Raw genomic sequence first — 57,671 nt, 5'->3', positions numbered from 1 at the left:
AGGCCCGGAAGGAAGGAAAAGAATAGCCCTCGGCAAGTATCCAGCAATGGGGCTCAAGGAAGCGCGCCAGCGAGCCGCAGACGCAGCCGATGAAGCTCGCTCGACGCAGCCAAAAGGGGCACCCGAACACGACCATAGGGTCGGCACAGTGCGTGACCTGTTCAGCTTCGTAATCGGCCAGATGCGCGCCGAGAAAGTTGCGACCGCAGACGAATACGAGAACTACCTAATCAAACGGGAAGACAGTGCGCTCAACGTCATTGGTCTCGACGATGAAGGAAACGATATTCCCGCAAACAGCGTGACGCCCGACGACGTGACCAGGTGGCTGAGGAAGTTCCACGAGGCCGGCGCTCTGACCGGACACCCGCGCGCCTATCTGTCCGCCGCCTTTAGCCGTGGCCTATCGGCCGATTATGACCCGACCAATCCGAACCCGAACATACGCTTCAACTTAACCGCTAATCCGGTTACGCATGTCGGCGGCAAAATGAAAGGCAAGGCGCGCGATCGGACGTTGTCCATGCAGGAGCTGATCGATTTCTGGCACGGCTATCACGGCCGTGGAGTCAGCCCCCAAATGAAACTGACCTTCCGACTCATTATAAGTATGGGCGGTGTACGCATTTCCGAAATCGTCCGCAGTCAGAAGAGTTGGTACCAGGAACGACCGCTGGGGCGCTGGATAGCTTTGCCGAAAACCAAAAACAATCACCCGCACGACCTTCCTTTGACCAGGATGGCGGAAGCTGTCTATGAAGCGGCAATGTTGATCTCAGATGCTGGCAGCCCATACCTGTTCCCCAAAAGCCATCAGCCGGACGAGCCGCAGACCCTGAACAGCATTAGTCAGGCAGCCCGAAAGTGGTGTGCCAGGCAAAAGGCCGAGCCCTTTCAACCCCGGGACCTTCGCCGGACCATCAAAACGCTACTGATCGATCGGAATCCAAATCTGAACCGAGATTGGATCGACGTCTGGCACAATCACGGCCGGGCTGCAGACGTCGCGCGCAAACATTATGACCGGGCCGAATACCTGACGGTCAAACGCGCAGTTGCCGAAGCGATCGATGATCTTCTGTCCGACGTTGAGGGGCGCATCGCAGCCTTTTAATGCGCATTATGTTTCGCACCAAGATTGTCATTCATACAAGTATGCGCATATAAATACGCCCACCTTGGGGCATGGTAGATGGAAACAAGCAGCCGCAAGATCAAAAAAAGCTGGATGGGCATTAAAGGAGGGAAAATATGCGTAACTATATCGCGCTTGCTCATCAAGATGGGGACAGCTCTTATGGTGTTCAGTTCCCGGATGTACCGGGCTGCTTTTCTTCCGCGGACGATCTCGATCAACTCGTAAATAACGCTTCTGAAGCTCTTGCTCTGCACCTCGAAGGCGAAGCCCTTCCGCCTTCCCGCTCGTTGACTGATATTCGCCTAAACGAATACGTGGCGAAAGAACTCGCGGATGGCGCGTTCCTGATCGCCGTGCCGCTCATCACACTCACAGGCCGAACCGTGAAAGCGAATATCACGATGGATGCCGGGCTACTGGACGCCGTAGATCAGACTGCAAAGACCCGCGGTTTGACACGTTCCGCGTATTTGGCTGACCTTGCCCGCCGCGATATCATGTTCTGAGACGTCGTCGCACCTCTTCTAACGTACAGGGGAAAGGTGAATTTGCCCCAAAAGGATGTGGACTGGTCGTTTGCTTCGGTCCTCGGGGGCTTTTGTCCGCCTGACAGCATCCGAAACTCTTCACGTAAGCAGACTTGCGGCTTACAGCAACCGGGGGTAGCCAGACGTCCACCCAAAGTGTTCAACTTGGCCCTCCCAGCCCTAAGCTGACCGTCGGTCCCGCCATAACTAACTAACCGGCCCTCAGCACATTGCGTACGTTAATGAAAGGTCCTTCGACCAGAAACAGGTCAAGCGCACTTGTCGTGCTTTAACGCGGAGCGACCGATTGAAGTCTGATTGCATAGACAAGTGCGTCGGGTGACATGACATACCTTACGCCGCTATTAATGGGTCGAGCGAAACCTTGAAGTGATTGCAGATTATAGAATACCGCTCTTTAATGCTGCTCGCGTCATTGGTGCCTTGTTGGTTCAGTCGGTCAAACTCAAGAAGATCAAAACTGGCCTTTTCGTAGTCAGAGGCGGCGATTTCACGATTCTCGGCCAGGGATTTTCTGAAGGCTACTAATCCAGGGCGGTCCACCCGACCCAATTCACCAAATCTCTTGGCGCTTCTGAATAGGAGATAGTAAACCGTCTGAATACCCTGCGCCAATAACAGATCATCTTTTCTGGCGAAGACTGAGGTCATGACATCGAGAGTGGAAACCACATTCTCTTTCAAAAACTGAACTTTCTGCTCGTTCCCAGTTCTAAGTCTTCTCGCCAAGCCGTCGAGATACTCTCTTTTTGTATCAATGAGAGATCCGCGATCTTCAAGGGATTCCTCCAAAAGTAGAAGTCGAGCTGCTACTTCACGGTGCTTGTAGCGCGCGTCGTTAAACTTCACGCAATCCGTAAAGTAACAATGCCGAGATACCTCGTTGATTGCGGCGACCAAATCGCCTCCTATCGCATTCCGTTTCTCGGCGGCGTTCAGCGGAACCGCCTCATTGAGCCTGGAAAACATATCCTCGATTAGATCAATATCATCTTCTGTCACGGAGACTAGAACAACTGGAAGCACAAATGAATCAAACTTAATTCTGATTTTTGGGTATTTCTTTGCAATATCCTCGTATGTGAACCCGCCCATAGCTACATCGTTATCTCTCTGATACTCAAAGTCTTCAGAAAGCGTGAATTCTCCGTCCATAAAAGACCAAATTGTCTCAAGACGTTGTCGACCATCGATGACCGAATACCTCTTACCGCCCTCGCTCACCTCCCCTTCGCCCAAGTCGTGAAAATATAGCTTTGGTATATCATAGTCGTTAAGGATAGAATCGATCAGTAGGCGACGTTTATTTAAGGTCCAGACTCCACCGCTTCTTTGGTATTCGGGGTCAAGCTTTATCTCATCTCTCTCCGCGTAAAGAAGCATGATGGTTGCGTTTTTTAGCGTAGAAGTCTGAACATAAGCCATTACACAATTTCCTTAAGTGTTTCGCTAATGCTTGCGATTTCCGGAAAAAGGCTCAGTTTGTTAATTCCGAGGAGGAAGAGCTCCTCGCGTAACACCCCCTTGGCGTCTGCCGGAATTACAAACTTCTTGCATTGCGCGCCTGTTCCGACGTCCTCAATAGGAGTTCGGTCGTTGTGGTGTATGGTAAATGTTCCTAACTGCGCCTGAATTCTTGGGTTGTTTCTAGTGGCAATTGTCGCAATTGGGAAAAGCTGCATCCTCTTATCAATTCGGACCCGCTCAGTCGAATAGCTTTGAACCTCATCATCATCAAATGAGGGGATGTAGTCCGGCTCATCCTTGTCATTTATGTGTGCATGGGTATTCAACTTATTCGGGCGCAGCGTCCACAGAGCGGCATCGTCATCCTGATGGCTTTTGTCTACAGAAAAGTACAATGCAACCAATGGATTCTCACTCCAGTCCAAGAGGCGCGTTGGCATACCATAGTGTTGCATTAAGAAGATCCAGTCGAATGAACTGTTAGGTTTTGTCACGGTGAGTAAGGCTGCACTCTGCTTGAACCTTGCCAGTAAGCTAGCCTCAGACATTTTGTTCTCCTGGCGGAAGAAGCCAGGCAAGAGTGGCCAGCTTGCCTTCGATTGACCGCGGTACCATACCGCCCCTTCTTCGCGGTCTCTCTCTGCTCGAATCGCTTCAATCAACTCTCCGACGGATGAAATTGAATCAGACAAAAGAAACGCCCCCCAGCGATTTTGAATAGGCCTACAGAAAAATACTATTTATAAAGTCGATCATCGTGTGAAGCGATGTCAATAGTCCAACCGTAGAATTGTCTCGGAGCTGACTGCTTTGTCGGTGCAGCGGACCATTGTGCAGAACTTGGCGAATTGTTCCTATCTGCGGACTTTATACCAGTTCCAATTGATCAGAACCCATGTGCCCGTTTCCGGTTCGAGAGCCAGTTTTCGCGCATGAATTGCCAGATGTTCTCGACCGGTTTGACCTCGGGGCCTTGGGGCCAAAGGCAGGATCGTGATGTTGTCCGGCACCTGAAACTTTCCGGTCATGTGCCTGGCGGCCCGGTCCATCATCAAGGTTCCGGGGGCGACCGGGGCTGCGACTTCATCGAGGTGCTGCATTATGGCGGCATTGGAACGGGTGACCTACATCCCTTTGCCTGCCCTGCCAGACCGCGTAGCGTTCCGGCGTCAAAATTTTTGCGGAGTGAAGTGCGACCACCCATGCCCCCCTGTTTCCCATCGTGAATCATGATTTGCCCTAAGACGAAAGCCCGACTGTAAGTCACCGAGAAATGGGGGGGGGGGTATAACAGTCATCAGATCCGCCAAGATGAAACGAGTCGATGACGTGGAAATCTGGTGACGGACCGCACCACTCGCGTGCTCAGCGCGATCCGTCATGTTCAGTATTCACCACATTTTTCTGAAAAGCCGCTTTCGCTATCTGATCTTTAGTCGGCTCCACCATTTGAATCCGAATTGACCCAGCGTGCACAGACTCGCGGCTACGGTGATAATAGTAGCGATTTCAGAAAACAGATCCATAAGGCCCGCTCCTCAAACATGGTTTTGATGACCAGTGCTCGGACAGAATCCGAAATGCAGACGAGGAGCTGCTTTCTCCTCAAGAGCATGCACTGAGCTTGCACTCGAAGATAGGGAAAATAGTAAAGCTGAAGAACGCTAGTATAGCGATAGAAAAGGCACCGAATACAGGTGCTTGAAAGCTAGGATAACTCGAGCAATACCAAATTAGCACCATTATGCGTGCTTTTTCAAGGCACGAGTCCGTTTTTCCCCGACTCGAACCGCAATACCGCACAGCTGACCAATGTAAGAATTACACTCAGACCGTATTCTTCGTATGCTCGTCCTTGCGATGTGGCGATGCCATTTGACAAACATCGGCAGGTGTCACTCACTTCGCCTTTTTTGCCGCCTTTGCTGCAAGTTCCCATTCATTAGCTATTTTATCATTATTTAAAAACTTCCTGAGCCAATAAATATATTTGCTGATTTTATTCCAATCTCCTATGTATTCTGATCGCCAATATCTATAAAATAACCTCCTCTCTACTCGAGAGGTATTTAGCTGCAGCGCGATTAGTTCATTTTCATTTAGGTAGGCATGCAGTACCATTGCATCTTCAAATTTCAATTTTTCGAATTCACATGCTCCAAATTGTTCGTTCTCTGCGAAAATCTTTGAAACTTGATTTCTTAAATTTGTGGAATCATTCGTATTCATTCTGTCCAAAAGGCCGAATGCCCGATCTCTCTTTTCGCTGTACACTTTGATCGATGCTGTGATCACGAAAGCTGGTAGAGGGACAAGAAACGCGAATACTGTCGCTAAGTATGCGAATGTCTCGATAAAATCTTTATGAGACAACAAATAGCTGTGAATATAATCAAGCATTAATCTCAATCACCTTATCCGATTTCCTTTGAAACTCTACCACGGAAGTTAATTTTGGCTTTTAATCATCCATTCGGAGTGAAGTTGCGCTTTACTGACCGGAGGAATGTGACAGCGTTGCTGACCCTGGTGACGGCCAACTTAACCTTTATCTTTCCATGTTCGATCCGCAATTGTTTTCCTGATCAATGCGTAGGTTTACCACTGCATGGCCTTCGTGCAATTCTATTATTACTATTTCAGGCATGAATCGTCGTCGTAACTGTTCCTAGTTTCCCCATATTCCGCGCCACACTTCCATCAGATCCTTCGCAAATGCCTTCGGGTCGCGGCTGGCGCGGATGATGAAGACCGCGAGATTTCTGCCGGTCATGGCAAGAATGCCGGCCATACCGAAGGCCCAGCTTTCCGACAAACCCAGTTGCTCACGCATCGGTTCACCGAAGACGAGCGCGAGAATGAACCCGACGAAAAATGTCATGAGCCTGTCGCGCGTCGAAAGATCCTTCGGCAGTGCCGCCCCGATCGCCGCAAACGCTGCGATGACAGCCATCTTTGACAGCGGCAAGTCCCAAAACCAATCAGAAAGCTGTCTCATTCGCAGCTGTGCTCCCGTTCCATTTCGAGGACCAGGTCAAGCGACCTGGCGAGACTTTCGGAGATGTGGTCCGGATCGTCTTCCGACCATTTGATCCTTGCGAGGGCCGCGCAAATGTCGCCGACCTCTTTGGCCTCCGGCGCCGAGACGGATGCCAACACGCCGGAAATTACGTTACCGCCGCCCTGCGTGCTGGCGCAGGCGGTCGCGGACAGCATCAAGAGAGCGCTGAGCAGTCGTTTTCTGAGCACGATCGATCGCCTTTCGGGATTTCAGTTGCGCTTTCAGGATGGCGTTCTGCTTGACCGTTCGGTCATGGCGCCACTGGCGGAACAGCTCGCCGGCAATGCCGGCAAGCCAATCGACTAGAATGGCCTTCAAAGCCGCAAGCAGCGTGCTCATGCAGCCCGGCCGGCAATGTCACCGTCAAGGTCCAGGTCGAGACCGAGCCGTGCTTCGAGCATGTCGACCAGCCGTGCGGGGCTGATATCGAAATAGTCGAGCGCGCCGGGGACGGAGGCCTGCGCATAGTCGATCGCATGCTTCACGACTTCGTTTCGGACGTCGACGGTCAAGGTTTGCTCCTGCAGCGCCGTCAGCACTTTCGATTTGCCGTACTGGAGCGCCTGGAACAGGGCGTCGTCGATCCTGCTCTTCAGCTGATCGTCCAACTCAAGCCCGGTGCGCTCCCGCAGCGCGTCGATGCCCTTGCGGACGAGCCAGAGGGCAACGGCAGAAAGACCGGTCAGAACGAGTTCCAGGACGTTGCCCGTCAGGATCGTAAGGTCGACAGTGGTGTCGGCCGCATAAGCCGCGGTCGGGAGAATGCACAGCGCCATCAGCGCCGCAAATGCGAAGCGGATCATAATCAGATCTCCGATTGTCAGGGTGAGGAAGAAGCGGCTTTCGAAACGCCCGGGCCGCTCGGCCGGATCTTGTTCGCCGGTTAGAGGCGAGCCGCTTGGACGTGCATCCAGTCGAAATTGCGGGCGCGGCCGAGCGAAACCCAGCCTTCGGCCTCCCATGCCCGCCAGAACGGAATTGCATCGTCGAGCGACAGACGCGCCTGCGGCCGTTTCCACGACAGTTGATTGCGCAAAGGATCGAAGTCGATCGCGATGGAGAAGGCATGCATGGACAGACGACTGCCGCCCCGCATCCGTCGAATGTTCAGCGAACCGCCGAAGAGATCCAGACCGAGATCCTTGATCTCTTTGTCCGAGTAGAGCCCGCGAACCTTGTGAAACACCCGCTCGGCGGAAGCCGCGGCCTTGGCGTTCACGGTAATCCGGCGAACGGTCACGTCCTTGTCCCAGGCAAGCCGCATGTTCCAGGGCACCTCAACGCGGGCCAGGTTGGTTCCGGGTGCACCGAAGAATGACATGGCATCTTTCTGCCGGGGCCAAACGGAGCGCCGACCGTCCTCCGGTTCGTCCTTGTCACGATCCGGAATGAAGCCGCTCACCTCGGCCGGAACCCGTGAACTCGGTTGCCTGAGAGCGGTCACCGTTGCTTCGTCGGCGCGGCTGGTTTCCGCCAGCCCTTTTGCCCGCTGGAAAGCCCGCAGGGCGTGCAACGTCTTCGGGCCGATAATGCCGTCGATCTCGCCGCACGCGAAACCATGCGCAGTCAGACGGCTTTGCAGCCACTGTTCAAAGGTCAATTTGCTCACGTCACCCTCCTCGTCGTTGGGCATGAAAAAACCCGCCGAAGTGGCGGGTTGGTTGAAAGCTCTGATCTGATGTCGCTTAGCGGCTGTCGCTGCCGGCGCCGTCCTGCGGCTGTTGCAGCTCCAGCGAAGTTGTCGCGCCGCCTGACCGGCTGGCGGAATGCATGACGGAAACGATCCGATAGGTGCCGTCGACGCCTGGCCGGGTGCCGCTCAATTGAAACAGTGCCTCGACCTGTGCTTCCGGCATCAGATCCAGTTTAACCCGCCCGGTCCCGCCTTCGCGTTCTATCTGCTGTTTGCGCGCCTCGGCGATGTCCCTGGCCTGCCTTTCATCGTACGCGACATGACGGACAACGTTCACCGCTTCGGACCGCTCCCCGGCCGCCCCGCTTTCGGTCTTGTGGGTCTTCGGCTCGCCTTTCTTACGATCGAAATAGGGCACCTCGACCGACTTGAAGACGGACCTGGTCGAAACCGGCTCGATGTCCCATGAAATCAGATTGCCGCTGCTGTCGCCGGTGAAGAAACCCTTGATCAGCGGCAGCCCGAAATCCTGGCCGTGCTTTGCCAGGACCGCCAGCGGTCCCCGCAACTTGAAGGTTCCGCCGAGTTCACGGGCAAGCTTTTCACCGACATGGAGGAAACTCTCGCCATCTGCAGCGATATAGTCGCGCGCGATATTAGCGAGAGCGGGATCGATCTTCATATCGAACCCTGCCCGCTTAGCGACTTTCGTGAGGAAATCGCCGATCGTCCCATCGTCCAGATGCAGGCGCTGCGGTTCCTTGGCCTTTCCCTGCACATCGAAACCCTTGGCAGAAACCGACAATCCCCGTCCGGCCGATCGCGAGCCCGACGACTTTACACTGTCAATCACTCCGGAGAAGACCTGCACCCCGTTGAGACGCACCACGATACTGCTGCCGGGTTGCGGCAACCGGATCCTGCCGCCCGTATCGTCAAGCACCAGACTGGAACTGTCCGACGATGCCCCGGCCTTGTCGGTCACAGTGATCGTTTCCAGATACGGCGCCATTTCCGACGACATATCCTGTCCGCCAACTGAGACGGCCCATCTGGTTTTCCATGCCATGTGATTATCCGAACAGTGTCACGACTTCACGGGTCGCGGTTTGCTCACTCGGCAGATCCGGTAGGGTGACAACGGCGCCAACCGGCAGGAAGGGGCCGCGCAGGTCCGGATTGAGCGCCATGGTCTCTTCGACCAGAGCTTGACCGCGGACGCCGTACTTGCGCCAAAGGATTAGGTCGAGCGTCAGATTATCGCCCACGACATTTATTGCTTGCGGCATGATCATCTCAGGGCGTCGAAGAGTTGCAGAAGATACGAAACCACCTGGTTGCCGGCCTCGCGCTGCGGCGGAACCTTTTTCAGCGTGATACTGTGACGCACGACGTAACCAACGCCATCCCGAAGCAGCTCCTGGTGCGTCTCCCGAATATCGGTAATCGCAAAGGTTCCAAGCCTCCGGCCGTCACCCCGCATCACCGGCAACGCCGCGCCTTGCCGCATGTGCTCATGCAATGCTTCCAGCTCGGTCAGCCCGCCGATCTTCGAGGGGAGGATCTGCCCGCGCAGATATAGCTTGTCGTCCCCCTCCCCCATGAACTCCGCACCCTTCAACCCGTTGAGCAAAGGTTTGGTGGCGATGTCGGCCGACGCTGTGCGCGTCACGCCGTCGACCGAAAACGGGAACGTGTCGATTTCAATGGCGCCAATCATGTAGAGCATTCAAGCAACCCCGCTTACGCTATGGTCCATTCCGTGTCGGCCTGGATGCCCTCCAGTTCCGATCGGATCTCGTCGCCGAGCTGCCGCGCGATCTCTCGGGCGTTTGACGCTTCCTTGATGATGATATCGCCAAAGGAAATGCTGACCTGTCCGCGAGATGCCTCCGCAGCGTCGCTTCCGGTGAGAATGCGCCGCGTGGCCTGTGCACTGTGAATGAACCCGTCACGATCTGGCGTGAACAGTTCACTGCCTTTTTCAGCCACTTGATAGGTCCGGCCGCCAACCACCGGTCCGCCGGCAGCCCGGGCACCATCGAGCGCTGCTTTCGCGGGCGCGGGAGCGCCGCCGCCAAGCCAACCAGGCATTGACGGCCACCTGAAGATATTGGACAGGTCGATCTTGCCGATGGCATCGACCACTCGTTCCGGGATCGAGCGAAGGAATTCCCAAAGCTGGCTGAACGCGTCAATGATTGCGTCGACCAACGCCTGACCGGCCCTGCGACCCGCGTCCCTGAACCCTGCCTCTGCCTTTGCCGAATAATCCTCTTGGGTGAAGATGTCGGAGATCCAGCTTCCTATCCGGGCCGGCAGCGCCAGGACAGCATCGACGATGGCGTCGAGCGTGCCGAAAATCAGCGCCTTCGCCGTATCCAGGCCGGCCCGGATCGGCGCTTCTTCAATACCGAGGATGGCGCCGATATCGACCAGTCGGTCGGCAGCCCAGCCCGACAACTTGGATGTAAGCTCGCTGACAAAGCCGGTGATGGCCGTCATGGCAGCAGAAAGGCCGGCGCCGACAGCATCAGCAAAGCCGAGCGTGAATTCCCGGATCGGCTCCCAATAGCGATAGATCGCAATCCCCAGGGCGGCCACTGCGGCGATCACGGCCGCGATCGGCCAAGAAATCCCGAGGATCGCGCCTCCGATCGCGGCTGCGGCCCCTTTGATTACGCCAACGGCGGCAGTCGCTGCGGTTGCCAGAATGCCGAAGATCGTTCCACCTCCACCCACGGCCGCGAGCATGCCGGCTGCAAAAACCGCGACACGAAGGCGTTTCATCGCAGATGTGATCAGCCCCGCGCCGCGGGCGATTACGATCGCAGTATCCAGAACACCGCCTTTCAGGAAGAGGAACGCATACCGGCTGGCGATCGCCACGATATTGAGCGCTACAAGAGCGGCAGTCGTGCCGACTACGGCCGCGGTCACCTCCGGATAGGCGGCAGCCAGATCCGCCACGGAGGTGATCATCGGCATGATCGTTTCCATGATCTCCGTCAGTGCCGGCAGGAGAGCGTTTCCGATGACGATTGCAATTTCCGTCATGCGGTTCTGAAAGCTTTGCAGCTTCGCATCGAACGTCTGAGACCGGACCTCGAATTCCTTTTGAGCCGATCCGAGATATTTGGTCTCGTCCGTCACCTGGCCGAGTGAATTGGTCAGGAGCTTCGCGTTCTCGATCAGCGGCATGACCGCCCGCGCCTCATCACCGAACAAGTCGGTAATCGTCGCGGCCTGCACTTCCTTCGGCAGTGCCCGGATCCTCGCAATGACATCCTGCAGCGTGCCAACGGCATCCTTCTGCAGCCGGCTTGCAACGTCCGTCGCCGAAAGGCCGAGCTTCTTATAGGCAAGGTGCTGGCGCTTGGACGCTGAGTCCCCGCGCGCCAACGTCTTGGCGACGTTCCGGAACGAGGTCGCGGCGACATCCGCCTGCGCGCCGGCCGCAACCATTGCCGAACCGATGGCGGCCGTCTCCCGTGCCGAGAAGCCCATTGCCGTGCCGGCACTGCCGACACGCCTCATGAAGTTGAGTAGATCCGACGCGGACGACGCAGAGGTGTTGGAAAGATGGTTGAGAACGTCGGCCAGTTCGGACGTCTGTTCAACGGTAAGACCGAGCGCCGTCTTGATCTTGGCGAGGCTTTCGCCCGTCTCCGCCGCGGTCAGATCAAACGCAACCCCGACTTTTGCGGCAATCTGGGCAAACTCCAGAAGCTCGTCGCCCGCCATCCCTGCCTGGCCGGCCGCCGCGACGATCTCGCCGATGCCGCTCGCCGCAACCGGGATCTCCCGGCTCAACGCCAGAATACTGGTGCTCATCTTCTGAAGGCCGTCCGGCGTGTCGAAATCGACCACCTTGTTGACATCCGCCATGACGGACTGGAATTCGCGGGCGGCATTGACCGGCGAAGCAATCGCCTTGGCGAGGGCGTATCCAACACCGACAGCGTCCAGCATCCGGCCGCGCGCCGCATCCATGGCGCGGGCATTCGCCTCGGCCCGCAGACGCATTTGCGCAAGGCTCTTGTTGACGACGCGGGCGGGTCGCGAGACCCGGTCGAGTAGCGAGACAATGAGTTGAGACGTGAGGGTTGCCACGGGACCATACCTCTCGTACCCGGCAGCAACAAAGGCTGCCAGGCGAACTAGTGGTGAAAATTTGATGCTTGAGACCGGAGGCGAATGACTCGAACGGGCGGAGAGCTGCCTTTCGCTGCGGTCGGAACGAATGACGGAAAGGGGCCGTTTGTGTCGACCAAGCACTAGCCAGGGTATGGACTGGTGCCTCGCGCCGCCGCAAGGCGGGTTTGAGCCCGGAGCGACCAAGTCCCCGCGTGCAACGCGGCTACTCCAGTTCGTTCAGTCCGCGCGCAAGTGCATCGCCCATGCCGCTTGATTCCATATGCAACCTCAGACGTTGGTTGTACCCACCGGGTGTGTTCAGAGCCTCGATAAGCGTGACGCTTTCGGTCTCTGACAGGTTCGAGGCAACAAGTGCCCGCAGAAAAGCTTCGCCCTGCATCTTGTCCGAAACACGTTCTCCCAACCAGTCGGCTGCGTCGCTCACCATCCGTGCGACGGGCGAAAGCACGGCTTGCGCACACAAGTAGGCGGCCATCTCGTTTCCGTTCGTCAGGGGGAAGATGCTGTTTCGCGCGCCGAAAAGCTCATTTACCAGTACTGCGTCGCCCTGCATCATGATAGGCGTCCCTCCGCTGGAAATTCCGGGAAACGGCATCATGATCGCGACCGCACGCGCAGGGCGCACCATGGCGTCCGCCTGTTCCAGCGTGGCACCTGCCATGAAAGTGATGATCCTTTGACCTTCACGAAACTTCAGCGCTCCCAAAACCTCCGGAGCAACCTCGGCCATCAGCCCCAGGAAAATCACGTCACTTGCATCTGCGACGCCCTGATTGTCCGCAATGGTGACATTCTCGTAGGTCTTGGCGAGTGCACTGGCGTGACTGGCACTGCGTTCGGAAACCGTGATCTGATGCTCGTCCTCCGCGATGCCCCGGATCACGGCGCTCGCGATCGTCCCACATCCAATCACCCCAATCCGCATGTCGCTGCTCCGCCGTTGACGAGACCAACATACACAATCAACGGCGGCTTTGTCCGCACAGCCGCTGTCTTGCGGCAATCATCTTCGACTGAGCAACGAATGGCCGGTTCGGCGGGTTGCGCCGCGGCATCATTTCGGCAGGTGGATGTCGGGAAGGGCCGGAAGCGACGCCAGCGAAGTCGATCGGATACGGGCGGCCTGCGGCGGCGCCGCATGGCTGTTCCGAGTTCCATGTTGACCGATGCTGCGAAGTGCACGAACGGCTGCTTTTAAAGTTGAGCTCTGCCGCGATATAGTGAAGTCCTACGAGCGAGACAAGGCGTTGGGAAAAAGAACGTGCGCAAACCACAAGGTCGCTTGACCGACATTTTCAGCCTACCAGAAGATGAATCTGGGAGGCCACAAACTGTTCTTATGCTAGATCGGCTCACGCACGTTCCCGAAGCAGGTGACATATTGCGGGTTGCAGACCACACTTTACCCATTGTTCAAGTCGATGGTCGGCGGATACGAGCTTGCTTGACTGGTTGTAAGATGGCTGGCCGTGGCAGCATTGCCGTCTTGGTCAACAAACCTTCTGGCGACCTAAGTCCATTGGCCCAGCATCCAGATCGTCTTTGGATCACTTGGACCCCTAGAGACGAATTACCTTGGCACTTCCAAGCTAACGATTTGCCGACTTTCAAGCGCCTCAACGAAGATTGGAATGCCCATCCAAACGATGTCCGTCTCAAGATTGAACAACATGGTCAGATGCTGTTGGCCCACATGAGGCCAAACCCCTACGTCTACCGTGAATACGAAAAAGTACCCGAAATTACAGTCCGCTTCGACGGCTGCGCCAGGTATCGTGTCACACCAGTAAATGACCATGGCTGGTATGGGGGACAGTGCCGTTTCAGTGGGCTTGCACCCTCCTGGGGTGAATTCTATGAAATTTCAGGTGATACTCGAGACGATATGGACCCCACACCTTGGACCACCATGGAAGGGTCTGGGGGGCGGCATTTTCATTTTTATCTGAGGGATGAAACCCTTGAAGTCAAAGCGCAAGATTGGTCAATGAAAACCGAAAGCTGAGTTTCTAGTTCATTTTTCCAACGGCGGCAACGTCCCGCATTGCCGGCATCTGGCGGCCACCCATCTTCGCAGATGCAATGAATGGCGGCTTCGGCGGACTGCTCCGCAGCAGCGTATCAGCGAGAGAATGTCCGCTCAGGGCCGAAAACGGCATTCCGTTTCGGGTACCAGGTGTCAAATTTTCACCGCCAGTCTTTCGACTGAAATGCACGCGGAAGGTTGAACAGCAGGCCACTAACGAGATCCCTGCCCCTTGCTTGACCGGTTCTCCGCCCGCACGACCCTGGCGGCACTCTCCGAGTAGGCCAGGAAATCGTCGACCTCCCACTCCTCCGCATCCTTGACGGGCGTCCCTGTTGCTCTCGCGGTCTGGAGAATGACGTCTCGCCAGGCTACGCTTTTGCCAGCGCCTTCTTCAGATCCTCCAGCATGCCGGCGCCAGACTTTCCCATAAGGGGCGCCGCCTTCTCGACCAACGTCATGAAGTCGTCGAGATCGAGGTCTGCAATTACCTCGAACGGCACGCCTGCAAGAGCCGCATACAGCTTGAAACCTGCCCGCGCCTCGCTTTCCTCGCCTTCCGCCACGAGCGTATCGCCCGCTTTCATCCGGCGCAGCGTGAGCTTTTCGTATTTGACGCCATCATGCTCGACCGGCTCATCAAGCGGTACGTCGACGGATTTCACCTTGTTGGACATGGGTTACCTCGAAAGAAAAACCGGGCTTTGACCCGGCTGCTGGAATGATTGGTGATTGAAGGGTGGCCTACGCGCCCAGGGCGCCGCGGACGCCTTCGAAGAGATCCTCGCCGTTCCGCCGCATGATCCGCTCCCAGAAGTCGATGTAGTAGAGTTCTTCACCGTCGAGGATCAGCTCGAAATGCGTGACTTCCTTCAGCGCGTGATTGCAGCCCTGGAAGTCTTCCGGGTCGCTCTCGTCCGGTTCCCACTCGACGATCGCCCCCTCGATGATTGCGCGGGCCGAGACGTTTTTGCCCGTGCGCAAATCTTTATAGGAACCTGCAAAGACCCAACGGTCACGATGGCCGAGCCCGACGAAGATTTCCTTGTCGAGCCCCCTGATCATGAAGGCAGGCTCCAGCGGCTCAATGCGCGGCACCGTCCAGTCAACACCCATGACGCCCCCGCCAGGGCTATGTTTGGCGGTGATGAACTTGACTGGCGGGATGGTCAGCTTGGATATCGCATTTGCACGCGACGTGCCTTCCTTTTCGGCCCGGCGAACGTCAACGGCCGTCAGCATGTAAATCGTCTGCATGATCTGTTCCTGATCTGTCGTGATTTTTGGACGCGTTATGAAGAGAGCGACGCCCGATCAGGCGTCATTCGCGAGACGTGCGATGATCTCGTTCACCAGCCCCTCGACGGCCGGCCGCCAGCGGCGGATCTCGTGCTCCGCCAGCTTGAAGACCGGGGACGGCTCGATACCGATATCCAGCTTCAGATGACCCAGGCGGATATTCTCAGGGCTGTTCTGGCTGGCCTTGAACATCTGACTGCGCGGCGTATAGCCGATGATGTTGCCAGCGTTGACGTGGTCGCGAAGCGCAAAGGCGATGGAGTTGATCCAGGCCTCGACCGTGTCGGCGGAGACCCTTCGGCCGAGGAACTGGTTGGTGATTTCGATGATCTGCGTGACGATGTAATCGGTCCCGCGCACCTGGTGGATTTGTTCCCACAGCTCGCCGGTGTGCGCGTTATCCGTGCCGATGAAACGGTATCCGCCATCGGCGACCGCGCCATCGACGCCGGTCTCGCCCTCGGCAACGATCGACACATTGGCCGCCAGCAGCTGCTGGCCTTCCGTTGAGCCGTCCAGCGTCGAAAACGGGATCTTGCGGCTGATGCCGGCCAGGCCGAAAATCGGCCGATTGGCAAACGGATGGAACGGCAGCCCCCCGCCGACCTGGTTGTCGATCCGGATCATCAGGCCGGCAACGCGGGGCGACATCGGCCGGGTGACCACCTGCGCGCCGTCCCACACCCGGGCAGCAACACCGATCGGCATCAGGCGTTCGGAGGTCATGGTTTCACGGGCATCGATCGCGTTCGCGGCCGAGGTGTCGTCCACATCCACCGGGGCGACAGCCAGGATCTTGCCGAGATTGGCTTCCAACGCGGCAATGACCGGGTTCGTGGTATCGAGATCCGGGCGCCAGGCCGTCCGGCCCGCAACGACAATGCGCGGCGTTTTGTTGACCGCGGACGGAATGCCGGCAATGCCGTCGACGATGGCGGCGATCGAGGCGGCGGTCGTGGCCGCGTCAACGCCTTCGGCAACGCGAACCACTGTCACATCCGCACCGGCATTGAGATCCGACAGCTGGGCGTGGATGCCATTGACGGCATCGGCCAGGAGACCGGTCCCGAGATCCGCCATTGCAGCCGCGTCGCTGGTGGAGAACCGCACCGGCGTATCCAACGGATAGGAAGCCGCGGAAGCGTCTTCCGACGTTTCGATCAGCAGCGTCTGCGAAAAATCCGCGCCAAGCGCCGGAACGATCTCGTCGTCCGGACGCGTGAACGACATTCCGAAAATGGGTTTCGTCATTTCTCACTCCATCTGGGCAGGCATAAAAAAACCGCCTCAAGGGCGGTGCGTGTGGTTTGCCGTGTAGGGGTAATCAGAGCTGCAAAGTGCTCTGCCAAAGCGCGTCGATTTCCTCTTCCGCGAAACAGACGCGGGTACCAACATTTGGGACGATTGCGCTCATAACTTCGCTGTCTCCGGCCGGGGCTTTAAGGGCGGTTCAAACAGCGGTCGGCATCGGGGGAATGGGCAAAAAAAGGGGCTGACGGTCGTCAGCCCAGATGCACGTTGACGTGCCCCACCACCTTGCCAGATAGACCCGATACACACAACGGCAGTGCAGATAGGTCAGTTCGAATTTTGAAGCTTTGTGTGCTCAACCAGTGGCGTCAAGGCTTCCAGAATTCTCTAGAGCCGCCTTCAGGTTCTCGGCGTCTGTCACGCCGTTCTTGTATAGTCCCAGAATTCGGTACGCGACATTATCGCGTCCGTCGCCGGCAGGAATGTTGCGTTCCAGGCAATAGTCGTCCAATACCTTGGTCAGCTTCTTCAGTTCCTCGGGTTCAACAACTGCAGTCAACGGCATGAGCTCCCCTCCCACGCTAATTGATCTATTGCAAGCACCAGAGCAGTGAATTCCTATTCATATGGCAATTAAGTATAAACTCATCGGAGCGGCTTGGCGACTTGGATCTGCGAATTTTGAGGGCCGTCAGACCGACGCGCGATATCTGTTTCAAAGCTGCAGGGCACTGCGCCAGAGCGTGTCGACCTCTTCGTCCGTGAAATTGAGGGCTGGTGCGAGGCGCTCGATCAGGGGATGGAGCCGTTCAAACTTCGTCGCAAACATCCACTCAACTTCCGCTTCCTCCCGCTCGGCTTGATCCGGGATCGCTGCGATTGCCGCATCCACCTCAGACAGGGAGCGCTTGGCTCTGATGAGACCCAGACGGAACCGGCGAGCCGTCAGCGGAGGAAGCTCGTCACGTGATAGTTTCCGCTCCACGAACGCCTCCGCCTCGAAATCCCATACCGGGTTCGGGATGCTCGGTTCGCCTGGAACGAGTACCTTTCCCGCAGGCGCGGGTGCGTATACGGGATTGCCGTTGATCACCTGCGGAACGACGACAACCGGGTCCGTACCATCCGGGTTTACGTATGTTCTGATCATCAAGCACCTACCACCGCAACGATCTTGAAGTTCGAAGATGAGGGAGCCATGGTCCCCCCGCTGTTTCGTGGCGTGATCCGCATGGCCTGCGATCCGGATGCCCAGTGGACGGAAGTCTCGTCATAGGACAGGCCGATACCGTAGTTGTAGGCCGAGCCGTCATTGTTCGATCTGTCCACCGTACCGAGAAGCGCACGCTCCCCGACTGCGTAGCCTGAGGTGGCCACTGTGCACTCTGCAAAAAGCTGTACGGTCTTCGGGCGTTTCCCCAGACCGTGCGCCATGGTGTACCAAACACCCCAAGTGTAAGAGGTGGTCTCCAACTCCACATAGGTCAGCGCGGAACTCTGCAGTGCGGCAATGTCCGACGTATTCTGCGCAATGTCCGCGGTGTTTTGGGCAACGTCCTGCACAACGTCATTCGCGTTCAGGATCGCCGGGTCATCCACACCATCGGCAACTTTAATGATCCAGGTGCCGACGACCTCTTTACCGCGTGTTTCACTCTCGGAGGTGTTGACGACGCGGGAGGCATCAAAGGCAGCACCATCGGAAGCACCGTCACCACTTGAGTTCGTGTAGTGCCACTTGTTGCTATCGTCCCTGTAAAAGGCACCGAGCGCCGTGGTGTCATTCTCGATACGATAACCCACCTCACCGGTGATATTCTCGATGGCGTGTTCCTGCGTGATCCCGAGCGCGCCGCCAGCATCCACGTTGATCAGAGCGGACGGATCCCAACCGCGCATATAGCGGCCAGCAAGGTTCGGGAGACCCGCCGTCGTGCTGCCGTCACCGTTGCCATACCGGAACACTCGGCAGGTGGTCCCGTCGGCAGTTGCGGCGGCGCTCAGAGTGACTTGGCTGGGCCCATCGACTGACTGGATCGTCGCCCCCGCCGGGATGCCCGCGCCTTCAACCGGAATGCCTGGCGCGAACCCGTTGTCCGAGCCGATGCCGGTGACGACCGCAGAGCCGTTGGTGAAGACGACCGTGCGTTCCGGCGCAAGCACATCAAACAGCTGCGGGAACAGTGCCCGGCTGAACACCTGGTTCTGATCCTTGATGATCAGCCAAAGATCGCTCGGCGGCGTGTCCGAGAACCAGGGCATGACCGACCCGACCGGAGCCCCGCCACCGCTGCCGAATTTCTTCCAGGTCGCGGAGGACGGGTCGTAGAACTCGGGCGTGTCGCCGGTAACCCTGGTCTGGACTTCGACGCCGAGCGTCTGCCGAGCCGGTTCCGGAGCCTGTGTGGCATGTGCTCCAAGATCCGCCGAGTTTGCCTTCTGGCCGAGCTGCGTGGTGACCGTAGCGGCAAAATTGGGATCGTCGCCGAGAGCGGCCGCCAGTTCGTTCAGCGTGTCCAGGGTCTCGGGCGCGGCACCGAGGATGCTGACAATATTGCCCTTCAGTTCCGCAATGGCGTCCTGGACGTTGTTCGCCGTGAGCCCCGAGATCGGATCGACCGCGAAGAACGAAGCCTTGGCGGCAACCGCCTGCCATGCCCCGGTCAGGTACTGCAGCACCATGCCATGGGTGACGTCGGCGGTGTTCGTGTCGCTCAAGCCCGCCAGGGTGCCCGGCTTGCTTGCGATCTGCTGGGACAGTTGATCCAGCTCGTTCTGCAGGCCGGTGACATCGGTGATTGCGTGCCCGTGGACCGAAGCTGCCTTTGCCGCCAACTCGCCGTTGAGCGCGAAAATCAGCGTATCGATCAGGTCCATCGCCAGCTTCAGCCGGCCCATGTCGTACTGGAGGGTGTTGGCCTCGTCCGGCTTCGGGATCTGGTTATGGACCGTTACAGCATCTGTCGGCATCGGTTACCTCATCAATAGCCGTAGGCGCGCAGACGCGCGATGGACGGGCGGGCCGCAGGCGTCCCGTTCAGGGTGACTTTCACGCGGCCGCCGTTGGGTGCGGTGAAGCCGCCGAGCGTGTGTTTGGGTTCGGTCCAGCCCTGCCCAAGCGCCCGCGCGGCCTCCTGCGGCACGACCTGCCAATTGTCGTCGCCGGCATCGACCGAGAGCGTCACGTTCGCGCCGGCCGGCAGGAACCGATCAAAGAGCGCCCGGAAGCCGATCCCGCCGTCGATGGTGAAGTGTTTGGTGACATAGTCGGCCTGCTCCTGCAGCTGGCCGCCGATGATCGTGGTTCCGGGCCAGAGCACCGGGGACAAGTAGTCCGTGCCGGTAAGGACCGCCCGCAGCTTGATCGTCTCAGAAACATAATCGTCGAACTCAAGCGCCTGGCCCGGCGCCAGGCGAATGACCTCGCCGTTCGCCCGCTCCAGCTCGTAGCGGAACCGCGCCGCAGACGACTGCAGCTCGACGGTCCCACGGACAAGAAAATCCGTGATCGCTTCGACCGGGCCTTCATAAAGCTGGATCGTCTTCGTGGTCGGAGAGAACTTTGCGGCAACGATATCGACCTTCAGGTCCTTTTCGTGGTGGGCCACCCATTCGGTCCGGTTGGACCCGGAATAGAGCACGCCGTTGGTGTAGGGCTGCGATGAGACGAGCTGCTGGGTTTCCGGAACCACTTCGCCCAGGGTCGCGACCTTCAGCGCGTGGTCCGGATCGTCGGTCATGATGACGATGCAGTATTTCTCAGACGCACTCGTGAACCGTGGCATGCGCCACCGCGGTTTCAGGACGTCGCCAACCTGGACACCGGCCATGGGAACAAAGATATCCGCAAGCACCTCGTTTGTCGGATAGCCGTTGAGGGTGGTGGCCAGCTGGCAGCGCAATCCGTTGCTTGGGTCCCCAACTGCGGCAACCTCGACGTCGAAGCCCAGGTTGAAGCAGTCGAACGGCGGCACGAACGTCCAGGCGAGCGGATCGGAGTTCATTCCGCCTTCGCGGCCGCTGCCGTTGCCGGCCATGTTGTCGTTCACCCGCGTGTTGGTGACGTTCACCACGCGCGTGATGTTGTTGATGATGTTGATCACCGGCGGCGGCGCCGATCGCGTGACCAGGTGAACGCGCCGCATGACCTCAACCGTGATCTCGCCGGCACCTACAAACGAGGCCTCGGCGAAGCCGCCCGCAGAGCCTTCCGCCGTTACCGCATGCGTGCCGGCCGGCGTGCGCGCCGGGATCTGGATCGTGCCGGTGATTTGCCCGGTGCCGTCCGCGACCAGCGGACCGGCCGGCGTGACATCCCGGCCGCCGAAGAACAGGCTCTGCAGCTCCTCGTTCGGCGCAAATCCTTCCAGAACGAAATCGACGTTGAGCTGCCGCAGGAATTCGGCTGCGCGGGTGGACTGATCGACTTCCTCGGTAATTGTCGACCGGCCCGGCGACTGCCCGGGCGCGGCCGTGAACTCCCGCGTCACGTCCGACGTCCACTGCGTTTCGGTTTCCGTCCAGAAATCCACGTTCGGATTGAGCAGCAGATCGCCCGGCATCGGATTGAAGTTGGCGTAGGGGTTCACCTTCATCATGCCGGTTGCCAGCGGCTGAGAGATGATGACCTCTTCCGTATAGTCCAGCATTTCCAGGCTGCCGACGGACTGGACAAAGACCTCATAAACCGGCAGCTGCAGGATGCCCTGGTTGGCAGACGCCGTCTGGATCACACCCTCGTCGCGATAGAAGTCGTTCAAAAAATTGTCGGTGAAGATGCCGTCCGCCGAGATCGCGGCGCTGTCCGGAACCGACTGTTCCATCAGCGTCCGGTTCAGCTGATCGACCGCCTTCAGCACCAGTGCAAAATACGCCCGGATCTCTTCATAGGTCGCGACCTTGGTGCCGCTGTTGACGATCGTGGGCGTGCCGTCCCAGGTGTTGTGGATCTCGGCAACCTTTAGAAGACCCTCCGGAGCCTTCGGCGGCAGAGCGCCCTTGCGGGCGGAGATGCCCTTGATGATTTCCGGAATGCCGTTGACGTTGAAGCAAATGAGATCCTTGCGCGGGATCCTGGAATTGTAGGTCAAAAGCACGGTTTCATCTGTGACGCCGCCCGACAGCGTCACCGTCGTGGCGTCGAAGGCATCCGGGGCCACCTGCTCGAAATAGAGATACGTGACGACATAGGTGCTTCCCGAGGCCGGCTCAATGCCGGCAGGCGCCCAGGAGATCTCGTCGCCGGCAAGCGTATAGGTGGACGGATCGAATGTGGTTCCGCCCTGAGTGACGCTTTCGATGCGGACGATCGATCCCTTTTGCAGCGTGTCGAGACCGTTGGGGACCGGGCCACGGGTGACGTTTTCAGAGACCTGCTTGGTGATGACGGCCGAGACGATGGTGTCGATCGGCGGCCGCCCAACGGTCAAGACGGCCGTGCCGCTGCCGCCATCGGTAAACGTCTTGGTCTCGGCCGAGACAAGTTCCAGGTCCGGATCTTCCGCCTGATAGAGGGTAAAGGCATCGGTCCGCGTGCGCCGCCAGCCCTGAATGTTGGCCTCGCCTGCGGAAATCGAAAAGATCTGCTTGCCTTCGCCGTCACTGCCAAGCGCGGTCACGTCGCAGCCCGAGACGATGTACGGTCCGCGCGCCCGGTCATAAAGGGCGATAGTCTCCAGGACGCCTGTCAGGGCGGGCGGCTCCGTCTGATCGACCACCGTGCCGTCCCGGACCTGATAGACCTGAACGAACACCCCGTCGCCGCCCAGGTGCAGCAGATCCCATTCAAGGGTCTCGTTGACGCGGTAAGCTCCCGGCTCGCCTTCCGCATCGCTGCCTGGCTGCAGGCCGACCAGCGACGGATCTTCCTCATGGCCGACATAGGTGGTGACGCGGCGAACGCCGACAATCACGTCCCCGGCAATGGCGACATTGTCGAATGTTGCCGCAGAAACGGAAAGCACATTGCCGTCGATATAGATCTCGCCGGCCTGCAGGATGATGCTGGCGGTGGTCGGGGTGACATTCGGGTTCTCGGGATCGATATCGAGCGCGATCTTGATTTCCGCACCGGATACCCGGTTGCCATTGGCCGCGACCAGGTTGCCGATGGCCTGAGAGCGGCGACGGGCCAGCCCCTGAAGCTCATTGAACTCCGCAGCCTGGAGAAGCCGGTCCTCGGCAAAGAGCAGCGCCGTCCGCTCATGAGGCGCCTGAGGCGTGCGGTCAAAAACGGCGGGCAGGCCGGAGACGTGTTCGAATGCCATTTAAAACCTCATCAAGAACTGGACGTGCTCGCGCACCGTCTCGCCAAAGAGGATCGAGACCGGCAGCTGGGCGATTTCGGTGCCACCGACAAGGCCGGCCGGATCAAGCCAGAGCCGGCCCGGCCGGGATGCGTCGGTGACGGTGGCGCCGAAGACTACGGAAACGGATGCGGCCTCGGCGCCGAAACCGTCGCCGAAATCCGTGCGTGCGAAGACGAGCACACCGAGCGGGTTTACAAGACTTGGCGTCAGGAAATCGGTGCCGAAGGCATAGCCGTTAAGGCCCTGCTCAACGCCGTGACAGACCGCCTTGCGATAGCCGATCGTCTGATCGCCGCTGTCGGCGAACCGCAGCCATACCGGCATTTCCTGAAGGCTGGTCGCCAGAGACACGCGCCTGGCGCGCTCGGCATCGTCCGACCACTGGAAGTCCGCCGTCGTCCAGAGGAAGTCCATGTCGACCCAAAGCTGGCTGTCGATTTCCGGGATCCAGATGCCGAGCGCGGTCAGGTCCGCCTGCGTCAGCGAGTACTCATGGGAATAGGAGCGGCCGAAGGACCATTTCGGTCCCTTGCCGTTGACGCGCACGCCGCTCTCGTTGGCCCATTTGGAACCGCTCCAGCGCGTCCGGCTGCCTTCGGCGGCCGGAACATCATAGCCATGCACGCCGCGCCGGAACTTGGATCGCTCGGGAATGCTGAGATCGACAATGCCGGCGATCCGGTCGAGGTCCGCGCGCTCGTCCCGCACGCGGTCGAGATCGATCTGGAACTCCGCCCAGGCCAGTCGGCGGGCGGGCGGATCGAGCAGCGTGCCGGAATAGCCGACAACTGCGAGCCCCTGATAGACGGCCTCATGCGTCCCCCTCACTTCGCCCCAGGGCCGGCGCAGTGCAAGAATACCGCTATAGGTCGAAACGAACGGCAACAGCACATCCATCCCGAATTCATGGACCAGGTAAGGCCTCAGGTCGGAAGGCTGCAGGCTGTGCTTCCAGCCGGAGATATAGTCCAGCGCAGGATTGATTGCGGCTGCCGGATCGATCGCCTCATCGAGGGCGGTTTCGATCGGCGTTGCATTCGCCGGCAGCAATGTTTCGGTCATCGCGCCCGCCCGGCAAACTGGATCGTGACATCACCGATCTTGATTGCCTCATAAGGCACTGCTGCGACGTTATCGGGCGGCGCGTTCACCACCACGTCGGAAACGCCCGGAACCATCGCTGTCTTTGCGATCCACGAGCGGAAGAGATCGAGCCCTAACAGGTCCTCCTGATCCCGCGCCTGCCTGATGGTATCCGGCAGAGCGTCCAGAAGCGTTTCGGGTGCGTCCGGAGCAAGGGTTACCGACAGGTCGAGATCGACAACTGTCTGCACCGCCGAGACCACGTTGTATCGGTCGGAAACAACGCGCACGTTCGGCGCTTCGATTGCGGCGCGTACGGTCGCCAAAAGCTGAGCCGAAGCGGCGCCGCCAAGATCGGTCGACAGAACGGCGACGTTGACGGTCGGGTCCCTGCCCTCTGTCCAGGTCGCGATGTCCCGCACCGTGACATTGGACGCCATGGCAACGGCTTTCAGCCGCTCGTGCGTGCCGCCTGGCGAGCGGCCGATACTGGCGAGCTGAATGCGCTCGCGCAGACGCTCGTCCGTTTCGCCAGCAAGGCGCGCAACATCGTAATGAGCAGCAAGATGCTCCAGATCGCTGCCGGTCGAAAAGGCAAGGATCTGATTGCGCGCCACATGGTTGGCGCGCGCCCTCAGAAGCGTTTCGCGATAAGCAGCGGCCTGCAGAACGATCGCGACCGGATCGGTTTCGAGATCTCCCACATCGTAATCGATCCCGGCCGCGGCAAATTTCGCGACAGCATCGGCCAGCATGCTCTGGAAGACGGCCTCAAAAGACAGCTCCTCGATGACTTCCGGATCGGGAAGGCTTGCAAGATCGATCAAGATGAAACCTCAAAGAACGGATGCTGAAGCGGCGCCGCCCGCAAAGTTCACGGAGAAGGACAGATTGCGCTCGACGGCGAAGTCGCTGAGATGCCCGCGCGGTCGATAGTCGACCTCAATGACGATGGTCGCGGAGCCGAGCCGCACCTCGTCGGCGCTGCCGGCGAACGAGACGCGCCGGACAGAAAGACGGGGCTCCCACAGATCGATGGCGGTGCCGACCAACTGCTGAATGAGCGCAAAGAGGCGCGGTTGCATGGCGCGGCCGAGCAGCTCGGCAACGCCGCCACCGAACGGCCGGCGCATGACCCGCGATCCGATATTCGTCGACAGGATCACTTCGACGCTTTGCAGCGTGTGCGCCAGATTGTCGGTCAGCCGGAAGGTGGTGCGGTCGAGCCCCGACATCGATCAGTCCCCGGCTCCGTCGCCCTCGCCGCCTTCGCTGTGCTTCGCGCCGGTCTTCGGTTTTTTCGGCGAGATCCGCTCCAGCGCCAGGTCATAGCGCGCCTCTGCGTCCGTCAGCTTCACTGTCCGGGAGCTCGGCACGCGCGCGCCGTTGATCGTGCCGACACCATCGGCAACGTAATAGGTTTTCTTCTGCATGATGTCCCTCTAGATCAACCCGCCTTCAGGCCACACCTGAAGGCGGAAAAGTTGATCGCCCTCAAAGTGCTAGAGCAGCATGCTCTAGTGCGGGCCTTGCGTATCGGCGCCGCCTGGTACGACGCCGCCATGAACGTGCGTGTCGCCGATATCGATGCCGTTGTGCTGCACATGGCCTTCGGTGAAATCCACATCGCCGCTGACTTCCTGGTCGCCTTCGATCTTCACATCGCCCTTGATCGTGACGTCGCCTTCGATCTTGACCTCACCGTCCTTCATCGTGATCGTGATGCCGAAGGCTTTCAGGACGTTGGCAGCAAGATCCGCGCTCGGCGGCTGGTTGCCATCGGTGAACCCGCCGCGCAGCAAGACACCCTGGCGAATGTCTCCGTTCGGGCTGAGAATGCCGACCACCTGCCCAATGGATAGCGGCATCCAGGAAGACGATTGGCCGCCGCTTTCCGGATGCGGCAGCCATGGCGACAGCAATGGGCCATCTTCCGTGTCGGCCAGCTTGATCCGATAGCCTTTGGCCGCGTCGATCTCCGCGACCGGCCCGACGCGGACCATCTGGCCGAAACGCGTCTTGAGCATCTGCAGGTCGAGAACCTGACCGGTAATAATGTCGAACATCAGCTTGCAACCTCGACGCTTTCGGCGCCGGATACATCGAGCGTCACGGTGTCGATGACGGAGGCTTCGTCGGCACCGTCGATAAACCCAAGCCCCAGCTCCTTCAGCTCGGAAAGCGTCAGGCCGATCCGGGCGCGCGCTGCCTCGATGTGGTCGGGCGTCGCCGGGATCTGCGCGCGCATCAGGTCGGCGAGCTTCCGATCGTCCGCGCTGCCGGCTTCTAACAGGGCAAAGAACCTGGCGAGCGGCGCCCCTTCCGGCACGTCGCTCAGGAACTGCGGGTCCCTCAGCGCCTGGACGGAGAAAGTCAGTTTCTGAGCGGCAACGCGCTCGTTTTCGCGGGCGCTTCCTGCGCGCTCGCAAGTCACCTTGACGACACGACCGATAAGACTGCGAAAGACCTCCGCAGCTTCATTTGATCCATCGGAAAGGCAGCTGCGGATCTGACGGCCGAGGAGATCGAGATAAAACTCCGGCATCCTGTTGGTGAAGGGAATGCCCGGAATGACGGTCTGCATGAACCGCCCGGGATTGTCCGGATCCTCGACACGCTCGACCATGGCTGTCGTAACCCCGAATTCGATGCAGAGGTTGACCAGGCCATTTTCGTGAAACAAGCGCTGTTCGTCGGGCTTGCCCTCGGCTTCGTCCGTATAAACTGCAATGAACCGCTGCTTGTGATTGACCCTGAGCCCCGTGCTGTCTTCGGCCAGGACGCCGATCTCACTGTCGAGCACGTTGTCTTCGGCCAGCGTGCGGTTCCGGAGGGCCAGGACGGCAGCCTGGCGCAAGGCAATGCGGATAAGGCTCATGACTTGTCTCCGAGGTTGACGATCATGCGGCCGCGGCCGCGCGGATCGACGGAGGACACTTCCCATTCCGGCAATCCTGGCCGCTCCAAAGCGACAACCGTGTCGCCCTTCCTGATATCCAGATCGGGATAAGCGACCTGGTCGATCCTGAGCGTGGCCCCGCCGGTTCGGATATCCGTCGCAAACGTTCCCGACCGGTCGCCCGATAGGTTCTGATCGGCGCGGGTATTCGTTCGCAGCACGGCATCTATTTCCCGGGGCTCCCGGTCCGGATCTTCCCGGCCCTGGACCCAACCCGAAATCCGCACGCGTTCTGCGAATTCCTTGTCGTTTCCGGCAATGACGGCGCTGTTTATCTCGGCATTGCCGGAAACGATCGGCATGATAAGTCCCTGGCCTCAATCAGTTTGAGGTCACCAGTTCGACCAGGCACTCCGGCTGTTTGCAGACGGCAAGCCGGTTGGACTGGCTCTTCAGCTCAAAGCCTTCACCGTGGTCGAGTTCCTTGCGGGAAATGAAGATCATGTCCTGTTCGGGCGCGTCGTTCGCATGGGCGATGTGATGCACCGGAGCCTCGAAGGTCTTCATCAGATCCTGCGTGCCACCCGGATAAGCATGGCCTTTGCCGGCTTCGACATTGGCGACGGTCTCGATCGTACCGTCCTTCCGTTTGACCGGCAGGCCGCCCTTGTACTCGCGGAACAGGATATCACCGAATTCGAAGACGCGGCCCCAGCTGCCGCCCATCATCTGGCGGTTCAACTCGCGGTGTTCCGAGCTGTTCTGCGCCTGCAGCCAGAACTTTTCGACCTTTGCATGGCTGATGAACTTGTTGAAGAAACTCGACGAAACCACTGATTGCACGCCGTTCGTGGTCTCTCCCTGCAGCTTGTTCATCTGATGATCGACCACCTCTTCGCATTTGGCTCGAATGTCGGTGTCGGCCGTGCCGAGCTTGAAATCGACGGTCTTTTTGGTGATGTCGAAGAGATCGTAGAGATCGTAAAGAACGGTGCCCTCGCCGTCGGTGATCAGGCCCTTGAGCATGCCGAGGCGGATGAATTCCAGGGTGATGGAATGATGCTTGCGGATGTTCATGAGCTTGCGGGCCAGCTCGCGATCGAGGGACCGCGGCGTCACCGTGCCGTTGACCACTTCGAGCAGACCGTCCACATCGTCGACGGAAATGTATTCCAGATGCGGGAAGTGCGGGATCTCGAAGATGACGCCGCCCTCGGTCTCGTCCGGCCCGACGGTACCGGGCGCACCGCGCGGACGCGCCGCCAGAACGTAGATCTTGCCGTTCTTGAACTCGATGCGCACGAAGCGAGAGTTCTTGGTTTCGAACGGCGCGATGCCGAGCGCGTGCAGCAGCCCGAACTGGTTCGGAATTCGGTTCACCTCCTGGGTGAGGTCCGAATTCGTATAGAGGAAGTCAAATTCAGCCATATCAGGTCCTCTTGAGGATCAACAAAAAAGCGGCCCCAGGAGGCCGCTGCCGGTTCGTGTTAGCGCACTAACATCCGCATGTTTTCCAAGTCGACGATCGCGGCCGCTTTCTGCGCATCGGTGATGCCGGCAGGCCACGCGATTTCCGCGCCGTAAAGGATCACGTCGCCGCGGCGCAGAGCCAGGCCGCCCGGAGCGTCCGCGCCGTCCTGCGCTTCCAGCTCAACCAGCGACACGCCCCAAATGCGTTCGGTGCCGTCTGCCGCATTCGGGTCCCACTCAACGACCTTGTTGGTGGCATCCCCGAGTTCGACCGCAACGGAAACGACGAACTTGTCGCCTTCGACGAAATCGGCCGCGCCGCCAGCGATGGTAAAGCGGACCTGCTTGGCGAATGCCGCGCCGCCAGTCGCAGTGCCGACATGATTGCCATCGGGATCTTCGACGCGGAATTTTGAAACGCCATCGGCACCGCCGGTCGTGCAAACGACGGTGTAGTCGCCCGGCTTGACCGCGTTGGTGTAGGCGGGATCGGAGAGTGTAAGCACGCCGTCGCCGGTGTTGCCGGCATCGGCGGCCTGTGCAACGTCGACGGCCGAAACCCCGTAGGTCATGGCGAGAAGCGTGCCGATCGTGACGGCACGCGCGGCGCCCGAACCGGCCAGGAGCGTGAATGTCTCGCGGGTGAATTCGGGATTGCTCTCCGATTTTACGAGCTGCGACCGGCGCTTTTTGCCGGTGTATTTGTAGGTAGCAAGCATGTGAAGAAACTCCGTTTCTGTTTCCGGCGGATCGGCTTATTGGGCGCCGGCCATCCTCGCGATCTGGGCGCCGAGCGTACGCGACAGGCCGCTTTCCGCCTTCTGAGCGCCAGCGGCCTCGCCGATCGGGTCCTGATCCGACTGGCGGGCGTCGAGGCTCAGATCGGCGGAGGCATCGGCAGCGGCGCCGACATGCTTCGTCGTCATGGCCACGACTTTTTCGGCCGACATCTCAGGTGCTTCGGCAGCCAGCTCCAGCGCGTGGTTCATGCGGGCCGGGTTGCCCGCGATCCCCTCGGCCGACAGCACGGCCATCAGGCGTTCACGCTCTGCCGATGCGCCTGCACGACGGCCCTCAGCAGCAGCATTGGCGACGGCCGCATCGTGATCGGCCTGGGGGATACCCGCATTTTCAGCGGCGGGCGCGCTGGTCTGATTGCCCATCTGAGTTCCTCTCGTTTGGACGGTTGAGCGCCCGCCACGGGCGCGGGAGAGTTCTTCCAGAACCGATTCGAACGTGCCCACACGATCCACGAGACCGTGTTTGACAGCGTCCAGGTCCGGATTTTCCGTTGTGCCGAAGAAGGTTCGCGCTTCTGTCGCGCGCGCCATTTCTTCCGTAAGACGATCGCCGCGGCCGGCGGCGACGGTTTTCAGGAATTGCTCATAAAGACTGTCCACCTCCGCCTGGAGGCCGGCCCTCACGTCGTCCGACAGCGGCTCGAAGGGATTGCCATCGACCTTGTGCCGGCCGGAGAAAATCAGCGTCGGCTTGACGCCTTCTTCGGACAGAGCCTTGGAAATATCCGCATGCAGCAGGACAACGCCGATCGATCCGGAAACCGCTGACGGCGTCGTGACGATCTCAGTCGCTCCGCTCACGATCGCGTAGCCGGCCGATGCCGCCATGCCGTTGACGACGGCAATGACGGGCTTTTTAGCGGCAAGTTCCCTCACCAGTGCGGCGGTTTCGAATGCCCCGATGGCCTCGCCGCCAGGCGATGTGACATCGAGGATAGCCGCCTTCAACCGATCGTCCTCGCGCGCCTTCTTCAGCTGGTGCTTCACCCCCTCATAGGAGACCAGGCCTGAAGACGCGCCGACATAGGCGCCGCGGTGAACGAGCGAGCCGACGATCGAAATGATCCCGACGCCGTCTTCCGTCACGCGATACGGCGCCAGGACCGGAAAGCCCCACGCGTCCCGCTCGATCCGCCCCTCTTCGTCCCGCTCGTAGGGATCGCCTTCAAAGCGGTCGGCAGACGGCGCATTGACGCCAATTCGCCCGCCGAGCACGGACATGATGACCTGCGCCTTCTCAGGCGTGATCAGCAGGGGGCGGTTGAGCACCCTGTCGGCAAGGTTTGCAAGAAAGGTCATGAAACTATCCGAAGGTGATCGCCCGGCGGGGTGGCCTTTGCCCGCTCTTGCGGGCGCATTCGCTCTTGAGCTGCCGGATCCGCGCCTGGAGCGCCGGGATCTGGCTTTGCTGCCACTGGCGTTCGTCCTCGCCAACACGCGCACGCACGACCATTTCCCCGGCAAGCAAGCGGTTCAGAACCTCTTCAAGTTTGGGATAGACCAGGCAAGGGTTGCTCATGTCGACCCCGTCGAAGATCGAACTCATTTCTCGTCCCTTTCCTCGTCGATTGCCTTGTCGGTGCCGATCCTGGCGTCTTCCGAGCGTTCGCCCGGATGCGGCAGATTGCGTTCGTTGCGGCTCTGCCGCTCGCGTTCCAGCCCCTCGTGGATATCCTCGATATCGTCGCCGCGATCGGCAGCAATGCGCCCCTGCGTCTTGACGCCGAGGCCGTAATAGATCTCGTCGGCGCGGGCGGCTTTCAGCTCGTCGGCAACGGGCTTCGGCGGCCCGCGCCATTCCGCCCGGCAGGCGGCCGCCTTGCTATTGAGAAAGCCACGAATGCCGCCAGGGAACGGTGTGCGGCCAGTGTCGATTTCCTCTTCGAGCCAGGCCTCGTAATCGGCCTGCTTGTAGGGAACGGCGATGTGCTTGCGGCGGTACTGCGTGATCGGCCAGATTTTGGCGATGCCGTTCTGCAAGGAGGAATAGGTGGCGCCGCGATAGTCGCCGGTCAGATCCTCAAAGAGGCATCCAAGGCACCGGGCGATTTCCCTGAGCAGGAAATTTGCCAGCGGCTCATAGTTGGCATTGGGGTATTTCGCCCCCTGGAGGTTCAGCTTTTCGCCCGCAAACAGATGCGGAATTCGGCCGTAGTCGCCAAGCTTGATATCGACGTTGCTATGCCACCCGGTCAATTCTTTCATGAAGCCGGTCATGGGCGTCTCGCCCCCGATGGCGGACAGGACATCTTCGGTCGGATAGTCGCTCTCGATCGTCGCCGCGAACATCGCATGAAGAAACGATGCCGCCAGCGTCGAGCCCGACAGCCGGTCATAGTTCTGAATTGTCTTCAGGACGGGCGCGAATACGGTGATGCCGCGATGCTGGCCCGGAAGACCATCGAAAATGTGCTTGATGATCGGCCGGCCGAACCGGTCGCGGGCGCGATACTCGACATCGCTGGTGATGCCGTTCCCGTCCTTCAGCCGGAAGCGGTAGGAAACCGGAGCACCGTGCCTGTCCAGGCGGACGCCCTGATGCAACCGTTCCGACACGTCGGTGTCCCGGCAAAGCCAATGGGACGGCAGGAGCCGCGCACGCGTCCTGCTTTCAACGCCCGGCCGGGAAAACATCAGAAACTGCGTGATCCCCTCGCCCGTTGCAAAGAACTGGCGCAGGTGCGCCGCTTCCATCTGCCCTGCGGTCCAGCGTCCGCCGGCATCGCATTCGAATGCATTTCTGCACCGCGCCTCATACCGCCGCTCGACCCGCCGCGCCCATTTGGCGGCCTCGCTCGCGGTCATGCCGATGGCCTCGTGATCCGGCGTGGCGTTCAACTGAAGGCCCGTGCCGATGATCGTGGAGATCGCCGCCTCCACGCCGCCGGCAATCCAGCCGTTGTTCTGCAGCGCCTCGATGGTGCGGGCGGCCGCCGGCGTCCACGCCTGGCGGATGTCGTCGGAGATGTCGCGAAGGGCCGGCCCGGCCATGAACACGGCCGGGCCGGAGCCCGTATTGCGCAGATACCCTGCGCCGGGCACAGCTCGCCCGTCCGCAGAACCCGTTTTCCGCGGGATGACAGGAACCGATGTGCGCATGATTTCCTATTTGTTGAGGGCCCTGGAAAGTTCAGCCAGTGACATTTTCGGCTGTTCTTTCTTGTGGAACGGATCTTCTGCCGCGACCGTGAAGAGATCGGGCGCCGCCGGCTGGCCGTGAACATCGAGCAGCAGCTCGGACCAACGCTCCTGAGTGAGCCGCAGTTTCGTTTCCAGGTACCAAGCGAGCGCGAAGGCGTAGACCGTGACGTCGAACCAGTCGTTTTTCCGGCCGCCGATCTTCTTCCATTCTTTCTTGGCCTTGGGGCTGATCAGATCGCGGGCACGCCGGTTGACGGCCTTGCGCAATTCCTCTTCCGGATCGACCAGCCTTTCCGCCGTCAGCTCCAGGGCAAGCTCTTCATCGCAAAGATCGGCGGCGATCTGGAAGGTGTTGCGTGGCCACCGGCCGTTTGCGTCCTTGCCCTGCACGAAGTTCGCGAGGCCCGCCATGACCTCGGTTTTCACGTCATAGGCATTGACGGGATAGAGCTGAACCCGCGCAATCTTGCGCTTGTACTCATCGACGATCGCCTGACTCGTCGGCGTGCCGAGCCAGGCAACGGCCTGCTTTTCACGGCCGTCGAGCGCGTAGACGTTCGGGCGGCCGGAGCAAAAACGGTAGACCCTTTGCGTCGCCCAACCCGAGTCGACGCCGGACAGGTCGATCGACCGCTCCAGCCCGCCCGCACCGGGATATTTCCGGGCGAGAGCATCGGCAAGGGCGATCCATGGCTCGTCACTCTGGTCCGGAGCGCCCTCAAAAACCTCGCGGTCGATCAACCAACGCTGACTGTTCGGGCCGATGGCAAAGCAGGCCCACTTGATGCCGTAGCCCTGGATGTCAGCCGTCGAAACCAGAAGGCCGGCCTCGCGGGGTATAGCCCGGCTGACGACAGGGTTGAGGCGCGCAGTCTCGACGATCTGCTCATGATCGACCTCGGCGGAACCCGGATCGTAGGGCTCGGCAAGATCCTGCTGGCAGAACACGCGCCTTTTGGTCGTGTCGCCTTCGGCAGCCTCGGCACGGGTCCAGATATCGGCGAAGCGTTCTTTCGGGGCATATGCCGCCCAAAGATGGTAGCTCGGCTGCCAGCCGAGACACCGCCCCTCGCAAGGGTCGCATTCCCAGGTGCCGATTTCCTCCGGCGCGATGATCTGCGGAACCTTCGGCTCGCCCTCGCGCACACGCGTAGCAATCCAAACGCCGCGGGAAAGCATTTCGGTCTTGTGCCCGTCGACGATGGCCTCGTTGCAGTTCAGGCACTTGAAATGAACCGGCAGATCCTTCCCGGCGTCCGCACCGTGCATCTGCTCGAAGAACAGCGGCTGGAACATCCCGCAATGCGGACACGGAATGTAGTAGTAGCGGCGATCACCGGCCTCGAAATCTGCCGTTACCGCGCATTCGCCGGCCGTGCCCGGCGTCGATCCCTGCCATTCCTTCGCCAGATCGCCATACATTTTCTGACGGGCGCGGGCCTGGTCGCGCGGCGATCCGCGGCCGTCCACGTCTTTGGGATAGCCGGTGACCTCGTCCATGGCGAGATACTTGATCGACACCATCTGCAGGCCCTTGGAGGAGCCTGCGTTGACGATCTGGCAGAAGCCGCCGGCAAAGCGCTTGTAGAACGTCGTCGAGGACTGTTCGTCCCGGCTGTTGACCGGCACGACCTTGTGCGAGACGCGCGGCGTTGCCTCGATCGTCGGCTGCAGTTTGATCCGGTTGAACTTCGTTGCCTCTTCCAGCGTCGGCAACGTGATCATCATGGAACCGGGCGCCTGGTCGACGATGAAGCAAAACCAGTTCTCGATCGCCGTCGACTTGCCGAGCTGCGCCGCCCAACGGGCTGTTACGCGCCGGGCCGGGTGATCCGGATGGAGACAATCCTGCGGCTCGCGAAGATAAGGAACACGTTCGGTCTTGAACGGGCCCGGCCAGGGCGAACCGGATTCGGCAGAGACAACCCGGTAACGATCCGACCATTCGCTGATGGTCAGGTCCTCGACCGGCCGGGTCGCATCCGCCAACCCTTTGAACAGCACCTCCCCTCCGGCAGGCAGAGCCGGAAACATCTGGCGCGTGTCGTGAAATGTCATTGCAGGGTTTCGGTGACCTGGTCGCCGTCCTGCTCGCCGTCGATCGGCGGCGCATCGGCCGTTCGCCTGAAATCGTCGAGGCTCTTCAGGATTTCCCGGTGGAACACATCCAGGCCGGTTCTGACAAATTTCTTCAGGGCCAGGCGGATCGTTCGCTCATCCCAGCCATATTTAACCGACAGCGATGCGGCCTCGGTCTCGACAGCACGTTCGAACGAGCTGTTCATGAGCGCGATCGCATCGCGTCCGGCACGGTCAACCTCACTGGTCGGCGTGACCTGTTTGCGCCGCTGCGCAAGGTCCAGTTCCTTCAGCTCGGCGTCGGCCAGAGCCTTCCGCGCGGCGCCGTTGACCTTTGTGCCGGGCAGATTGCCGGCAAAGGCCGGCTCTTTCACTATCGGCGCGGGGGTCGGCACCGCCGGCTCGATCCGGATGTTCTCCGACCGGTGCATCCGCAGGCGGACATAGTCGACCTGCGTTTCCCGGCCGCTCCGTTTCGTCGGCAGCGCCTCGCCGTGCTTGCTCAGATACCGGGACAAGGTCGAGCGCGTGACAACATCCCCGGCCTTGGTCAAGCGTTCGGCCGCTTCCGTTATCGAGATCCAGTCCTCGTCCATGCGTGCATCCGTGCGCCTGCACGCGTGCATCCGTGCAAAGCGTGTATCGGTTGAAAATCGACCTACTGGTGAAAAGCCGGGAGCTTCCCGCCCGTGGAGGGCGAAAGGCCGGGGTACGGTCCCTATGGTTCGCCGTGCGGATCGAGAAACGCTGCGGGCTCGATGACCCCGCTGGCGGATCAATCAGCTGAAAGCCTTGCCGGTCTCGCGCCTCAGTTCATGGATCACGCGGCGCGGCAAGACCTTGCCGACCGTCGATTGCCAGGCCTTGGCGCTTTCGCCCTGCACCATCTCGCGCGGGAGGATGACCCCCGACGTCTGTTTCGCGATCGGCAGCCGGCTCTTGCCGTCACGGGCAAACACATGGCCGCTCATACCCAGAGCAACCCGCCCGGGGAATTTGCCGCCCTTGATGAATGTGCCGGAAAAGACCTTGCGCGCCCCAAACGGTTTGGCGCTGACGCCCTTGCGGGTTTCCCTAGCGGCGAAATGCTTGAGGGCAATGTCGCCGCCGCGTGCCTTGATCTTGTATTCGAGAGTCGTGCCCGAGGCCCGCAGCGGGACCATCGCAGTTCGGATCGTCTTGAGCTTCAGCCCGGTTTGCTTTGCCAGTGCCCGACCGGCCCTGGTCCGCCCCTGCGAGCCGGCCCGGTTCAGCGCCCGAGATCCGATCTTGCGGATCGATTTGGCCGACAGCCTGGACATGGCGCGGTCCAAGGTCTTCAACCCGGACACGTCAGACCAATACATCCCAAGCACGTGCGCCAATCCAACAAAAAACCCCGCGGGCGGCGCCGGCGGGGTTGTCTAACCTTTTTCAGTACGGCTTTCCTATGTCAAGTTGCGCTGTCACGTCAAGCAGAAATTCTCAAATCCGGCAGGACGACCGGCCCGCGCCATTCTTGGTTCTCCCAGGGACAGGCAGGGCGATCTGAGCTGACAACGTCCCATTTCTCCAGCTTTCCCCTCAGTTCTTCCACCACGAACGACAGAGCGCTGCGCCAGATCTGATACTCGCCGCGCGCGATGATGACCTCTGTCGGGTCCGGGTCGAAATAGAACTTCTGGTAGGCACCGGCCTTGGGCGCTTTGGTATTGCGATTCCACCCGTCTTCGGTTTCCCATTTGTGCTCGACAGGTTCGCCGTTCTCGTCAAGAGCGTGTTCAATGCGCATCTGGAACCAGATCGGTTGGCCGTTCGCGTTGCACAGCGGCTTCAGCTCCGGCACCTCGCCGTCCGTGTCAGGGCAACCGCCGAGAATGGCGTGTCTCCTGACCAGGTCGACGGGACGGCGACGCGCATTGGCAATGCCGAAGCGCGCGGCGTCCAGCACGATCTTGCAGTGCTTTTCATGCCGCGCGATCTCGGGCATAGGGTTCCAGCCCTCCGGCAGATCCAGTTCCAGAGCGTTGAGCTCGCACACCGCCGCATGCACCTTGATCGCGTCGGGATGCGGGTCGCCATCCATCGGCCCGAAATCCGGAACAACCCCGTACTCATTGTCATCGACGCTGGTCAGCAGTTGACCGAAGCCTTCGACCATCGACCACGCGGACCGGGAAAGCAGAGCACCGCCCTGCCCGGCTCCCGCCTTCGGCAACTCGTCGCAATAGGCCCATTTCAGAAGCTTCTCGATATCGATCCGTTTTTTCATTCAAACGCCCCGGGTTTCGCAAATTGAGCGGTGGTCCATGTGGTCCATGGTGGTCCAGTCAGAAAAACAACTGTATGGACCGCCTTTTTCGTTGCCCTTCAAAGGGTTAGCGATGCGGTCCATGTGGTCCAGGCAAACCGGCCCTGTAGAGAGCAGGTCCAAAGGGGTATATCGCCCTTTCGCGTGCGCACGCGCGCGGGGCGCGATTTTGTATGGACCACGTGGACCATGTGGACCAACCATTGAATTCATTGAATAATTTCGGTCCACATGCGGGACCGTGGTCCACGCTCCGGGTGGACCGGCACCGCGGCCAAGCCTATCTCCCCCAATCATCCTGTCTCTCCCCGTGTTGATTGCTCGCTCGGAAATGGCGGGTCGTTTTGATCGGCCGGCCAGTCGACAGCCTGACCGACGGCCTCCTCGAAGCTCTGCCGGCACGTGGCAAGATCCGGGAACACGTATGCGCGCCTGCGGGAGCCGCCATCGCGCGGCCTGATGTCCTTCAGCGCCGGTATGAGTTTCAGAAGGGACTTGCCGAACTGGTTGAGATCCGCCCGTCGCTTGATGCCGACCTTGTCGGCCGAGGCGAGGTATTCCTCATAGAGAAACTGCTTGGTGACATAGGCCGTTGGACACCAGGTATCGTCGGCCTTGAGCAATGCTCCCTCATACAGCCGCTCGAAAATGAACTGATCCACGCTGTCGAGTGATCGGAGTTTCTGTTGCAGGAGCGCGCCCGTGCGCGGGATCTGCCGCAGATTGACCGACGACAGGTCGAAGTCCAGGAGATCCGCGAGCAGCGCCTGCCGGCCGCCGGCATCCAGCTCGGCCATCATTTCCCCGAAATAATCGTGGTTTTCCTTCACGTTAGAGGCACAGTCCAGAACGCAATAGCGCCGCTCGTCCTTGCCGGCCGGCACAACCCAATCCTCGTTGGACGTCATCATGATCCGGACGAAATTGTCGAGCCGGTAGGGATCGACGCCCTTCGACTCGATCATCTGCGTCTTGGAGGTGATCAGGCCCTTCAACCGGCCTTCCGCAACCTTGTCGCCGGCCCAGACCGCTTCTTCCGCCTGCAGCAACAGACAGGCGCTCATATGAGCGTTGAACTGGCCGGTGATATAGCGCGGATCGTCCACCTGGAAGAAATGCGGCGCGATCAGGCTGCCCATCACCTCGCCCATGATTGATTTGCCGGTTCCCATCAGCCCGCGAACGACCAGGGCGGTGCCCGGCCGTTCCCGCGGCCGCTGCATCATGTGCGCGAACCAGCCGAAGACCCAATTGAACAGCTCGCGGTCCCCGTCGCAGATGTTCGTCAGCATATGGTCCTTGAGAACCGTCCATCGTCCGGCCCTCGGGTTGGGGTCGACCGAATATCCCTGCCAGAGGTTCAGGTAACCCCGCGTGGCGCTCGCGCCGTCCGGGTTCGGAAAGAACTCGATACCGTCGAACTGGCGGCGGTGCCGCTCCCCTTCCCATCGCTTCGACCAGGTGATGGTCTTGATCTTGCCGTCCGAGGTCATCACCTGCGTCGGTTTATTGTTATAGAGGCGATGGAAAGAGTCGACCTGGACGACGCGGACCCGGTCCTCTTCCTTTGCGTGCGGCTGCTCGCGCACCATGGCGACTTTCGAGCCGATCAGTACCAGCGACCATTCGGCGTTCATCCGCTCCAGAGAATAGCCCCAATCCTGTGGCACCGGTGCGCCGGACCCGGTGTCATTATCGGTGTCGCTATCCGCCTCGGGCAGATAATCGCCGTCGCCGTCAACCATAGCCAGCACGCTTGCCCCTTCGATCAGCTCCCGGATGTGCGCGAGCCGCATATTCGGAGCGTTGTCCGGTTCCCCGTCAGGCGATATACCCCTTTGGACCTGATCTCCCTCGGCCTCGGTTTCCGCAGCGATCCGGGCGGCAAGCTCGGCTTTCAACTGTTCATGGATGTCCGGCTTGGCAGCGTCTTCCGGGTTCTTCCTGTCGCCGCTCACGTCGCCCCCATCAGCAAGTCGTTGTAATCCCGCCCCTCGGGCGCCCAGGCATCGAACTGCCGGCGCCCGGGCCGGTCCCAGCGTGCATGCGCGCGTTTCATCACCTGTTCGGCCGTGAAGCGATCGCTGTCGCCGTCTCCGAGCCGGACCACTTCCTCGACCTGGTCGGGGATCGTCAGCGCCTTGACATCGTCCATGTCGGGCACGGGTCCTGGTACCTTCAGGGGTTTTCCCGTTTTGTTCTTAAGATGAGGATGCGCCACGGTTTCCACGGCCCGGCCGCCCATGGACTGCAGGTCGATCGAGGTCCAATAGGCCGTTCTGCCGAACCGCTCCGTGCCGAATTCGGCAAGCGCGACAGAGACCGTGGTTTCCCATCCTTCCCCGATCACAAGCCGGGTGAAGCCTTCCGGCTGCAGAAGCTTGATGGACGCATTTCGCTTCGAGCCGCGGATCTTCTTCGCAGCGACAAATTCGGGTCTGCCGTCTTCGCGTGGTTCCGCACACGGATCTTCTATCTCGACCTTCCGGCCGGGTCGTCGCGGGTCGATATAGGTGATGTGAACACCAAGAAACTCGCCATTCGGCCCGGTAATCGGCGCCAGCATCGCAGGGCCGGAGAAGAGCACGAAGAGTTCCTGCCGCTTCCGCCCCGCTACGGGCCGCTGATGCCAGTATTTGAAATGAGGGTTGAACCGGAGCGGTAGAACGAAAGGCAGCGGCGCCAGCCCCCGACCGCGCAGATAATCGGCCCCTTCGGTTCCACCGACACGGCCGCCATAGTTCCAAAGAGTCAATGACTTGCGGATCTCTTCCTGTCGCTTCTGCTCGGCGAACGCCTCCTGCTCCCGCCTCTTCTGGTCCGCCTTCGCCTTCTCAGCCGCGATCTGCGCCGGGCTCAGTGGCTCCGGTTCCGCGTTGCCGCCAAGCTGCTCCATGGCCTCGACGAACGTCAACCCCTCGACGTGTTCCAGGAAGGTGAACTGATCCCCCGTCGCGCCGCACCCGAAGCACTTGTAGCGATGTTCGCTGTCCACGCAGTGGAAGGATGGCGTGTTTTCGGCATGGAACGGGCAGCACGCCCAATAATCGCCGGTATGCGGATTGGTCTTTGCCCGGTTCCAGGTCACGTGCCGGCCGACCATCGACGAGATCGGGTTGCGATCCTTGACCCGCTGCTTTTCGGCTTCCGTAAAGCGTTTCATAAGCCTAATCCGATCGGCTTGCGCGGATGGGGGAAAACAGCCAATTTGACAATCAACCAACGCTTGTAGAGATGAATGAAATTGAATCGGGGGATTTATGGGAACTTTCTTTAGCAGCCGCGCACTGAAAGATATTGTTCTTGAGCAAAGCGAATTCATCGATGCTGGTAGTCAGTTGGTCCCGCACCGCGGCAGCATACTTGCAAATTGGTTTGAGTTCACAGCTTCCGTTGGGTTCGATAGCGGCATCGCGCTGCAAAACATGCGACGTTTCGTGCAGAAGAAGAATTCCACAAACGCAAAGCCGGAACTTCCCGGAGAAATGCTTAGTGCTATCAACCAAATTATAAACATTATAAACGGAATTTATAGTTATATTATCCAATCTGAATTTGAACAAAGTGAAAATGACTATTCTGTCTTTGGTTTTACAGAAATACCCGTTATAGACCACGAAAAATTGCGCGAATTCGGCGCAAACCACTTCAGCCAGACCGATATTGCAGGAACATTCCTCGTCGAACTGAAGGAGGAAATCCCGAGCTTCGTCGACAATCTTGAACTCCCTGCTCGACAGACCTTCGAAAAGGGCGTGGATCTGTACCGTAGGTATGTAGAAGAAAAAGCAAATGAACGGTTCCAAAAGGCACAGAAGAAGACGGAACATGCCATCGAAATAGAAGACAAAGCAGAACAAATCAAAAGGACAGCCTTCCAGAAGACGGACGCGGCGTTGGGTGCCGAAGCAACAGCCGAAGGTTTGGAGCGCCTTACCTCGCATTGGCGGGAAAAAGCGAGATTTCATAAAAAACGCCGAGAAATCAACTTCTGGATTTTCGTAGGAATTCTTGCCCTTGCACTGGTTTTCCTCTTTTTTGGTCAGACGGGCGTGCTCCGAACGACGTTCTTCCATTTGTGTGGCAATGCCCCCTACTGCCCCACCCCATGGCAACGATATTTCCACGCGACGGCTTTGTACGCGGGTGGCAATGGAAACTGGCTCATCGCACTGTTGAGTCTTAAGGGAATACTTATTCCCATCCTCGGCGTTGCTTGGCTGCTTAGAATTTTGAGCCGCCAGAGTCAGTCCCATTTCGCACTCGAAAACGATTCCCGACAACGGCTTGCACTGTTGGTTTCCTATGTGCGCTTGCAGGAGATCCCTGAAAAGGAGCTCACTGATGGCGAGCGGTTGATGATTTTGACAGAGCTGTTTCGCCCCATTGACCCACCGTCTCATGTTGACGGCCCACCGAACTTGGCCGAGTTGATTGCGAAGTTTAAACCATAGGCTTTCTGAACGTTCGCTGGATGGCAAGAGAGTGTCGAGTTTGACTGCACCGGTGAACTCACAAGCGACGATCTGTCCCGCCAGATAAGAGGTGGTCGGCGTCAAAACAGGTGCCCCCTCACCTCGGCAAACAGTTCTGGACGGAGAGTTTCAGCGGCAGGCCAGCCGAATGCGAAGAGCAACTCCGACCGCTCAATGGCCTCGTCCACGTCGTAAGTAGGCTCATGAACATCGGGCGGAGCGCCATCTGGGAATACGGACCAAAGCGCCGCAGCTGCCGCGTCCATGGGAGCGCGACCCGTCGAGGTCTCGTTCATCATACCTCCCCCTCTGTCCGCCCGAGCTTGGTCAGCGCGTAGCCAACGCCCACGCGCTTCAAGAGATCCGCGAAAACGAGAAATTCGAGTGCGTGACGCACCGCCTGCTCGCTCACGTCAAGAGTGTGAGCAACACCAGTGATCCAGATCTCGTCCGGACCACCGGCCAGATCCCGCTGCGCCTGGCGCAAGATCGCTTTCTCAAGACCTGTCAGCGGCGGCATCGTGCCCGGCATCCACATGAAGCGGACAACGCCGTCCGGACCGCGCCGGACCTTCATTCTCCCGGATGCCTCAGCGGCAGCGACAACGTCGCACGCGTCTTTCCAGCCAATACCGTGATGGTCGGCAATGTCGAAAACCCGCACGCCGTCCGGGTGCAGTTTCGAGAGACGCTCCATGGCGACGGGATCAAGAACACGACCAAGCTTGGCTCCGAAATCGGCGGCTTCGGCCGTCAGATCCGGTAGAATGCGGGTGGACTGGTTCATTCCACTCCCTCCACCTGCCGCGCATGGCCGTCGAGCACAGCCAGCGCTTCGATAGCTGCCGAAAGCTTGTTGCGGATATCGAGGTCCTGTATTTCCTCGAGGCTGATCCGTCCGTCGTCGCTAAGTGCCTTGCAGATCGACTCAGCAGCCTCCGCCCCGCTGCGAACCATTGCCCCGAGCTCTTGCGGCCAGCAGGCATCGTTTCGCCGGGTGGCAGGCAGCGGCACAAAGACGCCACCCGCCAATCGGCAAAGCGTGCGGATAACCTCCGGATTGTCCGCATCCATGGTCAGATCCATCAGCACATCCGCGGGAACGTGATCGGTCTCATGGTGGGGCGATCCGTACCGGGAAAGTGCCTGCTGCCCCACGCGGGTTGCAGCGGCCGCTTCGGATTGCCCGCCCGCATCCCGCAGTAGCCTTCGAAACGCTGCCTTGATCGCGGAACGATCGTGTTCGGTCGTGGGGCGAAAAATCATTGCGTAGCCTCCGCTGTTTTACGCGATGACTGGGATGCGCACCTTTGCGAGGATTGTTTTGCGGCCAAGGCGGCTGACGATCGACCGTCTTTGGCAGCACCGGCGACGAGCGCCTGAATTGTGATACTTGGGAGGCCCCTCCGCTCAGCATTCTCAATCAAGGCTTCCCAGTGCCCCACTGGAATCGAGCTTCGGCGCCGCATCGCTTTTGCCGTGCCGTAGCGAACGCCCAGATCGGCAGCAAACTCGGAAAGGGAGGGCCATTTGTCGATAATGTCTGAGTGTCTCATGACACGAGAGGTATAAATAATACCCACTCATGTCAACACCAAAGTGTATTACTTGTACCCACTAGTCGGGGTATTTTTCATACCATGTCTTTTGATCAAGAACGATACTTGCGCGAGCAACGCGCTCAGCGGCTTCGGCAGGCCCGCATCTCTGCGGGTTTCAACGGCCCGCAAAAGGTGGCCGATGAGCTGAATATAAGTGTCAACACTTATAAGGCGCATGAACAGGGCCGAAACGGCTTTGGGATGGCGCAGGCGCGCGCCTACGCGCGCCTTTTCGGAGTCTCGCTGAATTGGCTCTATCTTGGGGCAGGAACACCCAAAGACAGCGATGCCAATCTGGAGCATTTGCAAGCACTCTTCGAACGCCTGTCTCGCGCACCCGAGGACGTTCAATCCCGGGTTTCCGACTTTATCGAGTTCGAGCTTTCCCGTTTGGAGAAGTCGCGGGATACTGCGACCAATCCCGTTTCATGATTGAGGTGGATATCCCAGTATCCACCGTGCAAGTCCTCCAAGGCTCTCTTTAGTTCCCGTGCCGCTAATTCCACCTTCGCACGCGAACCCCGGCGCCGGCTACCGCGCCCATTAAACCTCAGCCACATCAATCTGCCCCTCAGCTAATGTCTGAATAAACACTCACGTTGTCATCCCAAACGGATGGCAACCGGTCGTTTAAGTGCATACATTGCACACTTCGTTAATGGGGTATCTTTTATATCCCATGCAGCTTGACGTGTTGAGGTATCTTTTATACCTTCTCATTGTGCAGGTTGGAATGAGCCTTGCGGGGCCGGACGAAAATTTCCTGCAGCTCGATGAGCAAAGGATCTGGGAAGTCAGGCTGTTTAGCTCAACGCTTCACAAGGCCCGGTAACGCGTGCGAGCCCACTCCAACCGTCATCAACATTAGCCGCTTCAATCGTGAGGCCGACTTGATCGCTAATGCGAGGAGACCGTCAATGAGTGATCCGGGTGGAGTCGCGGCCGACCAGCTGCGCGCTTTCGTCGAGCGCATCGAGCGTCTTGAGGAAGAAAAGAAGGTCATCTCTGATGACATCAAGGATGTCTATGCCGAAGCCAAGGGTAATGGCTATGACGTCCAGATCCTGCGCAAGGTCGTTTCCCTGCGCAAGAAACAGCCCCACGAACGCGAAGAGGAAGAGGCCGTCCTGGTTCTCTACCTGCATGCCCTCGGCATGGCCGGACCGGCTACGGAAAGCGCGAGCTGATGGCCCTCGCAGTGGTCCAGCATAAACGCCAGCAGGGCGCCACGGGCCTCGTTCACGGTCCTGGCTGCCCCGAACCGTCCGTGCGGCCGCACTCCCCCATCCAGATAGGCGATGCCAAACGCATCGCCCCGCCGGCCGCGCACCGGGCCGAAAGGTTCCTGACCGAAACGGCCGATCTGGTTACCGCGCTCGGCACTCTCAAGACGGACCTCGAAACCTGCCTCGCGATCCGCCCCCACGACAAGACGGAGATTCTCCGCCTCGTTGAAAATATCAAGAAAAATGCCATGAACCTTCACGGCCAGGCGGTCACAGCCTGCCAAGCCATTAAGGATGGACGATGACAAAACATATCAATCCCGTTTCCACTCGCGAAATGGCCGTCCCCATGCGTATGGCCTCCGGCCGCGTCATCGATTTGGCCAATCTTATTCCCGCGGACATCTACTGGCCCGACCTGGTCGAGAACCTGGTCAAAATCCCCCGATTCAACGGCGCGACCAGCCATGTCACCTACACTGTCGCGCAGCACTGCTGCCTGATGTTTGACCGCGCCGAGGAGCGCTACAAGGCGCATGCTCTACTGTTCGATTTCCATGCAGCTTTTTTCGGCGAACCGTCGTGGCCGTTCCTCTGGCTGACGGCACAGAAGACGGACGCTCCATCCGCCTTCATGGATGCCTTCCGCGAAGCAAAGGGTGATCTTACAGACGTCATCAACGAAGCGGCCGGCCTTAAGGACGAGGGCGACGACGACGCCATGTTCCACCGTCTGAAGTACCTGCGGCGTATCGATAAGATGTTGACCGCCTCCGAAGTCCGCGACTTTATGGTGCCGAGCGACGTCAGCGACCATTGGGAACTTCCGGAGCCCCTCCCCACGCCGGTCAAGGCCTGGCATCAGGACAAGGCACGCGAAGAACTGCAACAGCGGCTCGCCCGCATTGGAATCCACGTCGGGGGGTAATACACATGAAAGCTTCACCGGAGATGCTGACGGCCCGCGAGAAGGAAGCCTTTGCCAGTGACACCGCAATCATGACAATCAAGGAAGTGATTGAGGACACTAAGCTCGGCGAATCGACGATCTACCAGCTCATGAAGGCAGGCACGTTTCCTACGTGCTTCACGCTAATCGGCCGGAAGACGGTTTGGCTGCGTTCTGAGATCGAAGCCTGGAAGCGGTGGCGCATTGATCAGGGTAAGGGCGACGGGCGGTGGAAGCCTCCTACAAGCTGCAGCTGAGAGCGTGCCACGCCAAGAAAAAGCCCCGCGTTAACAAGCTTTGTGTTAAGCCCAGCATATTAGCTCAGATGGCCACCTCGGGAACGGGGTGGCCATCTCCATGAGTCTTAATTTTCCGACCTGATTCGCATCAGGCATGTTGGCTTTCTTCGCGGGTCGTGGATTTCGTTGCAGTGGATACAGTGGCGCGGGTGAATGAAGCCACTTTCGGTGATCTGGATATCACAAGCCGGGTTTCAAGCGGGCAATGCCGGTGCGCCAGTACGACCAGGCTACGATATGCCCGGTCTTTTGATGCTTTGGAACCGGGACTGTTTCAACGAGTTCCGTTGGTTGCACCGGCTAGGGTGGGCTTGATTGCCCGGAAGGCCAAAAATCCCGTCGGCGACTGGACTACTCTTCTCGCAGGTCTCACGTCAACGGGCGCTATTGCAACTAATGGCAATTTGACCAAAATCGACGACAAGATGGCGGGAATCAGCTCATAACAGCGCTGAGCACAAAAAAGCGAGGTGCGAGTTCAAAGGCCGTACCGCTTTGCTCGCGCCAAAGCGGCGGGGATTACGAAGTGTATGCGACTAGCCATGGTAGCGATGGCAGCGGTCAAGGATTTTTTTGAGATGGAACGCCTCGATGATCGGCCGAGCACGAGCGGAACGGCACGTGAATGGATCAAACCGATGACAAAAAGACCGGCCCCGACAGACTCGACGCGACGCGGCAAACAGTGACTGATCACATTCGTACGTCGCACCCAATATTATAATGCTTTCAGCGGACGCCAAAAGGAGAAGTTTCCGGCGATGGCGATAACCACACCCGAGCGCGACCTTGAAGAGTTCCTCGTTACGAAGCTATGTGACCTCAAGTACGAGTATCGCCCCGACATCCGCGATCGAGTCACGCTTGAAGCGAATTTCAGGGAAAAATTCGAAACGCTGAATCGAGTCACGCTCACAGACGGAGAGTTTCAAAGGCTCCTCGACGAAATCGTCACACCGGACGTTTACGAAGCCGCCCGTTCCCTTCGGAACCGCGAAGCATTTATCCGCGATGACGGTACACCGCTCAACTACACCCTCGTCAACATCAAGGACTGGTGCAAAAACGCTTTCGAGGTCGTCAATCAGCTCCGCATCAATACGGATAACAGCCATCATCGCTACGACGTCATGATCCTGATCAATGGCGTCCCCGTCGTTCAGATCGAGCTAAAGACGCTTGGGATCAGCCCGCGGAGGGCGATGGAGCAGATCATCAACTATAAAAACGACCCGGGCAACGGATATGGCAAGACGCTCCTCTGTTTCGTTCAGCTTTTCATTGTCAGCAACCGCACTAATACGTGGTACTTCGCCAACAACAACGCGCGGCACTTCGCCTTCGATGCGGATGAGCGTTTCCTTCCGATCTACCAATTCGCGGCTGAGGACAATTCGAAGATCAGTTACCTCGACGATTTCGCCGATCGGTTTCTCGCCAAGTGCACGCTTGGCCAGATGATCAGTAAATACATGGTGCTCATCGCAAGCGAGCAGAGGCTCCTGATGATGCGACCGTACCAAATCTATGCGGTTAAAGCGATTGTCGACTGCATCGATCAGAACTGCGGCAACGGCTATATCTGGCACACCACCGGCTCGGGCAAGACGCTCACGTCGTTCAAGGCCTCGACGCTCCTCAAGTCCAATGAGAGCATCCACAAATGCCTCTTCGTCGTGGACCGCAAGGATCTCGACCGACAGACCCGAGAGGAATTCAACCGGTTTCAGGAAAACTGCGTCGAGGAGAATACCAATACTGCGGCGCTGGTCCGCCGCCTGTTGTCCGACAACTATGCGGACAAGGTCATCGTCACCACAATCCAGAAGCTCGGCCTCGCCCTCGACGAAAACAGCAAGCACAACAAGCAGAAAGTCGCTCAGGGACGATCAACGTTCAAGCAGAGGCTTGAACAGCTCCGAGACAAGCGGATGGTCTTCATCTTCGACGAGTGCCACCGCTCGCAGTTCGGCGAGAACCACAGGGCGATCAAGGAGTTTTTCCCAAACTCGCAACTCTTCGGCTTCACCGGAACCCCGATCTTTGAGGACAATGCCACCACGAAGCAGATCGAGGGTGACGTCGCCACCCTTCGAACCACCAAGGACCTCTTTGAGAAAGAGCTCCACGCTTATACCATCACGCACGCGATCGAGGATCGGAATGTCCTCCGCTTCCACGTCGACTACTACAAACCCAAGGACGGCGTCGCCCCAAAGCAGGGTCAGACGTTCGCGAAACAGGCCGTCGCACAGGCCATCCTCGACAAGCACGATGCCGCGACTGGGGGCCGCCGCTTCAACGCACTGCTCGCGACCGCGTCGATCAACGACGCTATCGAGTACTACGATGTCTTCAAAAAGCTCCAGGCCGCGCGCCAATCCGCCGACCCGGAGGTAGTTCCCCTCAAGATCGCCGCAGTTTTCTCACCTCCCGCTGAAGGCAACAAGGATGTCCAGCAGATCCAAGAGGACCTTCCCCAGGAGAAGGAAGACAACCGGCACGACCCTGAGGGCAAAAAGAAGGCGCTCAAGACCATCATTACCGACTACAACAAGCGGTACGGCACGAACCACAGCATCAACAACTTCGACCTCTACTATCAGGACGTCCAGCAGCGCATCAAGGATCAGCAGTTCCCAAACCGCGACCTTCCGCGCAAAGGCGAGGAAAAGATTGACGTTACCATCGTCGTCGACATGCTCCTCACCGGCTTCGACGCGAAGTTTCTCAACACGCTCTACGCCGACAAGAATCTCAAGCACCATGGCCTGATCCAAGCCTTCTCTCGCACAAACCGAGTGCTCAATGCGACCAAACCCTACGGCCACATCCTCGACTTCCGCGATCAGCAGGAGAACGTCGACGGAGCCATAGCGATGTTCTCTGGCGCGCAGTCCGACCGGGCCCGGGAAATCTGGCTGGTCGACAAGGCCCCGGTCGTCATCGACAGCTTCAGGAAGTCTGTCGCCGACCTTCGCGAATTCATGAAATCTCACGGCCTGGAGGCGAAACCCGATCAAGTGAACAACTTGAAGGGCGACGACGCACGGGCCCAGTTCATTAACCGGTTCAAGGAGGTGCAGCGGCTGCAGACACAGCTCGACCAGTATACCGACCTCACCGACGAGCAGTGCGGGCAGATCGAACAGACCCTCCAGAAAGACGACCTTCGCGCTTTCCGTGGCGTCTATCTCGAAACTGCCCAACGGCTGAAGGAACAACAAGGCAAGCCCGATGGGGCTGGCGGGCCAACCATCCCCGAGGTCGACCAGCTCGATTTCGAGTTCGTCCTTTTTGCCTCCGCCGTCATTGACTACGACTACATCATGAAGCTGATCGCTAAGTACTCGGGCCAGGACCCGAAGAAGGTCAAAATCAGCCGCGAGCAGCTCATCAGCCTGATCCAGTCTGACGCCAAGTTCCTCGATGAGCGGGAGGAAATCACCGAGTACGTCCGCTCGTTGACCGAGGGAGAAGGTCTCGATGAGGCCGCGATCCGCATCGGCTACGAGCAGTTCAAGACCGCGAAGCAAGCCCAGGAGATCGAGAACTTGGCTCAAGCTCACGGTTTGGAACCTGAGGCGCTCGCGACCTTTGTCGACAGCATCCTCCAGCGCATGATCTTTGACGGCGAGCAACTTACGGACCTGATGGCGCCGCTCGATTTGGGTTGGCGTGAACGTCGCGAGCGCGAACTTGCCCTCATGGCCGACCTGGTCCCACTCTTAATCAAAAGGGCTCATGGCCGGGAGATTTCGGGCCTCAACGCATACGAGCGGGGTGGCGCATAATGACGGCTGATGTGCGATCTCTTCGCGAACCCACGCTTCGCTTCCCTGAATTCGTCGGGCGACGGCTACCTGTCGTTAGACTTCGAGATGTTACGGTAGAAGCCAAACTTCGGAATGGAGACAAGCTCTCGCCAGCTTCGGTCATGGGAGTCCGAAAACACGACGGCATCGTTCCGATGCAAGAGGGTTTGGCCGCGTCGAATATTACTCGATACAAAATTGTTCGCCCACACTGGTTTGCATACAACCCGATGCGACTCAACATTGGTTCGATTGCGCGTTGGAACGGCGATGATGATATACTTGTCAGTCCTGACTATGTGGTTTTTCGATGTACTAACGGCTCGGACAATTACGCCCTGTCGGCAGATTATCTGGACCAGTTCCGCCAGTCTGAGCAATGGAACTCATTTGTCTCCGAAGCCGGCGACGGCGGTGTTAGGGTAAGAATTTACTACAATGATATTGCGGAACTGCGCTTAGCATTGCCAGATATTGCTGAGCAACAGAAGATCGCCGACTGCCTCGGTTCGCTAGACGATCTGATCGCAGCAGAGGGTCGGAAGCTCGAAGCTCTCCGGCGGCACAAGAAAGGTTTGATGCAACAGCTATTCCCCCAGCCTGGTGAGACAGTGCCCCGTCTTCGCTTCCCTGAGTTTGAGGGTGCTCAAGCATGGAAACATGTGCCACTCGCATCGCTTTTGGTTCGAATGCCTGACTACGGCGTAAGTGCCCCAGCAGTACCTTTTTCCGACAATCTACCGACGTACATCCGGATTACTGACATTAACGATGACGGTAGATTCCATCCCAGTGATCGATCCTCAGTTGATATCGAAGCCACCGACGATCAGTATCTTGAGGCCGGTGACATTGTGCTTGCCCGGACCGGAGCCAGTGTCGGCAAGTCATATCTTTATCGGGAGGAGGACGGCCGTTTAGTTTATGCCGGGTTTTTGATAAGGGTACGACCTGATCCAAAGCTTTTATTTTCGCGATTTCTAGCTGCATATCTGTCTACCTCGAGCTACTGGGATTGGGTGTACGTCACATCAGAACGGAGCGGGCAGCCCGGGATCAACAGCACCGAATATGCCTCCATGCCACTCCCGATACCTCAAGACGGAAGCGCGTTGGCCGAGCAACGAAAAATTGCCGACTGCTTTTCCTGCCTTGACGATCAGATTAGCGTTCAAGCCTGCTTACTCGACACACTCAAGCGTCACAAGCAAGGCCTCTTGCAGCAATTATTTCTTCGGCCGGAGGCATCTGGAGCATGAGTCAGCCTTCGAAAGTACATAAATTCAAGAGCTTAAAGAGCCTGGCCACACGGCTGCATAGCGATGTGAATGACCTGCATTGTGTTCTGATCTATGCCTACAACCGCACCGGGAAGACCCGCCTTTCAATGGAATTCAAGGATCAGGGCAAGAGGAAGGGCAAAGGCGCGCCCAATACGCTCTATTTCAACGCCTACACTGAAGATCTTTTCGTCTGGCACAACGATCTTGACCAAGACACCAACCGCTATCTTAAGATCAACGAGGCTTCTTCATTCTTCGATGGTCTCAAGGACCTAGCGCTTGACGAAACGATCGCAGGCTACCTGTCACGCTACGCCGACTTCGAATTCGATATCGATTACGAGAACTGGACCGTCACTTTTCGTAAGGGACTTGATGAGAACATCAAGATTTCGCGTGGCGAAGAACGGATCTTCATCTGGTGCCTATTTATGGCAATATGTGAACGCGTTATCGACGGCTTGGATTCCTATCGGTGGGTTACACATCTCTACATCGATGACCCGATCTCGTCTCTCGACGACAACAATGCCATAGCGATCGCATGTGATCTAGCCGAAATTGTGCGCAAGGCAGCGAGGCGCCGTGGCGAAAACGATGAACCCGCCCCCATACGAACGCTCTTTTCATCGCACCACGCCTTGTTTTTTAACGTGATGTGTAACGAGCTCGGCCGAACACCTGAGGGTCAAGAGAAAATCAGCACAAAGCGCTACTTCCTACATCGCCAGGACGCTGATGGCGCTTTCACAATGCGGGCCACGGGCGACACGCCCTATTTTCATCATGTGGCCACGCTCGCTGAGTTACAGCGTTGCGTACAGACAGGAACGCTATACACCTATCACTTCAATGCACTGCGCAGCATTTTGGAAAGGACAGCCAGTTTCCTCGGTCATGACGATCTGAGAGTTTGCCTCGCCGGCCTTGAAGACGAAGCTCTGTACAACCGTGCGCTTCATCTTCTCAGCCATGGCAAATACGCCATCACCGAGCCGGTGGAAATGGTCGATGACAACAAGGAATTGTTCCGCAGAATCCTCACTGACGTACTCGACCGCTTCAAATTTGCTGTTCCAGATCTCGCGCCTACGCCGAAGAAAGCGAACCCATGACGGACAACGAACAGAAAAAACTCGGCAAGACGCTCTGGGCAATCGCTGACCAGCTCCGCGGAGCGATGAACGCGGACGACTTCCGCGACTACATGCTCGCTTTTCTGTTTCTCCGCTACCTCTCTGACAACTATGAGCAGGCTGCAAAAAAGGAACTCGGGCGCGACTATCCGAACCCGGACACCGTCGGCAATGGTGGGCGGTCCTCATTGTCCGTATGGTACGAGCAGAATCCCAGCGATGTGGTGGCCTTTGAGAAGCAGATGCGCCTGAAGGCGCACTATGTCATCCGCCCGGAGCATCTTTGGGCCAGCATCGCCCATATGGCCCGCACACAGGACAGCGAGTTGCTCAACACGCTCCAAGCCGGGTTCAAGTACATCGAGAACGAGTCATTCCAGAGCACATTCTCCGGGCTATTCTCGGAGATCAACCTCGGCTCTGAAAAACTTGGCAAGACCTATGCGGACCGCAACGCCAAGCTGTGCACGATCATCACGAAGATTGCTCAGGGTTTAGCAGAGTTTTCGACCGACAGTGACACGCTGGGCGATGCCTACGAGTATCTGATCGGCCAGTTTGCGGCAGGGTCGGGAAAGAAGGCTGGCGAGTTCTACACGCCGCAACGGATCTCGGACATCCTCTCTGAGATCGTCACGCTCGATAGCCAGGAGCCGAAGACCGGCAAACGGAAGCACCTCGCCAGCGTGATGGACTTTGCCTGCGGCTCGGGTTCGTTGCTGCTCAATGTGCGCAAGCGCATGGGTTCGCATGGCATCGGGAAGATTTTCGGGCAAGAAAAGAACATCACCACCTACAATCTCGCAAGGATGAACATGCTCCTGCACGGGGTGAAGGACACGGAGTTCGAGATATACCACGGCGATACACTGGAAAATGACTGGGACATGCTCCGCGAGATCAACCCGGCGAAGAAGCCCTATTTCGACGCGGTAGTCGCCAACCCGCCGTTCAGCTACCGCTGGAACCCGAACGAGGCATTGGGCGAGGACGTGCGGTTCAAGAATTACGGACTGGCCCCGAAGTCAGCGGCAGATTTCGCATTCCTACTGCACGGGTTTCACTACCTCAAGGACGACGGTGTGATGGCTATCATCCTGCCGCACGGCGTCTTGTTTCGCGGCGGCGCGGAGGCCAAGATCCGCCGCAAGCTCCTCGACGACGGGCACATCGACACCGTCATCGGCCTGCCGGCGAACCTCTTCTACTCAACTGGCATCCCGGTCTGCATCCTAGTCCTGAAGAAGTGCAAGAAGCCCGATGACGTTCTGTTTATCAATGCATCGGAGCATTTCGAACGAGGCAAGCGGCAAAACTATCTGTCTGACGACCAGATCGCGAAGATCATCGACACCTACCAGCAGCGCCCGGAGGAAATCGAGCGGTACGCCAGGCGCGTCGGGATGGACGAGATTGAGGCCAACGATTTCAATCTGAATATCTCGCGCTATGTGAGCACGGCCAAGGAGGAGGTCGCGATCGATCTGGCGGCCACCCACAAGGAAATGGTCGAGATCGAGGAGCAGATTAGGGAGTCAACCGCCAAGCACAATGCGTTTCTTAAGGAACTTGGGCTGGCTCCACTGCCAACACCTAAGTAACCTGAAACCGGAAGAAGGCCACAGCCGGATCGGTTAACGTTTTTCGCGAGCGCGAGCGGCGGGGCTAACCCTGTATCGCCTTTGCAATTTGTACTCAGCCTTTCGCGCTGGAACCCAATATGTCAGTCAATCTAATTTGGGTTCCAAATGGGTTCCAAACGACCTCAACACCCGACAAAACCCCAAAAAACGCCACGTGGCAAAATTGCTTTAAAACGGCTATATTCTGCAGTAAACATAGGCTCCATGCAACTACTCGGCATAGCTCACAATGACCGGTCAAAGACTTTTAATCAGTAGGTCCAGGGTTCGAGCCCCTGTCGGCTCACCAATATTTCCAACTTCTTCAAAAATGTCCGCAAAGTTCTTCGGCCACTACTAATCAGGCGCCGAAGATCATTGGCCCGATCGCTGGAAGACACGTGATCTTCCAGCTAATCCAAATCAACGACCCAAACCGGCCCTCCACCCCGACCGTCACGGCTGCCGCCGCGCGCACGCTGGCAAGCGGAGATCATCGAGATATCGGCGTGTCCCCGACCGTCTCACGTGGCCGGAGTTTCCTGCCTCGTCTCCGGTCCGATTCCCAGCCAGCCCTTCACCTTTTCGCGCACGGTCTGAAGGCTGACATAGAGAACCGGAATCAACAGGACGCCGATCGAGGTCGCGAACAGCATGCCGCCGAAAACCGCGAAGCCGATGGCCTTTTGGCTGGCCGCCCCCGCGCTCGACGCGGTCATCAGCGGCACGACGCCAAGAAGGAATGCCAGCGCCGTCATCATGACGGCGCGGAAGCGCAAATGGCCGGCTTCAATGGCCGAGTCCCGGATGGATTTGCCGCTGTCGCGCTGCTCGATCGCAAACTCGACGATCAGAATGGCGTTCTTTGCCCCCATTCCGATCAGCATGATCATTCCGATCTGCGTATAGAGGTTGACGTCGCTGCCCGTCACGAACACGGCCACCAGCGCGCCGAGGATCGCGAAGGACACCGACATCAGGATCGCCAGCGGCATGGTCCAGCTTTCATACTGCGCCACCAGGAACAGATAGGTGAAAAGGATGGAGAGCAGCAGAATGAACAGCACGACCTGCCCGGAGCCAAGCTGCTGCAGGGCGGTTCCCGTCCATTCGTAGGTATAGCCGGACGGCAACGCTTCCTGGGCGGCCGCTTCCACTTCGCCGATCACGACACCGGTCGATGCCCCTGGCGCAGGATCCGCCATGACGGCCGCGGACCGGAACATGTTGTAGCGGGTCAGGATCTGCGGCCCGAGCACGTTCTTCGTCGTCAGAATGCTGCGCATCGGCACCATCGTTCCGTCGGTCGAGCGCACATAGAGCCGGCCTATGTCTTCGACCCTGTCGCGGAATTCTCCTTCCGCCTGCACCATCACCCGGTAGACACGTCCGAAGATATTGAAGTCGTTGATGTAATAGGAGCCGAGATATGATTGCAGCGTGACGAACACATCCGCCACGTTGATACCCAGCGTCTTTGCTTTCTGCCGGTCGAGGTCCACGAATATCTGCGGCACATTCGCCCGGAAGGTCGAGTAGGCGCGCGCAATCTGCGGGCTCTGGTTCGCCGAATAGACCATAGAACCGACTGCGGAAGCCAGATCCTGCGGGGTGCCGTCACCGGTCTGCTGCAGCATTGCCTGCACGCCGCCGGTGGTGCCGAGACCCGGGATCGGCGGCGGATTGAACGCGATGATATTCGCCCCTGGAATGGTCGAGAAATCGGCCCAGAACTTCGCCAGGATCGCTTCGATGCGCAGATCCGGCGCCTGACGCTCTTCCCAGCCCTTCATCGTGGCGATGACCAGGGCGGCGTTGGAGGACGAGGCCCCGTTCAGGATCGAATAGCCGTTCACCACGACAACACCGTCGACGCCGGCCGTGTTTTCCACCAGCTCGATGACGCGGCCTGTTATGTCCTCCGTTCTCTCCAGTGCAGCCCCGTCCGGCAGTTGAACGTCGACCATCAGGTAACCCTGGTCTTCCGCCGGCAGAAAGCCCTGGGGCAGCGTCATGCCGAGCGTCACGATCAGCGCAACGACGCCGGCAACGACGGCGACCCCGATGAAGGCAACCCGCACCAGCCGGCGGACAGCGGCCGTGTAGCCGTTGCGCACCGACGTTATGCCGCGATCCAGCCTGCCCATGACGCCGCGCGGAGGCCCCGAACGGGATTTCAGGATCAAGCCGCACAGCGCCGGCGAAAGGGTCAGGGCGTTGACCGACGAGATGAGCACGGCGACCGAGATCGTGACCGCAAACTGGGAATAGAGCCGTCCGGTGATGCCCGGCATGAAGATGGTCGGCACGAACACCGCCAGAAGCACCAAGGTGGTCGCGATGACTGGACTGGTAATCTGCGCCATCGCCTTCTCGGTGGCTTGTTTGGGTGGAAGGCCCTCCTCGGACATGATGCGCTCAACGTTCTCGACGACGACGATGGCGTCATCCACCACGATGCCGATTGCCAGCACCAGGGCAAACAGCGAGATCGTATTGAGCGACATGCCGAGCGCCAGGAGAACGGCAAAGGTCCCGATCAGCGATACGGGTATGGCGATCGTCGGAATGATCGTCGCGCGCCAATTGCCGAGGAAGACGAACACGACCGAAACCACCAGAAGAAACGTCAGGAACAAGGTGGTGATCACGTCATCGAGCGATTGCTGCACGAAATCCGTCGTGTTGAACGGGACGGCATATTGCATGTCCGGCGGAAACGCTTCCGACAGGTTGTCCAGCCGTGCCAGCACCGCTTTGGAAACGGAAAGCGCGTTCGCGCCCGGGGCCTGGTAGATGGCAAGAACGGTCGCGGGCCGCCCGTTGAACTCGCCGCTGGCATTGTAGGATTGCGCGCCGAGTTCGACACGGGCGACATCGCCGATCTTGACCATGGCGCCGTCGCTTCCGGTACGAAGGACGATGTCTTCGAACTCCTCGACGGTCGAAAGCCGGCCCTTGGCCTTGACCGTGTACTGGAATTGCTGGCCGGACGGCACGGGAGGCGCACCGATCTGGCCGGCGGCAACCTGGATATTCTGGTCTTTTACCGCCGAAACGAAATCGCTCGGCGTCATGCCGAGACTGGTCAGCTTGTCCGGGTCCAGCCAGATGCGCATGCCATAGGCGAAGTCGGTCATGACGTCGGCGCGCCCGACGCCCGGTACGCGGGCCAATGCGTCCTTCAGGCGGATCGATGCGTAGTTGGAAAGGAACACCGGGTCATAGGTGCCGCCCGGCGAATAAAGCGTGATCACCAGCAGCATGTTCGTGCTGGCCTTTTGCACCGTCACCCCTTGCGCGGTCACATCGCTCGGCAACTGGCTGGTTGCCTGGCTGACCCGGTTCTGCACGTTGACGGTCGCAATATCCGGATCCGTCCCGACCCCGAAGGTCACGTTCAGGGAATAGCTGCCGCTGGCGGAACTGGTCGACTGCATGTAGATCATGTTGTCGACACCGTTCACCTGCCCCTCGATGGGGGCGGCCACGGTTTCCTCCAGGACCTCCGCATTCGCCCCCGTATAGGTCGCCGAAACATTGACGACCGGAGGAGTGATGTTCGGGAACTGCTCGACCGGCAGGGAGAAATACCCCAGCAATCCGGCTAGCGTAATGACGATGGAAATGACCAGCGCGAATTTCGGCCGGTAGATAAAAAAGCGTGAAAACATCTAGCTTTGCTCCGCCGGCTTGGACGCAAGAACGGGCGTAACCTCGACGCCGGGCCGCACTTTCTGCAAACCTTCGACGATCACCTCCTCGCCGTCTTTCAAGCCGTTGGTGACGACATAATTGGTCTCTATCTGCTGACCGAGTTCGATATACTTCTGCTCGACCTTCTTGTCGGTCACAACCAGCGCAAAAGGCCCCTGCTGGTCGCGCTGAACGGCCGCCTGCGGCACGACCAGAGCGGTTTCCGCTTTGGGCGCCTCGAGAATCACGGTGACATAGGTCCCGGAAAGAAGCTTGGTGTCCTTGTTGTCGAATTGCCCACGGAAAGAGATCGTCCCCGTTGTCGGATCGACGTGGTTGTCGATATAAACGATCTTGCCCGTTTCCCCGTAGGTTTCGCCATTCGGGAGGACCAGGCTGAGCGCAGGTGACCTTTCCGGCGAAATGTTCGCAGGATTGAGGCCATGCGTCTTAACCGCATTGAGATACTGGTCTTCGCTGACGGAGAAATTGACATAGACCGGAGCCAGGCGGATGAGCTTTGCCAGCGGCTCGGTGCTTGGCCCGACGACCTCTCCCACGCTGTAGGTCGTCTTGCCGATCTGGCCGGGAAACGGCGCGGAAATGTCCGTATAGCTCAGATTGAGCTTTGCCTGTTCCAGGTCCGATTGGGCAGCTTCGACAGCGGCTTCCGCCTGCTGTTTCTTCGCCAATGTGGCTTCATAGGCAGCTTCCGAGACGTGTCCCTTGTCGAGAAGGTCCTTGTCGCGCTTTTCATCGGCGGCCTTCAGCGCGGCGTCGGCCTTGGCGCTGGCCAGATCCGCCTCGGCCCTCGTCACAGCGGCCTGGTACTGCGCCTTCTCGATGGAGAAAAGCAGATCGCCCACCTGGACGACGGTACCGTCGGGAACCGCTTTCTTTTCCAGAAATCCACTGACC

54 protein-coding genes and 1 pseudogene (2 of these 55 cut by a window edge) are annotated in these 57,671 nt (G+C 59.0%); 14 read left to right on the top strand and 41 right to left on the bottom strand.

The annotated features are described in order from the left end of the window. Positions 1–1,114, top strand: partial view of a site-specific integrase gene (locus ON753_RS09595; protein WP_265962304.1) — the 3' portion only. 140 nt of this gene lie to the left of the window's left edge; the window shows 1,114 of its 1,254 coding nt (coding positions 141–1,254); the start codon falls outside the window, past its left edge; its stop codon occupies positions 1,112–1,114. 137 nt (positions 1,115–1,251) lie between these two features. Beyond that, positions 1,252–1,644: a type II toxin-antitoxin system HicB family antitoxin gene (locus tag ON753_RS09590; RefSeq protein ID WP_265962303.1), complete on the top strand. Its 393-nt coding sequence runs from the start codon at positions 1,252–1,254 to the stop codon at positions 1,642–1,644. A 375-nt stretch (positions 1,645–2,019) separates the two neighbouring features. Here ON753_RS09590 and ON753_RS09585 read toward each other — a convergent pair whose 3' ends face one another. The 5 genes and pseudogenes from ON753_RS09585 to ON753_RS09565 all read right to left on the bottom strand — a co-directional run bounded on the left by ON753_RS09585 (position 2,020) and on the right by ON753_RS09565 (position 6,106). Further along, on the bottom strand, positions 2,020–3,111 hold the full coding sequence (locus tag ON753_RS09585) for a DUF262 domain-containing protein (protein WP_265962302.1): 1,092 nt from the start codon (positions 3,109–3,111) through the stop codon (positions 2,020–2,022). Beyond that, a complete protein-coding gene (locus ON753_RS09580; RefSeq protein WP_265962301.1) occupies positions 3,111–3,845 on the bottom strand; it encodes an FRG domain-containing protein in 735 nt (244 codons plus the stop codon). Before ON753_RS09580 ends, ON753_RS09585 begins: the two co-directional genes overlap by 1 nt. A 215-nt stretch (positions 3,846–4,060) precedes the next feature. Next, a pseudogene (locus tag ON753_RS09575) lies at positions 4,061–4,259 on the bottom strand (IS630 family transposase); the annotation flags it as partial. 793 nt (positions 4,260–5,052) lie between these two features. Next, complete coding sequence (locus tag ON753_RS09570) at positions 5,053–5,553, bottom strand: DUF4760 domain-containing protein (RefSeq protein ID WP_265962300.1); 501 nt, start codon at positions 5,551–5,553, stop codon at positions 5,053–5,055. Positions 5,554–5,821: 268 nt separating this feature from the next. Beyond that, a complete protein-coding gene (locus tag ON753_RS09565) occupies positions 5,822–6,106 on the bottom strand; it encodes a hypothetical protein (RefSeq protein WP_265962299.1) in 285 nt (94 codons plus the stop codon). Between the two features lie 159 nt (positions 6,107–6,265). On the opposite strand from ON753_RS09565, the gene ON753_RS09560 reads away from it, so the two are divergent. Continuing rightward, positions 6,266–6,520 carry a hypothetical protein gene (locus ON753_RS09560; RefSeq protein ID WP_265962298.1) on the top strand — a complete coding sequence of 85 codons (255 nt, stop codon included), beginning with the start codon at positions 6,266–6,268 and terminating at the stop codon, positions 6,518–6,520. A 29-nt stretch (positions 6,521–6,549) separates the two neighbouring features. Here ON753_RS09560 and ON753_RS09555 read toward each other — a convergent pair whose 3' ends face one another. From ON753_RS09555 to ON753_RS09525, 7 genes are all read right to left on the bottom strand, one after another. Further along, entirely contained in the window at positions 6,550–7,017 is a 468-nt protein-coding gene (locus tag ON753_RS09555) for an inadl protein (RefSeq protein WP_265962297.1), read from the bottom strand. 80 nt (positions 7,018–7,097) lie between these two features. Then, complete coding sequence (locus ON753_RS09550; RefSeq protein ID WP_265962296.1) at positions 7,098–7,823, bottom strand: peptidoglycan-binding protein; 726 nt, start codon at positions 7,821–7,823, stop codon at positions 7,098–7,100. Positions 7,824–7,899: 76 nt separating this feature from the next. Continuing rightward, complete coding sequence (locus ON753_RS09545; RefSeq protein ID WP_265962295.1) at positions 7,900–8,916, bottom strand: phage late control D family protein; 1,017 nt, start codon at positions 8,914–8,916, stop codon at positions 7,900–7,902. Between the two features lie 4 nt (positions 8,917–8,920). Beyond that, complete coding sequence (locus ON753_RS09540) at positions 8,921–9,136, bottom strand: tail protein X (RefSeq protein WP_265962294.1); 216 nt, start codon at positions 9,134–9,136, stop codon at positions 8,921–8,923. Between the two features lie 2 nt (positions 9,137–9,138). Continuing rightward, positions 9,139–9,567, bottom strand: coding sequence for a phage tail protein (locus ON753_RS09535; protein ID WP_265962293.1), 429 nt, complete (start codon positions 9,565–9,567; stop codon positions 9,139–9,141). 23 nt (positions 9,568–9,590) lie between these two features. Next, positions 9,591–11,960 carry a phage tail tape measure protein gene (locus ON753_RS09530; RefSeq protein ID WP_265962292.1) on the bottom strand — a complete coding sequence of 790 codons (2,370 nt, stop codon included), beginning with the start codon at positions 11,958–11,960 and terminating at the stop codon, positions 9,591–9,593. Between the two features lie 247 nt (positions 11,961–12,207). Further along, positions 12,208–13,008 (bottom strand): NAD(P)-binding domain-containing protein, encoded by an 801-nt coding sequence (locus tag ON753_RS09525; RefSeq protein ID WP_265962291.1) that lies wholly within the window; start codon positions 13,006–13,008, stop codon positions 12,208–12,210. A 258-nt stretch (positions 13,009–13,266) separates the two neighbouring features. On the opposite strand from ON753_RS09525, the gene ON753_RS09520 reads away from it, so the two are divergent. Then, positions 13,267–14,010, top strand: a complete 744-nt coding sequence (locus ON753_RS09520; RefSeq protein ID WP_265962290.1) for a hypothetical protein — start codon at positions 13,267–13,269, stop codon at positions 14,008–14,010. Positions 14,011–14,402: 392 nt separating this feature from the next. Here ON753_RS09520 and ON753_RS09515 read toward each other — a convergent pair whose 3' ends face one another. The 25 genes from ON753_RS09515 to ON753_RS09395 all read right to left on the bottom strand — a co-directional run bounded on the left by ON753_RS09515 (position 14,403) and on the right by ON753_RS09395 (position 39,814). Then, positions 14,403–14,708 (bottom strand): phage tail assembly protein, encoded by a 306-nt coding sequence (locus ON753_RS09515; RefSeq protein ID WP_265962289.1) that lies wholly within the window; start codon positions 14,706–14,708, stop codon positions 14,403–14,405. Between the two features lie 67 nt (positions 14,709–14,775). Then, positions 14,776–15,288, bottom strand: coding sequence for a phage major tail tube protein (locus ON753_RS09510; RefSeq protein ID WP_265962288.1), 513 nt, complete (start codon positions 15,286–15,288; stop codon positions 14,776–14,778). A gap of 57 nt (positions 15,289–15,345) precedes the next feature. Next, positions 15,346–16,581 (bottom strand): phage tail sheath protein, encoded by a 1,236-nt coding sequence (locus ON753_RS09505; RefSeq protein ID WP_265962287.1) that lies wholly within the window; start codon positions 16,579–16,581, stop codon positions 15,346–15,348. 355 nt (positions 16,582–16,936) lie between these two features. Continuing rightward, on the bottom strand, positions 16,937–17,146 hold the full coding sequence (locus tag ON753_RS09500) for a hypothetical protein (RefSeq protein WP_265962286.1): 210 nt from the start codon (positions 17,144–17,146) through the stop codon (positions 16,937–16,939). Positions 17,147–17,296: 150 nt separating this feature from the next. Further along, the gene (locus ON753_RS09495; RefSeq protein ID WP_265962285.1) at positions 17,297–17,731 is read right to left on the bottom strand and encodes a hypothetical protein; all 435 of its coding nucleotides are present in this window, start codon (positions 17,729–17,731) and stop codon (positions 17,297–17,299) included. Then, entirely contained in the window at positions 17,731–19,551 is a 1,821-nt protein-coding gene (locus tag ON753_RS09490; RefSeq protein WP_265962284.1) for a hypothetical protein, read from the bottom strand. The genes ON753_RS09495 and ON753_RS09490 overlap by 1 nt, the downstream gene beginning before the upstream one ends. An 11-nt stretch (positions 19,552–19,562) precedes the next feature. Further along, positions 19,563–22,847, bottom strand: coding sequence for a DUF4815 domain-containing protein (locus tag ON753_RS09485; RefSeq protein ID WP_265962283.1), 3,285 nt, complete (start codon positions 22,845–22,847; stop codon positions 19,563–19,565). Beyond that, positions 22,848–23,951, bottom strand: coding sequence for a phage tail protein (locus ON753_RS09480; protein WP_265962282.1), 1,104 nt, complete (start codon positions 23,949–23,951; stop codon positions 22,848–22,850). It lies immediately after the preceding gene. Next, positions 23,948–24,799: a baseplate J/gp47 family protein gene (locus tag ON753_RS09475; RefSeq protein WP_265962281.1), complete on the bottom strand. Its 852-nt coding sequence runs from the start codon at positions 24,797–24,799 to the stop codon at positions 23,948–23,950. Before ON753_RS09475 ends, ON753_RS09480 begins: the two co-directional genes overlap by 4 nt. A gap of 9 nt (positions 24,800–24,808) precedes the next feature. Continuing rightward, on the bottom strand, positions 24,809–25,207 hold the full coding sequence (locus ON753_RS09470; protein WP_265962280.1) for a GPW/gp25 family protein: 399 nt from the start codon (positions 25,205–25,207) through the stop codon (positions 24,809–24,811). Positions 25,208–25,210: 3 nt separating this feature from the next. Further along, complete coding sequence (locus ON753_RS09465; RefSeq protein ID WP_265962279.1) at positions 25,211–25,405, bottom strand: hypothetical protein; 195 nt, start codon at positions 25,403–25,405, stop codon at positions 25,211–25,213. Positions 25,406–25,489: 84 nt separating this feature from the next. Next, entirely contained in the window at positions 25,490–26,038 is a 549-nt protein-coding gene (locus ON753_RS09460; RefSeq protein WP_265962278.1) for a baseplate assembly protein, read from the bottom strand. Next, complete coding sequence (locus tag ON753_RS09455) at positions 26,038–26,850, bottom strand: hypothetical protein (RefSeq protein WP_265962277.1); 813 nt, start codon at positions 26,848–26,850, stop codon at positions 26,038–26,040. The genes ON753_RS09460 and ON753_RS09455 overlap by 1 nt, the downstream gene beginning before the upstream one ends. Beyond that, entirely contained in the window at positions 26,847–27,233 is a 387-nt protein-coding gene (locus ON753_RS09450; protein WP_265962276.1) for a hypothetical protein, read from the bottom strand. The genes ON753_RS09455 and ON753_RS09450 overlap by 4 nt, the downstream gene beginning before the upstream one ends. A 19-nt stretch (positions 27,234–27,252) precedes the next feature. Continuing rightward, on the bottom strand, positions 27,253–28,299 hold the full coding sequence (locus ON753_RS09445) for a major capsid protein (protein WP_265962275.1): 1,047 nt from the start codon (positions 28,297–28,299) through the stop codon (positions 27,253–27,255). A 59-nt stretch (positions 28,300–28,358) separates the two neighbouring features. Then, on the bottom strand, positions 28,359–29,060 hold the full coding sequence (locus tag ON753_RS09440; RefSeq protein WP_265962274.1) for a head decoration protein: 702 nt from the start codon (positions 29,058–29,060) through the stop codon (positions 28,359–28,361). A gap of 36 nt (positions 29,061–29,096) precedes the next feature. After that, complete coding sequence (locus ON753_RS09435; protein WP_265962273.1) at positions 29,097–30,440, bottom strand: S49 family peptidase; 1,344 nt, start codon at positions 30,438–30,440, stop codon at positions 29,097–29,099. Between the two features lie 4 nt (positions 30,441–30,444). Next, positions 30,445–30,687, bottom strand: coding sequence for a hypothetical protein (locus ON753_RS09430; protein ID WP_265962272.1), 243 nt, complete (start codon positions 30,685–30,687; stop codon positions 30,445–30,447). Then, entirely contained in the window at positions 30,684–32,183 is a 1,500-nt protein-coding gene (locus tag ON753_RS09425; protein ID WP_265962271.1) for a phage portal protein, read from the bottom strand. Before ON753_RS09425 ends, ON753_RS09430 begins: the two co-directional genes overlap by 4 nt. Positions 32,184–32,246: 63 nt before the next feature. After that, positions 32,247–34,340 carry a terminase gpA endonuclease subunit gene (locus ON753_RS09420; RefSeq protein WP_265962270.1) on the bottom strand — a complete coding sequence of 698 codons (2,094 nt, stop codon included), beginning with the start codon at positions 34,338–34,340 and terminating at the stop codon, positions 32,247–32,249. Then, on the bottom strand, positions 34,337–34,957 hold the full coding sequence (locus tag ON753_RS09415) for a hypothetical protein (protein ID WP_265962269.1): 621 nt from the start codon (positions 34,955–34,957) through the stop codon (positions 34,337–34,339). The genes ON753_RS09420 and ON753_RS09415 overlap by 4 nt, the downstream gene beginning before the upstream one ends. Positions 34,958–35,140: 183 nt before the next feature. Further along, positions 35,141–35,707 (bottom strand): phage tail protein, encoded by a 567-nt coding sequence (locus tag ON753_RS09410; protein WP_265967108.1) that lies wholly within the window; start codon positions 35,705–35,707, stop codon positions 35,141–35,143. 104 nt (positions 35,708–35,811) lie between these two features. Beyond that, complete coding sequence (locus ON753_RS09405; RefSeq protein ID WP_265962268.1) at positions 35,812–36,612, bottom strand: hypothetical protein; 801 nt, start codon at positions 36,610–36,612, stop codon at positions 35,812–35,814. Between the two features lie 332 nt (positions 36,613–36,944). Continuing rightward, complete coding sequence (locus ON753_RS09400) at positions 36,945–38,609, bottom strand: primase-helicase family protein (protein ID WP_265962267.1); 1,665 nt, start codon at positions 38,607–38,609, stop codon at positions 36,945–36,947. Next, on the bottom strand, positions 38,606–39,814 hold the full coding sequence (locus ON753_RS09395) for a CHC2 zinc finger domain-containing protein (protein ID WP_265962266.1): 1,209 nt from the start codon (positions 39,812–39,814) through the stop codon (positions 38,606–38,608). The genes ON753_RS09400 and ON753_RS09395 overlap by 4 nt, the downstream gene beginning before the upstream one ends. A gap of 97 nt (positions 39,815–39,911) precedes the next feature. On the opposite strand from ON753_RS09395, the gene ON753_RS09390 reads away from it, so the two are divergent. Then, positions 39,912–41,105, top strand: a complete 1,194-nt coding sequence (locus tag ON753_RS09390) for a hypothetical protein (RefSeq protein ID WP_265962264.1) — start codon at positions 39,912–39,914, stop codon at positions 41,103–41,105. 316 nt (positions 41,106–41,421) lie between these two features. Here ON753_RS09390 and ON753_RS09385 read toward each other — a convergent pair whose 3' ends face one another. Together ON753_RS09385 and ON753_RS09380 are read right to left on the bottom strand one after the other, a co-directional pair. Continuing rightward, the gene (locus ON753_RS09385) at positions 41,422–41,913 is read right to left on the bottom strand and encodes a hypothetical protein (protein WP_265962263.1); all 492 of its coding nucleotides are present in this window, start codon (positions 41,911–41,913) and stop codon (positions 41,422–41,424) included. After that, positions 41,910–42,392 carry a phage regulatory CII family protein gene (locus tag ON753_RS09380; protein ID WP_265962262.1) on the bottom strand — a complete coding sequence of 161 codons (483 nt, stop codon included), beginning with the start codon at positions 42,390–42,392 and terminating at the stop codon, positions 41,910–41,912. Before ON753_RS09380 ends, ON753_RS09385 begins: the two co-directional genes overlap by 4 nt. Positions 42,393–42,766: 374 nt before the next feature. Here ON753_RS09380 and ON753_RS09375 point away from each other — a divergent pair, with 374 nt between their 5' ends. The 9 genes from ON753_RS09375 to ON753_RS09335 all read left to right on the top strand — a co-directional run bounded on the left by ON753_RS09375 (position 42,767) and on the right by ON753_RS09335 (position 53,036). Next, positions 42,767–43,159 carry a helix-turn-helix domain-containing protein gene (locus ON753_RS09375; RefSeq protein ID WP_265962261.1) on the top strand — a complete coding sequence of 131 codons (393 nt, stop codon included), beginning with the start codon at positions 42,767–42,769 and terminating at the stop codon, positions 43,157–43,159. A 485-nt stretch (positions 43,160–43,644) separates the two neighbouring features. Continuing rightward, complete coding sequence (locus ON753_RS09370; RefSeq protein ID WP_265962260.1) at positions 43,645–43,914, top strand: DUF2312 domain-containing protein; 270 nt, start codon at positions 43,645–43,647, stop codon at positions 43,912–43,914. Next, a complete protein-coding gene (locus ON753_RS09365) occupies positions 43,914–44,258 on the top strand; it encodes a hypothetical protein (RefSeq protein WP_265962259.1) in 345 nt (114 codons plus the stop codon). Before ON753_RS09370 ends, ON753_RS09365 begins: the two co-directional genes overlap by 1 nt. Then, entirely contained in the window at positions 44,255–44,881 is a 627-nt protein-coding gene (locus tag ON753_RS09360) for a hypothetical protein (protein WP_265962258.1), read from the top strand. The genes ON753_RS09365 and ON753_RS09360 overlap by 4 nt, the downstream gene beginning before the upstream one ends. A 5-nt stretch (positions 44,882–44,886) precedes the next feature. After that, a complete protein-coding gene (locus tag ON753_RS09355; protein ID WP_265962257.1) occupies positions 44,887–45,159 on the top strand; it encodes a helix-turn-helix transcriptional regulator in 273 nt (90 codons plus the stop codon). Between the two features lie 803 nt (positions 45,160–45,962). Next, the gene (locus ON753_RS09350; RefSeq protein WP_265962256.1) at positions 45,963–48,995 is read left to right on the top strand and encodes a type I restriction endonuclease subunit R; all 3,033 of its coding nucleotides are present in this window, start codon (positions 45,963–45,965) and stop codon (positions 48,993–48,995) included. Continuing rightward, positions 48,995–50,275, top strand: coding sequence for a restriction endonuclease subunit S (locus ON753_RS09345; RefSeq protein ID WP_265962255.1), 1,281 nt, complete (start codon positions 48,995–48,997; stop codon positions 50,273–50,275). The genes ON753_RS09350 and ON753_RS09345 overlap by 1 nt, the downstream gene beginning before the upstream one ends. Beyond that, a complete protein-coding gene (locus ON753_RS09340) occupies positions 50,272–51,414 on the top strand; it encodes an ATP-binding protein (protein WP_265962254.1) in 1,143 nt (380 codons plus the stop codon). Before ON753_RS09345 ends, ON753_RS09340 begins: the two co-directional genes overlap by 4 nt. Further along, a complete protein-coding gene (locus ON753_RS09335; protein ID WP_265962253.1) occupies positions 51,411–53,036 on the top strand; it encodes a type I restriction-modification system subunit M in 1,626 nt (541 codons plus the stop codon). Before ON753_RS09340 ends, ON753_RS09335 begins: the two co-directional genes overlap by 4 nt. 545 nt (positions 53,037–53,581) lie before the next feature. Here ON753_RS09335 and ON753_RS09330 read toward each other — a convergent pair. Both ON753_RS09330 and ON753_RS09325 read right to left on the bottom strand, forming a co-directional pair. Beyond that, positions 53,582–56,731 carry an efflux RND transporter permease subunit gene (locus ON753_RS09330; protein ID WP_265962252.1) on the bottom strand — a complete coding sequence of 1,050 codons (3,150 nt, stop codon included), beginning with the start codon at positions 56,729–56,731 and terminating at the stop codon, positions 53,582–53,584. Further along, positions 56,732–57,671, bottom strand: partial view of an efflux RND transporter periplasmic adaptor subunit gene (locus tag ON753_RS09325; protein WP_265962251.1) — the 3' portion only. The gene runs 221 nt beyond the window's last position; the window shows 940 of its 1,161 coding nt (coding positions 222–1,161); its start codon lies beyond the right edge, outside the window — the gene reads right to left on this strand; its stop codon occupies positions 56,732–56,734. It abuts the gene before it with no gap.

The sequence above is a fragment of the Roseibium salinum genome (genome assembly GCF_026240905.1).
Classification (GTDB): Bacteria; Pseudomonadota; Alphaproteobacteria; order Rhizobiales; family Stappiaceae; genus Roseibium; species Roseibium salinum.
The sequence above is the reverse complement of the archived record's forward strand: the minus strand, read 5'-3'. Positions and strand labels throughout refer to the sequence as shown.

Coding starts and splice junctions, on each gene's coding strand:
- ON753_RS09465 (WP_265962279.1), bottom strand. CDS start 25,405: ATGCAGAAGAAAACCTATTACGTTGCCGATGGTGTCGGCACGATCAAC.
- ON753_RS09500 (WP_265962286.1), bottom strand. CDS start 17,146: ATGCCGTTGACTGCAGTTGTTGAACCCGAGGAACTGAAGAAGCTGACC.
- ON753_RS09570 (WP_265962300.1), bottom strand. CDS start 5,553: ATGCTTGATTATATTCACAGCTATTTGTTGTCTCATAAAGATTTTATC.
- ON753_RS09335 (WP_265962253.1), top strand. CDS start 51,411: ATGACGGACAACGAACAGAAAAAACTCGGCAAGACGCTCTGGGCAATC.
- ON753_RS09485 (WP_265962283.1), bottom strand. CDS start 22,847: ATGGCATTCGAACACGTCTCCGGCCTGCCCGCCGTTTTTGACCGCACG.
- ON753_RS09405 (WP_265962268.1), bottom strand. CDS start 36,612: ATGAAAAAACGGATCGATATCGAGAAGCTTCTGAAATGGGCCTATTGC.
- ON753_RS09410 (WP_265967108.1), bottom strand. CDS start 35,707: ATGTATTGGTCTGACGTGTCCGGGTTGAAGACCTTGGACCGCGCCATG.
- ON753_RS09330 (WP_265962252.1), bottom strand. CDS start 56,731: ATGTTTTCACGCTTTTTTATCTACCGGCCGAAATTCGCGCTGGTCATT.
- ON753_RS09545 (WP_265962295.1), bottom strand. CDS start 8,916: ATGGCATGGAAAACCAGATGGGCCGTCTCAGTTGGCGGACAGGATATG.
- ON753_RS09430 (WP_265962272.1), bottom strand. CDS start 30,687: ATGAGTTCGATCTTCGACGGGGTCGACATGAGCAACCCTTGCCTGGTC.
- ON753_RS09505 (WP_265962287.1), bottom strand. CDS start 16,581: ATGACGAAACCCATTTTCGGAATGTCGTTCACGCGTCCGGACGACGAG.
- ON753_RS09395 (WP_265962266.1), bottom strand. CDS start 39,814: ATGAAACGCTTTACGGAAGCCGAAAAGCAGCGGGTCAAGGATCGCAAC.
- ON753_RS09480 (WP_265962282.1), bottom strand. CDS start 23,951: ATGACCGAAACATTGCTGCCGGCGAATGCAACGCCGATCGAAACCGCC.
- ON753_RS09390 (WP_265962264.1), top strand. CDS start 39,912: ATGGGAACTTTCTTTAGCAGCCGCGCACTGAAAGATATTGTTCTTGAG.
- ON753_RS09450 (WP_265962276.1), bottom strand. CDS start 27,233: ATGCCGATCGTTTCCGGCAATGCCGAGATAAACAGCGCCGTCATTGCC.
- ON753_RS09435 (WP_265962273.1), bottom strand. CDS start 30,440: ATGACCTTTCTTGCAAACCTTGCCGACAGGGTGCTCAACCGCCCCCTG.
- ON753_RS09365 (WP_265962259.1), top strand. CDS start 43,914: ATGGCCCTCGCAGTGGTCCAGCATAAACGCCAGCAGGGCGCCACGGGC.
- ON753_RS09355 (WP_265962257.1), top strand. CDS start 44,887: ATGAAAGCTTCACCGGAGATGCTGACGGCCCGCGAGAAGGAAGCCTTT.
- ON753_RS09470 (WP_265962280.1), bottom strand. CDS start 25,207: ATGTCGGGGCTCGACCGCACCACCTTCCGGCTGACCGACAATCTGGCG.
- ON753_RS09340 (WP_265962254.1), top strand. CDS start 50,272: ATGAGTCAGCCTTCGAAAGTACATAAATTCAAGAGCTTAAAGAGCCTG.
- ON753_RS09420 (WP_265962270.1), bottom strand. CDS start 34,340: ATGACATTTCACGACACGCGCCAGATGTTTCCGGCTCTGCCTGCCGGA.
- ON753_RS09370 (WP_265962260.1), top strand. CDS start 43,645: ATGAGTGATCCGGGTGGAGTCGCGGCCGACCAGCTGCGCGCTTTCGTC.
- ON753_RS09415 (WP_265962269.1), bottom strand. CDS start 34,957: ATGGACGAGGACTGGATCTCGATAACGGAAGCGGCCGAACGCTTGACC.
- ON753_RS09585 (WP_265962302.1), bottom strand. CDS start 3,111: ATGGCTTATGTTCAGACTTCTACGCTAAAAAACGCAACCATCATGCTT.
- ON753_RS09560 (WP_265962298.1), top strand. CDS start 6,266: ATGTCGCCGACCTCTTTGGCCTCCGGCGCCGAGACGGATGCCAACACG.
- ON753_RS09495 (WP_265962285.1), bottom strand. CDS start 17,731: ATGATCAGAACATACGTAAACCCGGATGGTACGGACCCGGTTGTCGTC.
- ON753_RS09445 (WP_265962275.1), bottom strand. CDS start 28,299: ATGGCTGAATTTGACTTCCTCTATACGAATTCGGACCTCACCCAGGAG.
- ON753_RS09460 (WP_265962278.1), bottom strand. CDS start 26,038: ATGTTCGACATTATTACCGGTCAGGTTCTCGACCTGCAGATGCTCAAG.
- ON753_RS09535 (WP_265962293.1), bottom strand. CDS start 9,567: ATGATTGGCGCCATTGAAATCGACACGTTCCCGTTTTCGGTCGACGGC.
- ON753_RS09540 (WP_265962294.1), bottom strand. CDS start 9,136: ATGCCGCAAGCAATAAATGTCGTGGGCGATAATCTGACGCTCGACCTA.
- ON753_RS09385 (WP_265962263.1), bottom strand. CDS start 41,913: ATGAACCAGTCCACCCGCATTCTACCGGATCTGACGGCCGAAGCCGCC.
- ON753_RS09375 (WP_265962261.1), top strand. CDS start 42,767: ATGTCTTTTGATCAAGAACGATACTTGCGCGAGCAACGCGCTCAGCGG.
- ON753_RS09350 (WP_265962256.1), top strand. CDS start 45,963: ATGGCGATAACCACACCCGAGCGCGACCTTGAAGAGTTCCTCGTTACG.
- ON753_RS09565 (WP_265962299.1), bottom strand. CDS start 6,106: ATGGCTGTCATCGCAGCGTTTGCGGCGATCGGGGCGGCACTGCCGAAG.
- ON753_RS09455 (WP_265962277.1), bottom strand. CDS start 26,850: ATGAGCCTTATCCGCATTGCCTTGCGCCAGGCTGCCGTCCTGGCCCTC.
- ON753_RS09510 (WP_265962288.1), bottom strand. CDS start 15,288: ATGCAGACGATTTACATGCTGACGGCCGTTGACGTTCGCCGGGCCGAA.
- ON753_RS09380 (WP_265962262.1), bottom strand. CDS start 42,392: ATGATTTTTCGCCCCACGACCGAACACGATCGTTCCGCGATCAAGGCA.
- ON753_RS09440 (WP_265962274.1), bottom strand. CDS start 29,060: ATGCTTGCTACCTACAAATACACCGGCAAAAAGCGCCGGTCGCAGCTC.
- ON753_RS09515 (WP_265962289.1), bottom strand. CDS start 14,708: ATGTCCAACAAGGTGAAATCCGTCGACGTACCGCTTGATGAGCCGGTC.
- ON753_RS09555 (WP_265962297.1), bottom strand. CDS start 7,017: ATGATCCGCTTCGCATTTGCGGCGCTGATGGCGCTGTGCATTCTCCCG.
- ON753_RS09490 (WP_265962284.1), bottom strand. CDS start 19,551: ATGCCGACAGATGCTGTAACGGTCCATAACCAGATCCCGAAGCCGGAC.
- ON753_RS09590 (WP_265962303.1), top strand. CDS start 1,252: ATGCGTAACTATATCGCGCTTGCTCATCAAGATGGGGACAGCTCTTAT.
- ON753_RS09345 (WP_265962255.1), top strand. CDS start 48,995: ATGACGGCTGATGTGCGATCTCTTCGCGAACCCACGCTTCGCTTCCCT.
- ON753_RS09360 (WP_265962258.1), top strand. CDS start 44,255: ATGACAAAACATATCAATCCCGTTTCCACTCGCGAAATGGCCGTCCCC.